Annotated in this window: 58 protein-coding genes (2 of these 58 only partly in view); 22 read left to right on the top strand and 36 right to left on the bottom strand. The window is 50.3% G+C overall.

Annotated elements, in window-relative coordinates:
* From rlmA to mgrB, 5 genes are all read right to left on the bottom strand, one after another.
* Positions 1 to 493: the 5' portion of a 23S rRNA (guanine(745)-N(1))-methyltransferase gene (rlmA, locus tag D9736_RS03185; RefSeq protein ID WP_130257670.1), read on the bottom strand. Its footprint begins 317 nt before the window's first position; 493 of the gene's 810 nt are visible here — the first part of the coding sequence; its start codon is at positions 491 to 493; its stop codon lies off the left edge, out of view.
* Between the two features lie 166 nt (positions 494 to 659).
* The gene (cspE, locus tag D9736_RS03180) at positions 660 to 869 is read right to left on the bottom strand and encodes a transcription antiterminator/RNA stability regulator CspE (protein ID WP_001062678.1); all 210 of its coding nucleotides are present in this window, start codon (positions 867 to 869) and stop codon (positions 660 to 662) included.
* A 39-nt stretch (positions 870 to 908) separates the two neighbouring features.
* Positions 909 to 1,025 carry a DUF2627 domain-containing protein gene (locus D9736_RS03175; RefSeq protein WP_064529246.1) on the bottom strand — a complete coding sequence of 39 codons (117 nt, stop codon included), beginning with the start codon at positions 1,023 to 1,025 and terminating at the stop codon, positions 909 to 911.
* 665 nt (positions 1,026 to 1,690) lie between these two features.
* On the bottom strand, positions 1,691 to 1,978 hold the full coding sequence (locus tag D9736_RS03170) for a YebO family protein (RefSeq protein WP_130257669.1): 288 nt from the start codon (positions 1,976 to 1,978) through the stop codon (positions 1,691 to 1,693).
* Positions 1,979 to 2,052: 74 nt separating this feature from the next.
* Positions 2,053 to 2,196, bottom strand: coding sequence for a PhoP/PhoQ regulator MgrB (gene mgrB / locus D9736_RS03165; protein WP_130208449.1), 144 nt, complete (start codon positions 2,194 to 2,196; stop codon positions 2,053 to 2,055).
* 156 nt (positions 2,197 to 2,352) lie between these two features.
* On the opposite strand from mgrB, the gene D9736_RS03160 reads away from it, so the two are divergent.
* Positions 2,353 to 2,592: a YobH family protein gene (locus D9736_RS03160; RefSeq protein WP_130208729.1), complete on the top strand. Its 240-nt coding sequence runs from the start codon at positions 2,353 to 2,355 to the stop codon at positions 2,590 to 2,592.
* A 146-nt stretch (positions 2,593 to 2,738) separates the two neighbouring features.
* On the opposite strand, the gene kdgR is transcribed toward D9736_RS03160, so the two are convergent.
* Positions 2,739 to 3,530, bottom strand: coding sequence for a DNA-binding transcriptional regulator KdgR (gene kdgR, locus D9736_RS03155; protein ID WP_096849880.1), 792 nt, complete (start codon positions 3,528 to 3,530; stop codon positions 2,739 to 2,741).
* A 176-nt stretch (positions 3,531 to 3,706) separates the two neighbouring features.
* Here kdgR and D9736_RS03150 point away from each other — a divergent pair, with 176 nt between their 5' ends.
* Complete coding sequence (locus D9736_RS03150) at positions 3,707 to 5,080, top strand: MFS transporter (RefSeq protein WP_130257668.1); 1,374 nt, start codon at positions 3,707 to 3,709, stop codon at positions 5,078 to 5,080.
* Positions 5,081 to 5,127: 47 nt separating this feature from the next.
* Here D9736_RS03150 and htpX read toward each other — a convergent pair whose 3' ends face one another.
* The 4 genes from htpX to msrC form a co-directional block, all read right to left on the bottom strand.
* Positions 5,128 to 6,009, bottom strand: coding sequence for a protease HtpX (htpX, locus tag D9736_RS03145; RefSeq protein ID WP_000984517.1), 882 nt, complete (start codon positions 6,007 to 6,009; stop codon positions 5,128 to 5,130).
* A gap of 191 nt (positions 6,010 to 6,200) precedes the next feature.
* Entirely contained in the window at positions 6,201 to 8,249 is a 2,049-nt protein-coding gene (gene prc, locus D9736_RS03140; protein ID WP_130257667.1) for a carboxy terminal-processing peptidase, read from the bottom strand.
* Positions 8,250 to 8,268: 19 nt separating this feature from the next.
* Positions 8,269 to 8,967: an RNA chaperone ProQ gene (gene proQ / locus D9736_RS03135; protein ID WP_000431365.1), complete on the bottom strand. Its 699-nt coding sequence runs from the start codon at positions 8,965 to 8,967 to the stop codon at positions 8,269 to 8,271.
* A 96-nt stretch (positions 8,968 to 9,063) separates the two neighbouring features.
* Positions 9,064 to 9,561 carry an L-methionine (R)-S-oxide reductase gene (gene msrC / locus D9736_RS03130; RefSeq protein WP_130208455.1) on the bottom strand — a complete coding sequence of 166 codons (498 nt, stop codon included), beginning with the start codon at positions 9,559 to 9,561 and terminating at the stop codon, positions 9,064 to 9,066.
* A gap of 129 nt (positions 9,562 to 9,690) precedes the next feature.
* On the opposite strand from msrC, the gene yebS reads away from it, so the two are divergent.
* The 5 genes from yebS to D9736_RS03105 all read left to right on the top strand — a co-directional run bounded on the left by yebS (position 9,691) and on the right by D9736_RS03105 (position 15,746).
* Positions 9,691 to 10,974 (top strand): membrane integrity lipid transport subunit YebS, encoded by a 1,284-nt coding sequence (gene yebS / locus D9736_RS03125; protein WP_130257666.1) that lies wholly within the window; start codon positions 9,691 to 9,693, stop codon positions 10,972 to 10,974.
* A complete protein-coding gene (gene yebT / locus D9736_RS03120; protein ID WP_130257665.1) occupies positions 10,943 to 13,576 on the top strand; it encodes a lipid-binding membrane homeostasis protein YebT in 2,634 nt (877 codons plus the stop codon). Before yebS ends, yebT begins: the two co-directional genes overlap by 32 nt.
* Positions 13,577 to 13,655: 79 nt before the next feature.
* Complete coding sequence (gene rsmF / locus D9736_RS03115) at positions 13,656 to 15,095, top strand: 16S rRNA (cytosine(1407)-C(5))-methyltransferase RsmF (protein WP_130257664.1); 1,440 nt, start codon at positions 13,656 to 13,658, stop codon at positions 15,093 to 15,095.
* A 117-nt stretch (positions 15,096 to 15,212) separates the two neighbouring features.
* The gene (locus tag D9736_RS03110) at positions 15,213 to 15,449 is read left to right on the top strand and encodes a YebV family protein (protein ID WP_002431586.1); all 237 of its coding nucleotides are present in this window, start codon (positions 15,213 to 15,215) and stop codon (positions 15,447 to 15,449) included.
* A gap of 105 nt (positions 15,450 to 15,554) precedes the next feature.
* Positions 15,555 to 15,746, top strand: coding sequence for a YebW family protein (locus D9736_RS03105; protein ID WP_130208463.1), 192 nt, complete (start codon positions 15,555 to 15,557; stop codon positions 15,744 to 15,746).
* Here the strand turns inward: D9736_RS03105 and pphA are convergent, their stop codons facing one another.
* The 4 genes from pphA to yobA form a co-directional block, all read right to left on the bottom strand.
* A complete protein-coding gene (gene pphA / locus D9736_RS03100; protein WP_130257663.1) occupies positions 15,747 to 16,403 on the bottom strand; it encodes a protein-serine/threonine phosphatase in 657 nt (218 codons plus the stop codon).
* Between the two features lie 407 nt (positions 16,404 to 16,810).
* Positions 16,811 to 17,152 (bottom strand): YebY family protein, encoded by a 342-nt coding sequence (locus tag D9736_RS03095; protein WP_130223527.1) that lies wholly within the window; start codon positions 17,150 to 17,152, stop codon positions 16,811 to 16,813.
* A gap of 13 nt (positions 17,153 to 17,165) precedes the next feature.
* The gene (gene copD, locus D9736_RS03090; RefSeq protein WP_130257662.1) at positions 17,166 to 18,038 is read right to left on the bottom strand and encodes a copper homeostasis membrane protein CopD; all 873 of its coding nucleotides are present in this window, start codon (positions 18,036 to 18,038) and stop codon (positions 17,166 to 17,168) included.
* Positions 18,039 to 18,041: 3 nt separating this feature from the next.
* Positions 18,042 to 18,416 (bottom strand): CopC domain-containing protein YobA, encoded by a 375-nt coding sequence (yobA, locus tag D9736_RS03085; protein WP_130257661.1) that lies wholly within the window; start codon positions 18,414 to 18,416, stop codon positions 18,042 to 18,044.
* A 138-nt stretch (positions 18,417 to 18,554) separates the two neighbouring features.
* On the opposite strand from yobA, the gene holE reads away from it, so the two are divergent.
* The 3 genes from holE (at position 18,555) to exoX (ending at position 20,229) form a co-directional block, all read left to right on the top strand.
* The gene (gene holE / locus D9736_RS03080) at positions 18,555 to 18,785 is read left to right on the top strand and encodes a DNA polymerase III subunit theta (RefSeq protein ID WP_000916758.1); all 231 of its coding nucleotides are present in this window, start codon (positions 18,555 to 18,557) and stop codon (positions 18,783 to 18,785) included.
* Between the two features lie 100 nt (positions 18,786 to 18,885).
* Positions 18,886 to 19,542 carry a carbon-nitrogen hydrolase family protein YobB gene (gene yobB, locus D9736_RS03075; protein ID WP_130257660.1) on the top strand — a complete coding sequence of 219 codons (657 nt, stop codon included), beginning with the start codon at positions 18,886 to 18,888 and terminating at the stop codon, positions 19,540 to 19,542.
* A gap of 24 nt (positions 19,543 to 19,566) precedes the next feature.
* Complete coding sequence (gene exoX, locus D9736_RS03070; RefSeq protein ID WP_130208475.1) at positions 19,567 to 20,229, top strand: exodeoxyribonuclease X; 663 nt, start codon at positions 19,567 to 19,569, stop codon at positions 20,227 to 20,229.
* Here the strand turns inward: exoX and ptrB are convergent.
* The 4 genes from ptrB to yebG form a co-directional block, all read right to left on the bottom strand.
* The gene (ptrB, locus tag D9736_RS03065; RefSeq protein ID WP_130218720.1) at positions 20,226 to 22,286 is read right to left on the bottom strand and encodes an oligopeptidase B; all 2,061 of its coding nucleotides are present in this window, start codon (positions 22,284 to 22,286) and stop codon (positions 20,226 to 20,228) included. The two genes, exoX and ptrB, sit on opposite strands and share 4 nt — an antisense overlap.
* Positions 22,287 to 22,494: 208 nt before the next feature.
* Positions 22,495 to 23,151 (bottom strand): tellurite resistance TerB family protein, encoded by a 657-nt coding sequence (locus D9736_RS03060; RefSeq protein WP_064529265.1) that lies wholly within the window; start codon positions 23,149 to 23,151, stop codon positions 22,495 to 22,497.
* 295 nt (positions 23,152 to 23,446) lie between these two features.
* On the bottom strand, positions 23,447 to 23,803 hold the full coding sequence (yebF, locus tag D9736_RS03055; protein WP_130257659.1) for a protein YebF: 357 nt from the start codon (positions 23,801 to 23,803) through the stop codon (positions 23,447 to 23,449).
* Between the two features lie 66 nt (positions 23,804 to 23,869).
* Positions 23,870 to 24,160 carry a DNA damage-inducible protein YebG gene (yebG, locus tag D9736_RS03050; RefSeq protein WP_130208483.1) on the bottom strand — a complete coding sequence of 97 codons (291 nt, stop codon included), beginning with the start codon at positions 24,158 to 24,160 and terminating at the stop codon, positions 23,870 to 23,872.
* Between the two features lie 141 nt (positions 24,161 to 24,301).
* Here yebG and purT point away from each other — a divergent pair, with 141 nt between their 5' ends.
* On the top strand, positions 24,302 to 25,480 hold the full coding sequence (purT, locus tag D9736_RS03045; RefSeq protein WP_130257658.1) for a formate-dependent phosphoribosylglycinamide formyltransferase: 1,179 nt from the start codon (positions 24,302 to 24,304) through the stop codon (positions 25,478 to 25,480).
* Between the two features lie 53 nt (positions 25,481 to 25,533).
* Here the strand turns inward: purT and kdgA are convergent, their stop codons facing one another.
* From kdgA to zwf, 3 genes are all read right to left on the bottom strand, one after another.
* Positions 25,534 to 26,175, bottom strand: coding sequence for a bifunctional 4-hydroxy-2-oxoglutarate aldolase/2-dehydro-3-deoxy-phosphogluconate aldolase (gene kdgA, locus D9736_RS03040; RefSeq protein WP_130257657.1), 642 nt, complete (start codon positions 26,173 to 26,175; stop codon positions 25,534 to 25,536).
* 37 nt (positions 26,176 to 26,212) lie between these two features.
* Complete coding sequence (gene edd / locus D9736_RS03035; RefSeq protein WP_130257656.1) at positions 26,213 to 28,024, bottom strand: phosphogluconate dehydratase; 1,812 nt, start codon at positions 28,022 to 28,024, stop codon at positions 26,213 to 26,215.
* Between the two features lie 234 nt (positions 28,025 to 28,258).
* On the bottom strand, positions 28,259 to 29,734 hold the full coding sequence (gene zwf / locus D9736_RS03030; RefSeq protein WP_130208489.1) for a glucose-6-phosphate dehydrogenase: 1,476 nt from the start codon (positions 29,732 to 29,734) through the stop codon (positions 28,259 to 28,261).
* A gap of 336 nt (positions 29,735 to 30,070) precedes the next feature.
* Here zwf and hexR point away from each other — a divergent pair, with 336 nt between their 5' ends.
* Together hexR and pyk are read left to right on the top strand one after the other, a co-directional pair.
* Complete coding sequence (gene hexR / locus D9736_RS03025) at positions 30,071 to 30,940, top strand: DNA-binding transcriptional regulator HexR (protein WP_105289041.1); 870 nt, start codon at positions 30,071 to 30,073, stop codon at positions 30,938 to 30,940.
* Between the two features lie 125 nt (positions 30,941 to 31,065).
* A complete protein-coding gene (gene pyk, locus D9736_RS03020; protein WP_130218706.1) occupies positions 31,066 to 32,508 on the top strand; it encodes a pyruvate kinase in 1,443 nt (480 codons plus the stop codon).
* A 131-nt stretch (positions 32,509 to 32,639) separates the two neighbouring features.
* On the opposite strand, the gene lpxM is transcribed toward pyk, so the two are convergent.
* The 3 genes from lpxM to znuA all read right to left on the bottom strand — a co-directional run bounded on the left by lpxM (position 32,640) and on the right by znuA (position 36,000).
* The gene (lpxM, locus tag D9736_RS03015; protein ID WP_130208491.1) at positions 32,640 to 33,611 is read right to left on the bottom strand and encodes a lauroyl-Kdo(2)-lipid IV(A) myristoyltransferase; all 972 of its coding nucleotides are present in this window, start codon (positions 33,609 to 33,611) and stop codon (positions 32,640 to 32,642) included.
* A gap of 118 nt (positions 33,612 to 33,729) precedes the next feature.
* Complete coding sequence (gene mepM, locus D9736_RS03010) at positions 33,730 to 35,052, bottom strand: murein DD-endopeptidase MepM (RefSeq protein WP_130218704.1); 1,323 nt, start codon at positions 35,050 to 35,052, stop codon at positions 33,730 to 33,732.
* Positions 35,053 to 35,067: 15 nt separating this feature from the next.
* Positions 35,068 to 36,000, bottom strand: coding sequence for a zinc ABC transporter substrate-binding protein ZnuA (gene znuA / locus D9736_RS03005; RefSeq protein WP_130257655.1), 933 nt, complete (start codon positions 35,998 to 36,000; stop codon positions 35,068 to 35,070).
* A gap of 78 nt (positions 36,001 to 36,078) precedes the next feature.
* On the opposite strand from znuA, the gene znuC reads away from it, so the two are divergent.
* Both znuC and znuB read left to right on the top strand, forming a co-directional pair.
* On the top strand, positions 36,079 to 36,834 hold the full coding sequence (znuC, locus tag D9736_RS03000) for a zinc ABC transporter ATP-binding protein ZnuC (protein WP_130208493.1): 756 nt from the start codon (positions 36,079 to 36,081) through the stop codon (positions 36,832 to 36,834).
* A complete protein-coding gene (gene znuB, locus D9736_RS02995; protein WP_130208494.1) occupies positions 36,831 to 37,616 on the top strand; it encodes a zinc ABC transporter permease subunit ZnuB in 786 nt (261 codons plus the stop codon). Before znuC ends, znuB begins: the two co-directional genes overlap by 4 nt.
* Positions 37,617 to 37,998: 382 nt before the next feature.
* Here the strand turns inward: znuB and ruvB are convergent, their stop codons facing one another.
* Together ruvB and ruvA are read right to left on the bottom strand one after the other, a co-directional pair.
* Positions 37,999 to 39,009, bottom strand: coding sequence for a Holliday junction branch migration DNA helicase RuvB (gene ruvB / locus D9736_RS02990; RefSeq protein ID WP_000568522.1), 1,011 nt, complete (start codon positions 39,007 to 39,009; stop codon positions 37,999 to 38,001).
* Positions 39,010 to 39,017: 8 nt separating this feature from the next.
* Entirely contained in the window at positions 39,018 to 39,629 is a 612-nt protein-coding gene (gene ruvA, locus D9736_RS02985; protein ID WP_000580323.1) for a Holliday junction branch migration protein RuvA, read from the bottom strand.
* 273 nt (positions 39,630 to 39,902) lie between these two features.
* On the opposite strand from ruvA, the gene D9736_RS02980 reads away from it, so the two are divergent.
* Positions 39,903 to 40,502, top strand: a complete 600-nt coding sequence (locus tag D9736_RS02980) for a YebB family permuted papain-like enzyme (protein WP_130257654.1) — start codon at positions 39,903 to 39,905, stop codon at positions 40,500 to 40,502.
* Positions 40,503 to 40,506: 4 nt separating this feature from the next.
* On the opposite strand, the gene ruvC is transcribed toward D9736_RS02980, so the two are convergent.
* The 4 genes from ruvC to aspS form a co-directional block, all read right to left on the bottom strand.
* On the bottom strand, positions 40,507 to 41,028 hold the full coding sequence (gene ruvC, locus D9736_RS02975) for a crossover junction endodeoxyribonuclease RuvC (RefSeq protein WP_010350951.1): 522 nt from the start codon (positions 41,026 to 41,028) through the stop codon (positions 40,507 to 40,509).
* A gap of 34 nt (positions 41,029 to 41,062) precedes the next feature.
* Positions 41,063 to 41,803, bottom strand: a complete 741-nt coding sequence (locus tag D9736_RS02970; RefSeq protein ID WP_000907234.1) for a YebC/PmpR family DNA-binding transcriptional regulator — start codon at positions 41,801 to 41,803, stop codon at positions 41,063 to 41,065.
* Between the two features lie 28 nt (positions 41,804 to 41,831).
* Positions 41,832 to 42,284 (bottom strand): dihydroneopterin triphosphate diphosphatase, encoded by a 453-nt coding sequence (gene nudB, locus D9736_RS02965; RefSeq protein ID WP_001300367.1) that lies wholly within the window; start codon positions 42,282 to 42,284, stop codon positions 41,832 to 41,834.
* Positions 42,285 to 42,401: 117 nt separating this feature from the next.
* Positions 42,402 to 44,174: an aspartate--tRNA ligase gene (aspS, locus tag D9736_RS02960; protein ID WP_130208496.1), complete on the bottom strand. Its 1,773-nt coding sequence runs from the start codon at positions 44,172 to 44,174 to the stop codon at positions 42,402 to 42,404.
* A gap of 310 nt (positions 44,175 to 44,484) precedes the next feature.
* On the opposite strand from aspS, the gene D9736_RS02950 reads away from it, so the two are divergent.
* Genes D9736_RS02950 through cmoB form a run of 5 tightly spaced genes read left to right on the top strand, consistent with a single transcriptional unit; the run spans position 44,485 to position 48,066 of the window.
* Positions 44,485 to 45,051: a hydrolase gene (locus tag D9736_RS02950; RefSeq protein ID WP_130218698.1), complete on the top strand. Its 567-nt coding sequence runs from the start codon at positions 44,485 to 44,487 to the stop codon at positions 45,049 to 45,051.
* A complete protein-coding gene (locus tag D9736_RS02945) occupies positions 45,048 to 45,866 on the top strand; it encodes a DUF72 domain-containing protein (protein ID WP_130257652.1) in 819 nt (272 codons plus the stop codon). The genes D9736_RS02950 and D9736_RS02945 overlap by 4 nt, the downstream gene beginning before the upstream one ends.
* Before the next feature lie 52 nt (positions 45,867 to 45,918).
* A complete protein-coding gene (locus D9736_RS02940; protein WP_130218694.1) occupies positions 45,919 to 46,314 on the top strand; it encodes an MAPEG family protein in 396 nt (131 codons plus the stop codon).
* A gap of 40 nt (positions 46,315 to 46,354) precedes the next feature.
* Positions 46,355 to 47,098, top strand: coding sequence for a carboxy-S-adenosyl-L-methionine synthase CmoA (gene cmoA / locus D9736_RS02935; protein WP_130208500.1), 744 nt, complete (start codon positions 46,355 to 46,357; stop codon positions 47,096 to 47,098).
* Positions 47,095 to 48,066, top strand: a complete 972-nt coding sequence (gene cmoB, locus D9736_RS02930; protein WP_000564757.1) for a tRNA 5-methoxyuridine(34)/uridine 5-oxyacetic acid(34) synthase CmoB — start codon at positions 47,095 to 47,097, stop codon at positions 48,064 to 48,066. The genes cmoA and cmoB overlap by 4 nt, the downstream gene beginning before the upstream one ends.
* A gap of 164 nt (positions 48,067 to 48,230) precedes the next feature.
* On the opposite strand, the gene torZ is transcribed toward cmoB, so the two are convergent.
* The 4 genes from torZ to D9736_RS02910 form a co-directional block, all read right to left on the bottom strand.
* Positions 48,231 to 50,660, bottom strand: a complete 2,430-nt coding sequence (gene torZ, locus D9736_RS02925; protein WP_130257651.1) for a trimethylamine N-oxide reductase TorZ — start codon at positions 50,658 to 50,660, stop codon at positions 48,231 to 48,233.
* A 24-nt stretch (positions 50,661 to 50,684) separates the two neighbouring features.
* The gene (locus tag D9736_RS02920) at positions 50,685 to 51,785 is read right to left on the bottom strand and encodes a NapC/NirT family cytochrome c (protein ID WP_130257650.1); all 1,101 of its coding nucleotides are present in this window, start codon (positions 51,783 to 51,785) and stop codon (positions 50,685 to 50,687) included.
* Between the two features lie 387 nt (positions 51,786 to 52,172).
* On the bottom strand, positions 52,173 to 52,919 hold the full coding sequence (cutC, locus tag D9736_RS02915) for a copper homeostasis protein CutC (protein WP_130218688.1): 747 nt from the start codon (positions 52,917 to 52,919) through the stop codon (positions 52,173 to 52,175).
* A 13-nt stretch (positions 52,920 to 52,932) separates the two neighbouring features.
* Positions 52,933 to 53,499 carry a VOC family protein gene (locus tag D9736_RS02910; RefSeq protein ID WP_130257649.1) on the bottom strand — a complete coding sequence of 189 codons (567 nt, stop codon included), beginning with the start codon at positions 53,497 to 53,499 and terminating at the stop codon, positions 52,933 to 52,935.
* Between the two features lie 215 nt (positions 53,500 to 53,714).
* On the opposite strand from D9736_RS02910, the gene argS reads away from it, so the two are divergent.
* Entirely contained in the window at positions 53,715 to 55,448 is a 1,734-nt protein-coding gene (argS, locus tag D9736_RS02905) for an arginine--tRNA ligase (protein ID WP_130257648.1), read from the top strand.
* Between the two features lie 52 nt (positions 55,449 to 55,500).
* Here argS and flhe read toward each other — a convergent pair whose 3' ends face one another.
* Positions 55,501 to 55,896, bottom strand: a complete 396-nt coding sequence (flhe, locus tag D9736_RS02900) for a flagellar protein FlhE (RefSeq protein WP_130257812.1) — start codon at positions 55,894 to 55,896, stop codon at positions 55,501 to 55,503.
* Positions 55,896 to 57,450, bottom strand: partial view of a flagellar biosynthesis protein FlhA gene (flhA, locus tag D9736_RS02895; RefSeq protein ID WP_000066967.1) — the 3' portion only. The gene runs 524 nt beyond the window's last position; the window shows 1,555 of its 2,079 coding nt (coding positions 525-2,079); its start codon lies off the right edge, out of view; its stop codon occupies positions 55,896 to 55,898. The genes flhe and flhA overlap by 1 nt, the downstream gene beginning before the upstream one ends.

Raw genomic sequence — 57,450 nt, 5'->3', positions numbered from 1 at the left:
CTAACTCTTCTGCTTTGCATGGCGCGTAGATGCGAATAATGGCATCCATACTGGCATCGGCAAAAGGCAGGCGGTGGCTGGAAGCGACACAAAAGGTAACCTGCTTATAGCGTTTCGCCGCAGCTTTAATTGCGACCTTAGAGACATCAAGACCAAAGGTTGTCACTACTGGCAAGGCTTCGGCAAAAGCATGAGTGTAATACCCTTCCCCGCAGCCAATATCCAGTACCGCTGTTGCGTGCTCATTAAGACATCCACGCAATTGAGCGACTATCGCATCACGAAGCGGCTGGTAATGACCGGCATCTAAAAACGCACGTCGCGCCTGCATCATTTCCGCGCTGTCTCCCGGATCGCGGGATCGTTTATATTGAACGGGCAGCAGATTGACATATCCCTCTTTCGCCATATCAAATTGATGCCGCTGAGGACAGATATAGCTATTTTTTTCAAGAGATAAAGGCTGATGGCAAAGTGGACAGGAAAACGACATGAAAACTCCGGCGGGATACTAAATGCCGCAAGTGTAACGCGAATCGCGCTGCGGGCAAATATTCGAAGGTCGTAAGCGAGCATTAAACAAAGTAAAAAGCCTCGCTTTTCGACGAGGCTTTATAGCGAGATTGAAGTGCGTTAACACTTCAGATCAGTGAATTCGATCAGATAGCGGTTACGTTAACAGCTGCCGGACCTTTCTGGCCGTCCTGAATTTCGAACTCAACGTTCTGGCCTTCGGCCAGAGTTTTGAAGCCATTACCCTGGATAGCGGAGAAGTGTACGAACACATCTTTGCTGCCATCAGCCGGAGTAATGAAGCCAAAACCTTTAGACTCGTTGAACCACTTAACCTGACCTTTAATCTTTGCCATTTGAAAAATTCCTTAGATTGTTTTCTTCGCCCGCAGGCATTACAGAGATAAAACTGACACATTACTGCTTGAGGCACTAATATAAGGTTCGGCAGAGAAGCGGTATTCAACGACAACGTGTTTACTCAGGACTTCTTTACTGAAAATGCCACACATAAACAGAACTGTACCTCGTTTAACCCAAAGCTGTTATCACATACAACGTTAATTATGGCAAGCCATTTTTAAACATGTCTCGATCAGCTGCACAAATCTCGATGCGCCTTCCACTTTTTTTGCACATTTATGCAACGGAATGCGTGTCGATATATCGAGACACTAAAGCATACCAGTACAAACAGATGCCTGAACTGATGTGGTTTCTAACATAGTTCAATAAGTTCTAATCTTCCAGTTCAGAAATACAATTTAATTACACAATGTGTGTGATATCACTTTTTATACTATGTAATGATAAAGTGTTATATAACTTTATCTCATAAAACAGTCAGTTAACAACATACATAGATGCAATGCCGATGCAATATTCAAAGCATGTTAATAATGTAAAATAAGAAAAAATGATGAATGATAAAAAAATGAGAAGAGAAACGTTTCGCTTATAAACAATGCTGTAATTAATCAATATTCCGATGCAAACATCCCAATCAGCAAGTACAAAAAATAACTTTTTCTGATGTCAAAATAAATGAATTAATAACAGAGAAAATAATCAAAATCCAATAAAGGATTAATTTTAATCAATTGCATCATTATAGTGCATGTAAGAATGATGAGATGAGTAACCCATCAACACAGGGTTACTCAAATTGCAGGAAGGATTACCGTTCTGCTACCAGACGAATAATATCTTCATCTTCACTCGTTTTTTGGTTCTCAGTAACCTTTTCATTGGCTTTTTCAGGTTCGTTAGCTTCGCACAAGCGGCGTAACAGTACATTCTGCCGTTTTTGCTGATCCAGCAATGCCTCAAGCAGTTCAATCTGTTCGTTAGTCCGGGAACTGGCACGGTTGATGAAAAACCACAAGATGAGCCCAATAATAAGAACTACTACCGATACGACCAAAGACGCAATGTTCATCACGCCTGAATTTACAACTTCGTTCATTTAACCACCTCTAAGTAGAGGCACCATTTTACCACTGCTACGCAGGAAGGAAATCTACTGATGAAAAAATGATATCACCATGGGATGAACTGATTGATGGCACAAATTCCGCTGAAAAATTGCACATCCTGATCGCACATTATGTTGAATACCTGCATCCATAACAGCAAGAAAGCCAGCACAGCGGCAACCAGAACGACCCATCGAAACTTTTTCACTCCAATCTCCGTTTAACCTCTCTTCTGCCTTTACACTATCATGCGTTAGTTAAACAACGTCTAACCATGTCGATATTCGTGCTTTTTCGGAATGATACGCTTGCTTCAGTCCATATTGCCGCTACGATTAAGCAAACAAAAAGAGAAGAGGTCGTAATGCGATTCATCATTCGCACAATTATCTTGATAGCACTGGTATGGACAGGATTATTACTCAGCGGATATGGCGTTCTGATTGGAAGCAAGGAAAATGCTGCCGGGTTAGGACTGCAATGCACATATCTCACCGCCCGAAGCACAAGCACGGTGCAATATCTGCATACTAAAAGTGGATTTTTGGGGATTACAGATTGCCCGCTGCTACGTAAAAGCAATATCGTCGTCGATAATGATTAATAGATAACGGTACAAATATCCACATCAAAACTAATGGATATAAAGTACTTTCATCTTCTGCTCGAACGATATCACTATTAACATTATTTAATCCACGCTAAATGAAGAACCTGTCTGAATTTTATGCAGGCAGGTTCTTATTTTAATCAGAATGGATAGTCGTGATACCCCATTTGTGCGGATATTTTGCGCGCTGCCGTATGCAACATAGCCACATACTCCTGCAAACGTTCTTCAGAAAAACGCAGCGTCGGGAAGGAAATACTCAAGCCGGCAATCACCACACCAAAGCGGTCAAACACCGGAACGGCGATGCAACGCAGTCCTTCTTCCTGTTCTTCGTTATCTTCGCCGTATCCCTGCTCACGGACCTGATCTAACACGGGTAATAACGCCTCTGTGCTGGTGATGGTCCGATCGGTGCTGCGTTTATATTCCACGCCTTCAAGGATTTGCTTCACTTCATCGCGATCGCGCCAGGCCAGCAGCACTTTACCAATCGCAGTGCTGTACAGAGGATTACGACGGCCAATCCGTGAATACATGCGCAAATTGTACATAGAGTCAATTTTGTGGATGTAAACAATGCTGTCTTCATCCAGTGCGCCAAGATGAATGGTTTCTTTGGTCAAACGGGAGATCTCACGCATCTGGATATCTGCACTGCGAATAAGATCGACGTTTTGTAACGCACGAGCGCCCAGCTCAAATAATTTTAGAGTCAGAGAGTATTTCTCCGACTCCCCTTCCTGTGCGACATAGCCCAGGGTTTTCATGGTCTGTAAAAAGCGATAAACGGTGCTTTTTGACATCATGACACGCTGTGACAGCTCGGTTATCCCTATTTCGCGCTCTTCGCCCAGCGCCTGCAAAATGCCAAAAACCTTCAGTACGGAAGATACAGAATCAGGTTGTTTATCCAGATCTGCGTTAGCCATTTATCACCTCATTGCGAGTGTTTTATAAAAATCAGAACTGTTTTTTATTATAATTTCGCGCCAGGGTGGTCGCAATCCATCTTTTGCCGGTTAGTTACAATTCTGCGACATTCGCCGTGAATATCAGTGCTAAAATCATACCCCTGTTGATTATTACCAAAAGATATAAAATTCCTATGCCAAAAGTTCAGGCCGATGGCCTGCCGTTGCCTCAGCGGTACGGCGCAATTTTAACCATTATTATTGGTATCTCGATGGCGGTTCTCGACGGCGCTATCGCTAATGTCGCCTTGCCAACCATTGCAACCGATCTCCACGCCACACCAGCCAGTTCCATCTGGGTGGTGAATGCCTACCAAATCGCGATTGTTATCTCCTTACTCTCGTTCTCTTTTTTGGGCGATATGTTTGGCTATCGACGAATTTATAAATTCGGTCTGGTGGTTTTTCTGCTCTCATCGTTGTTCTGCGCTCTTTCTGATTCACTGCAAATGCTAACCCTGGCGCGTGTAATACAAGGTTTTGGCGGCGCGGCGTTAATGAGCGTCAATACTGCACTCATCCGCTTAATCTACCCACAACGTTTTCTGGGGCGAGGGATGGGAATTAACTCTTTTATCGTCGCCGTCTCCTCCGCTGCCGGGCCGACGATCGCCGCCGCAATCCTTTCAATTGCGTCCTGGAAGTGGTTATTTTTAATTAACGTACCATTGGGTATTATCGCCCTACTCCTTGCGATGCGTTTTCTGCCGCCAAATGGTTCTCGTGCCAGTAAGCCGCGGTTTGATCTGCCCAGCGCCGTGATGAATGCGCTGACATTTGGCCTGCTTATTACCGCGTTGAGTGGTTTTGCTCAGGAGCAATCACTGACGCTGATCGGTGCTGAACTGGCGGTAATGATTATTGTTGGTATTTTCTTTATTCGCCGCCAGCTTTCCCTTCCTGTTCCACTGCTACCGGTGGATTTACTGCGTATTCCGCTGTTTACACTATCAATTTGTACCTCCATTTGTTCTTTCTGCGCGCAAATGCTGGCGATGGTTTCCCTGCCTTTTTATCTGCAAACCGTACTTGGGCGTAGTGAAGTTGAGACAGGTTTGCTCCTGACCCCGTGGCCGTTGGCAACGATGGTAATGGCTCCGCTGGCAGGTTATTTGATAGAGCGCGTCCATGCAGGATTGCTTGGTGCTTTAGGGCTGTTCATCATGGCCGCGGGACTTTTTTCTCTGGTCCTGTTGCCAGCTTCGCCTGCCGATATCAATATCATCTGGCCGATGATCTTATGCGGTGCAGGCTTTGGGTTATTCCAGTCCCCCAATAATCACACCATTATTACCTCCGCCCCGCGTGAGCGTAGCGGTGGTGCCAGTGGAATGTTGGGTACAGCGCGTCTGCTTGGTCAGAGTAGCGGTGCAGCTCTGGTGGCGCTGATGTTGAATCAGTTTGGTGATAATGGTACGCACGTCTCGCTGACGGCTGCGGCTATTCTGGCAGTGATCGCCGCCTGTGTCAGTGGTTTACGCATTACCCAACCGCGCGCACAAGGCTAAAAAAAAGCGCGTCAACCAGGACGCGCTTTTTTATAATTTACTGCAAATTACTTCAGGTATTCACCGGTACGCAGGGCTTCAATACGTTTATCCAGCGGCGGGTGAGTCATGAACAGCTCACTCAGCGATTTGGACTTACCATTGATACAAAATGCCATCATGCTGGTTGCTTCCTGCGGCTCATAGCTGGTTTTCAGACGCTGCAGCGCAGCAATCATTTTCTCACGACCAACCAGTTTGGCTGAACCTGCATCGGCATGGAATTCACGGTGACGCGAGAACCACATGGTGATAATGCTCGCCAGAATACCAAATACCAGCTCCAGAACCGTCGCAACCGCAAAGTAGATCAGCGGGTTACCGTTGCTCTCTTCACCTTCATCACGGTTACCGCCCATAAAGCCCGCGGCAAGCTGCGCCAGAATACGTGAAATAAAGATAACGAAGGTGTTTACCACGCCCTGAATCAGCGTCATGGTAACCATGTCACCATTAGCAATGTGGCTAATTTCGTGGGCAATTACCGCCTCGGCTTCATCCGGGCTCATGTTCTGCAGCAAACCGGTGCTGACAGCAACCAGAGAGGCATCACGACGAGCACCTGTCGCAAAGGCGTTGATATCCGGCGCATGGTAGATGGCTACTTGCGGCATAGCAATCCCCGCCTGACGGGCCTGGGTTGCTACAGTATTGACCAGCCAACGTTCCCTTTCGTTACGCGGTTGCTCGATCACTTCCCCGCCAACAGATCGTAATGCCATCCATTTGGACATCAGAAGCGAAACGAAGGAACCACCGAAACCGAACAGCAAGGCCATAATCATCAGCCCCTGAACGCTGCTCGACTGTATCCCTGTCAGGCTCAGTACCAGCCCGAAAACGACCATGACGGCCAGGTTCGTTAGCAGGAAGAGCGCGATTCGCATCATAATTTTCTTTTTACCTCAGTTTAACAAAACGCAATATGCGATACCCACATCGTATGGGTTACGCGACTATTTTCAAGTCTGGATAGAGCGTAAGTCACCAGAAAGACACAACTTTACATTTTGTAGCATCTGATTTACGGCATCTTGCCACTGTTAAAAAATCAGGCACAATTTCTTGTGCCTGATTGATGTTACTTGACGGGAGCGGGCTGTTCCGCTGGTCTGGATTTTTCCAGCTTCGCCAGATCGAGTGCGATATTCACTGTCTCGTCCAGATACGGATCTGGCTCCTTGTAATCTTTTGGCAAATCATCCAGTTTCTTCAACTCCGGTTTGCCTTCGCGTTTAAAGCGATCGTTCAATCGTGCCAGACGCATCGCATCATCTTCATTGTTCTCTTTCTCACGCACAGCGTAATTCAGAGAAACAATATTGCGTTTGTCCTTCATGGCATTGAAACGAGCAATATCCTTCATGATGTTCCGAAATTCAGGATCCTTCGCGATGCGCGCATTATGTTCCTTCAGCAATTCCGGCTCAAACGCCGATAAATCGCCTGATTTCACATAGGTTGCAGCATCAATGCTATCCCACGGCAGCGCGTTATCTTCGAATTTCTCTCCCGTTTCCGTCTCTTCATTGCCCGTCGGCATGATGATATCCGGCGTGACGCCCTTACGTTGGGTACTGCCACCGTTAACGCGATAGAATTTCTGGATTGTATACTGCACTGACCCCAGCGCCGGCCATTCAGGACGTAACATCTGATCGTAGATACGATTCAGAGAACGATACTGCTGGACAGTGCCTTTGCCGAATGTTGGTTCGCCCACAACCAGCGCGCGACCGTAATCCTGCATCGCGGCGGCAAAGATTTCTGAAGCCGAAGCACTGAATCGGTCAACCAATACCACCAGCGGGCCTTTATAGAACACCTGGCCGTCGGTATCACTGTCCTCGCGGACTTTACCATTGTTATCACGGACCTGAACAATCGGACCGGAAGGAATGAACAAACCAGAGAGCGATACTGCCTCGGTCAGCGCCCCGCCGCCATTGCTACGCAGGTCGATGACGACGCTGCTGACATTCTGTTTTTCCAGCTTCTGCAACTGAACTTTGACATCGTCTGTCAAGCCAACATAGAAACCGGGAATATCCAGTACGCCCACTTTTTCTTTGCCGACGGTCTTCACGGACATTTTAACTGCGCGGTCTTCCAGACGAATGCGTTCACGCGTCAGTGTTACCGTACGGGTTTTAGTCCCTTTACCGGCAGGTAAAATTTCTAAACGAACTTTACTGCCTTTCGGCCCTTTGATTAAGGCAACGACATCATCAAGACGCCAGCCAATCACGTCAACCATCGGCTTGCCGGTTTGACCAACACCGACAATTTTGTCACCAACGCTGATAGCTTTACTCTTCGCTGCCGGGCCACCTGCCACCATCGAATTGATAACGGTGTAGTCATCATCCATTTGCAGCACCGCACCAATACCTTCCAACGACAAGCTCATTTCAGTATTGAACTGTTCGGTATTACGCGGGGAAAGGTAATTGGTATGCGGATCAATTTCGCGCGCAAACGCCGTCATTGCCAGCGAGAACACATCTTCGCTGTTAGTTTGCGCCAGACGGCGAATGGCAAATTTGTAGCGACGAGTCAGGGTTTCACGAATTTCTTTATCCGTTTTTCCTGTCAGCTTCAGACTTAACTCGTCGAATTTGACTTTGCTGTCCCACAGCGCGTTCAACTCGGCCTCGTTTTTCGGCCAGGGCGCTTTGCTGCGGTCCAGGTTATAAGTGTCGTTGCCGGTAAAATCCATCGGTTTTTCCAGTACCGATAAGGCGTACTGGTAACGTTCAAAACGGCGTTTTTGCGCCAGATTGTAAAGATCGTAGAAAACGTCAAGTTTACCGGAGCGCAGTTCATCGCCCAGCTCATTTTTCTTTTTCGCGAACTGTTCAACATCGCTTGCCAGCAGCACATTGTGGCTGTAATCAAGCAGATTCAGGTAGCGGTCAAAGATTTTGGCCGAGAATGCCTGATCGAGGTCGAACTGGCGATAATGGGAGCGGGTAAAGCGCGACGTTACGCGCTCACTCACCGTCGCATGCTGCGTCTCTTCCTTTAATACCGGAATCTGATCAGCACGCGTAATATCTTCTACTGCGAAGGTCTGGCCTGCTATTGCAAGCAGGCCAGCTAACGCGGTAAGCCTAAAAAACATGTTCATGCCTGGCCCGGCCTCCGTTTCAGAACACCAGGTGTTCTGCGCGCACAATCAAAGACATACCCGAATTCAGCTGGACGCGGACGCCGTCTTTGGTGATTTCTAATACGGTGGCATCCATCGCATTTTGACCAGCTTTCACCTTCAGGGCTTGTCCGACAGTCAGAGCTGAAATGTCAGAAACTGGGGTGTGCTGTTCTTCGCGAGGTGCTTTTACTGTTTTTGGCGCTTTCTCAGCCGGTTTCTGCGCGCGAGGTTTGCGCTCGGCGCCTTCTTTACGGCGTTGCGCAGCAGGACGTGGCTTGCGTTCGCGGCGTGGTGCGTCTTCTTTCTCACCTGCAGCTGCGGCAGCTTCGCGTTTTTTCGCCTGCTGTTCGGCACGCTGCGCCTGGACGCGCGCTTTCGCTTCTTCAAGCTGCTTGCGAGCATGTTCTACATGCTGCTCGTCCAGCTCACCGCATGGGTTGCCGTCGAGATCGACACGCGTCGCGCCTGGTTTAACGCCATACAGATAGCGCCAGCTCGAAGTGTAGAGACGTAAAGCGGATCGCAGTTGCGTTTTGCTAAGGTTCATTTCCCCAGCAACGCGATCGACCAAATCCTGAAAAATACCGATTTTCAGCGGACGCGCTTCACCTTCCGCACTGAAACAGTGGGGAAAACGTTCGGCCAGAAACGCGATTACTTCTTTACTGCTATTCAACTTAGGTTGATTTTCCATGAAATTTCCTGATTACAACGGACGTAGCCAACAAGCGCAGGCATGAACAGGCGTCATTATAATGACGTCATCAGTAAATGCTACGTTATCCGTTGATTATCCTGCGACGCTCGCAAAGAATTTTTTGTAATCCGTCGTTGCAAGCACCTTTTCAAGCTGCGCCACAAGCTGACGTAAGCCTTGCTCGTCCTCGTCTGTAAAGCGACCGAAGACAGTACTGTCGATATCGAGAACGCCAATAATCTGATTTTTCACCACCAACGGCAGAACGATTTCAGAATTACTCGCCGCATCACAGGCGATATGCCCATCAAAGGCGTGAACATCCTCGATTCGCTGTACTTCATTGCGGGCAACTGCAGTGCCACACACGCCACGCCCTACCGGGATTCGTACGCAGGCAATTTTGCCCTGAAACGGCCCGAGTACCAGCGTATCGTCCTCAAGTAAATAAAACCCAGCCCAGTTTACGTCAGTCAGACGCTCGTATAACAAAGCACTGGTATTCGCCAGCGTTGCCAGAAAGCTGGTCTCTCCCGCCATCAACGCATTAAAGTCGCGGTTTAAGTCCGCGTAAAATTCTGTTTTGTTCATTATATAATCACTTAGTTGTCTTACCTGGAACTGCCAGCCTATTAAAATAAGCATTAAATGCGTTAATGCTCAAGATCATTCCCATCATGGGTTAAGATAAATGTTAATTCTTATCACATTTGGCATGTCATGGCTCTTAACACCCCACAAATTACGCCGACAAAAAAGATAACAGTGAGCGCAATTGGCGAGGAACTACCGCGTGGTGATTATCAACGTTGCCCGCAATGTGACATGCTGTTTAGCCTGCCCGAGATAAATTCTCACCAAAGTGCCTATTGCCCGCGTTGTCAGGCGAAAATTCGCGATGGGCGTGACTGGTCGCTCACAAGGCTGGCAGCAATGGCTTTTACTATGTTGTTGCTTATGCCTTTTGCCTGGGGCGAACCTCTATTACATATCTGGCTGTTAGGTATCCGTATCGACGCCAATGTAATGCAAGGCATCTGGCAGATGACCAAACAGGGCGATGCGATAACCGGCGCAATGGTGTTTTTCTGCGTTATAGGTGCACCTCTCATACTGGTGACTTCTATTGCTTATTTATGGTTTGGCAATCGACTGGGAATGAATTTACGCCCGGTGTTGCTGATGCTGGAGCGACTAAAAGAGTGGGTAATGCTGGATATCTATCTGGTCGGCATTGGCGTTGCTTCTATAAAGGTACAGGATTACGCCCATATCCAGGCGGGCGTCGGGCTATTCTCTTTTTTCGCGCTGGTGATTTTAACAACAGTGACATTGTCACATCTTAATGTTGAACAGCTGTGGGAGCGATTTTATCCGCAGCGCCCTGCCACGCGTAGGGATGAGAAATTACGCGTTTGCCTGGGTTGTCACTTTACCGGCTATCCCGATCCGCGCGGTCGTTGTCCGCGTTGCCATATCCCACTTCGCTTGCGTCGCCATCATAGTATTCAAAAATGCTGGGCGGCGCTTTTGGCTTCAATTGTCTTATTGTTACCTGCCAACCTGCTGCCTATTTCGATCATCTACCTGAACGGTGGACGACAAGAAGATACGATTCTTTCCGGAATTATGTCGCTGGCAAACAGCAATATTGCAGTTGCCGGCATTGTTTTTATCGCCAGTATCCTGGTGCCGTTCACCAAAGTCATCGTCATGTTTACTTTACTGGTAAGCATTCATTTTAAATGCCAGCAAGGCTTACGCACGCGGATTTTGCTATTGCGGATGGTGACCTGGATTGGCCGCTGGTCGATGCTCGATCTGTTTGTCATTTCATTAACCATGTCGCTGATTAATCGCGATCAGATCCTCGCTTTTACTATGGGACCCGCTGCGTTTTATTTCGGCGCAGCGGTTATTTTGACTATTCTTGCTGTGGAATGGCTGGACAGCCGCTTACTTTGGGATGCACATGAGTCAGGAAACGCCAGCTTCGACGACTGAAGCGCAAATTAAAACTAAACGCCGTATCTCACCTTTCTGGCTGTTGCCGTTCATCGCGCTAATGATTGCCGGTTGGCTGATTTGGGGTAGTTATCAGGATAGAGGCAATACCGTCACCATCGACTTTATGTCGGCAGATGGCATTGTTCCAGGTCGCACGCCTGTTCGTTATCAGGGCGTTGAAGTCGGCACGGTCCAGGATGTCAGCCTCAGCGACGATCTACGTAAGATTGAAGTCAAGGTCAGCATCAAGTCCGATATGAAAGATGCCCTGCGCGAAGAGACGCAGTTCTGGCTGGTGACGCCGAAAGCCTCACTGGCAGGTGTTTCCGGGCTGGATGCGCTGGTCGGCGGTAACTATATCGGCATGATGCCGGGCAAAGGTAAAGAGCAGGATCACTTTGTGGCGCTCGATACCCAGCCAAAGTATCGGCTGGATAATGGTGATCTGATGATCCACCTGCAAGCCCCCGATCTCGGTTCATTGAACAGCGGTTCGCTGGTCTATTTCCGCAAAATTCCGGTGGGACGCGTCTATGACTATGCGATCAATCCCAATAAGCAAGGCGTGGTGATTGATGTCCTGATTGAGCGGCGTTTCACCGATTTGGTGAAAAAAGGCAGCCGCTTCTGGAACGTTTCTGGTGTTGATGCCAATGTCAGTATCAGTGGCGCGAAGGTAAAACTGGAAAGTCTGGCTGCCCTGGTTAACGGTGCGATTGCCTTCGATTCACCAGAAGAGTCGAAACCTGCCGATCCGGAAGATACCTTTGGTCTGTATGAGGATCTCGCACACAGCCAGCGTGGGGTGATCATAAAGCTGGATCTACCAGGTGGAGCCGGATTAAACGCCGATTCAACGCCGCTCATGTACCAGGGGCTGGAAGTCGGGCAACTGACCAAACTGAATTTAAACCCAGGAGGCAAAGTCACCGGGGAAATGACCGTTGATCCCAGCGTCGTCACCCTGCTTCGTGAAAATACCCGCATCGAATTACGTAACCCGAAGTTATCTCTCAACGACGCCAATCTCAGCGCCCTGTTGACCGGCAAAACGTTCGAACTGGTACCGGGTGATGGCGAGCCACGCAAAGAGTTTGTCGTTGTGCCTGGCGAGAAAGCTTTACTGCATGAACCCGATGTTCTGACGCTTACCCTGACTGCACCAGAAAGCTATGGAATTGATGCCGGTCAGCCGCTCATTCTTCACGGCGTACAGGTAGGTCAGGTTATCGACCGTAAACTCACCAGCAAAGGTGTGACATTTACCGTCGCTATCGAACCCCAGCATCGCGAACTGGTAAAAGGCGACAGCAAATTTGTCGTTAATAGTCGTGTCGACGTGAAAGTGGGTCTGGATGGTGTCGAGTTTCTCGGTGCCAGCGCCTCAGAATGGCTCAACGGCGGGATCCGTATTCTGCCCGGCGACAAAGGTGAGATGAAAGCCAGTTACCCACTGTATGCCAATCTGGAAAAAGCCCTCGAAAATAGTCTTAGTGATTTACCTACCACGACCGTGAGTTTAAGTGCGGAGACACTGCCGGATGTGCAGGCAGGGTCGGTAGTGCTGTACCGTAAATTTGAGGTCGGTGAAGTGATTACCGTACGTCCACGGGCCAATGCGTTCGATATCGATTTGCATATTAAACCGGAATATCGCAACCTGCTGACCAGCAACAGCGTGTTCTGGGCTGAAGGCGGCGCGAAAGTTCAACTTAACGGCAGCGGCCTGACCGTTCAGGCGTCACCGCTTTCGCGGGCGTTAAAGGGGGCCATCAGCTTCGATAATCTCAGCGGTGCCAGCGCCAGCCAACGTAAAGGCGATAAGCGGATTCTGTATGCTTCCGAAACAGCAGCTCGTGCGGTTGGCGGGCAGATTACGCTCCACGCTTTCGATGCCGGAAAACTGGCGGTCGGTATGCCAATTCGCTATCTCGGTATTGATATCGGGCAAATCCAGACTCTGGATCTGATCACCGCGCGCAATGAAGTACAGGCAAAGGCGGTGCTCTATCCTGAATATGTCCAGACCTTTGCGCGCGGTGGTACACGCTTCTCAGTGGTCACACCGCAAATTTCGGCAGCAGGCGTTGAACATCTTGATACGATCCTCCAGCCGTATATCAACGTCGAACCAGGTCGGGGCAATTCTCGCCGTGACTTTGAATTGCAAGAAGCCACCATTACTGACTCTCGTTACCTTGATGGCTTAAGCATTATTGTTGAAGCGCCGGAAGCCGGTTCGTTAGGTGTTGGTACGCCAGTACTGTTCCGTGGTCTGGAAGTAGGTACAGTCACCGGAATGACGCTGGGGACATTGTCAGATCGCGTGATGATTGCGATGCGCATCAGTAAACGTTACCAGCACCTGGTACGTAACAATTCCGTCTTCTGGCTAGCTTCGGGCTACAGTCTGGACTTCGGTCTGACGGGCGGCGTGGTGAAAACCGGTACCTTTAACCAGTTTATCCGTGGCGGGATCGCCTTCGCCACGCCTCCAGGTACGCCGCTGGCACCGAAAGCCCAGGAAGGCAAACACTTCCTGTTGCAGGAAAGTGAACCGAAAGAGTGGCGTGAATGGGGAACAGCACTCCCCCGATAAGCCACATTGCTCCGGCGTGCCTGCGCCGGAGCGTTTATGCTAAACTGCGCGCCTGTTTTTTTGCCAGTGGTACATGCTCGTGGGCCAACACACCGTTTATTTCCCGGACGCCTTTCTGACACAAATGCGCGAAGCCATGCCTTCGACGCTCTCTTTTGATGATTTTCTCGCCGCCTGTCAGCGCCCGTTGCGCCGCAGCATTCGCGTAAATACCCTGAAAATCTCCGTTGCTGATTTCCTGCAATTAACCGCCCCTTACGGCTGGACGCTAACGCCGATTCCGTGGTGTGAAGAAGGTTTCTGGATTGAACGCGATGATGAAGAAACATTGCCGTTGGGCAGTACCGCCGAGCATTTAAGCGGCCTGTTTTATATTCAGGAAGCCAGTTCAATGTTGCCCGTTGCCGCATTGTTTGCCGACGATAATACCCCACAGCGGGTGATGGATGTCGCCGCCGCGCCTGGTTCAAAAACCACGCAAATTGCCGCTCGCATGAATAACGAAGGGGCGATTCTTGCCAATGAGTTTTCCGCCAGCCGGGTAAAAGTGTTACATGCCAATATCAGTCGCTGTGGTATCCGTAACGTGTCTCTGACTCATTTTGATGGCCGCGTCTTTGGTGCGGCGTTACCAGAAATGTTCGACGCCATTTTACTGGACGCCCCCTGCTCTGGCGAAGGCGTGGTGCGTAAAGATCCCGACGCACTGAAAAACTGGTCACCGGAAAGCAATCAGGAAATTGCTGCCACCCAACGGGAACTAATCGACAGTGCCTTTCATGCTTTACGTCCTGGCGGTACGCTGGTTTACTCGACCTGTACCTTAAACCGGGAAGAAAACGAAGCCGTTTGCCTGTGGCTGAAAGAGACTTACCCCGACGCAGTAGAGTTTTTACCGCTTGGCGATCTCTTCCCTGGCGCGGACAAGGCGCTCACCGAAGAAGGCTTTTTGCACGTTTTCCCACAAATTTACGACTGCGAAGGCTTCTTCGTTGCCCGGTTACGCAAAACACAGTCGATTCCCGCCTTACCCGCACCGAAATACAAAGTGGGTAATTTCCCGTTTAGCCCAATCAAAGATCGCGAAGCCGCACAAATTCGCCAGGCGGCGACTGCCGTTGGCTTACAGTGGGATGAAAATCTGCGCCTCTGGCAGCGCGATAAAGAACTCTGGCTGTTCCCGGCGAGTATTGAAGCCCTGATCGGTAAAGTCCGATTTTCCCGTCTGGGAATTAAGCTTGCCGAAACGCATAACAAAGGTTATCGCTGGCAGCATGAAGCGGTTATTGCCCTGGCATCCCCGAACCATACGAACGCTTTCGAACTGACGCCTCAGGAAGCGGAAGAGTGGTATCGCGGGCGCGATGTTTACCCGCAAACCGTGCCAACTACGGATGATGTGCTGGTAACCTTCCAGAATCAGCCAATAGGTTTAGCCAAACGTATTGGCTCGCGACTGAAAAACAGTTACCCGCGTGAACTGGTGCGCGATGGGAAACTTTTTACCGGTAACGCCTGATAGCGCACAAAAAAAGTGCACTTTTTGACTGGCACATTCGCCTGCCTCAACTACGCTGAAAAATGGTGCGATCGGACTGGTCGTACCACAACCGGCAGATAAATGGAGAGCACGAAGATGAAAACCAGTGTGCGCATAGGCGCTTTTGAAATCGATGACGGCGAGTTACACGGCGAATCGCCAGGTGATCGAACATTAACAATTCCTTGTAAATCTGACCCCGATTTATGTATGCAACTTGATGCCTGGGACGCCGAAACCAGCATTCCAGCTCTACTAAACGGCGAACACTCTGTCCTGTACCGTACCCGCTACGATCAAAAGTCTGATGCCTGGATTATGCGTCTTGCATGATCCAAAAAGAACCCGTCGGCATGGCGGGTTATTTATTCTGGTTATTTCCCCGAAGTAAAATCCTCTCCTAAACTTAACGGTACGGCACCACACTTCGAGGATGAAATGTTCGCGCTGGTACTTTTTGTTTGCTATCTGGATGCTGGCTGTGAAGATATTGTTGTTGATGTTTACAACACGGAACAGCAGTGTGTCTACTCAATGGACGATCAACGGATCCGCCACGGCGGCTGCTTTCCTGTTGAGGATTTTATTGATGGGTTCTGGCGGCCCGCGCAGGAGTACAGTGACTTTTAATTACTGGAGTTGTTCCACTGTGAGTGTCCCTCCGAAGACGGCGCCGGTGTCTATATAATGCAAGTTTCCAATATCTACGCGATGAGGTAACGGCGTATGACCAAACCAGAAATGGTCAGCACCGGTAATTCCCTGCCCTTTTTGGCCTTCACGTAATCGCGAACGACCCCACAATACCTGGTGCAAATCGACGTCCTTTTGCCATTGATAAACATCGTCAGGATAATCAGCATGGACAATAACGTGTTTGCCAGTGCGACTGTTTAATTCAAGAATAAAAGGTAAATGCTGGCATTTGGTGAGCGCCCTTTCTGCTTGCTTCTGTTGCTTATCTGCCAGCGCAGCAAACCAGTCGCCACCGTTCATATACCATAAAGACATCTGCTGCGCGGCCAGCGCATCTATCGCCATCTGCTCATGATTGCCTCTTACCGCTCTGACCCAGCGTTGCTCCAGTAGTTGAAGACAACGTAAACTCTCAGGACCACGATCAATAACATCACCTACCGAGATCAATAAGTCTTGCCACGGGTCAAAACGGCAATGCCATAATTTGATACGCAGTAGCCCAAGGCAACCATGAATATCCCCCACCAACCAGATATGTCGCCAATGGCTGCCATCAATTTTCTGATAGGTGCGGCCTGCCTCTTTCATCAATTTTTTACTCCCGCGCAGAAGGTCACATTATTTTAACATAAATGTTAAAAAAGGCTGGACTGAAGCAGTAGAGTGTGTGTTATGGTTGATTGTGAAGTCAGCACAGGGAAAACAGTGATGTATTCATCCGCTGGCTTAATAGATAAAAAGAGACCGAATACGATTCCTGTATTCGGTCCAGGGAAATGGCTCTTGGGAGAGAGCCGTGCGCTAAAAGTTGGCATTAATGCAGGCTTAGTTGCCTAGCCCTTTAAGAATAGATGACGACGCCAGGTTTTCCAGTCCACACGAAAAGTGGTCAGAAAAAAGCGTCTTAATCATCGTTTTAAAAGTAAAAAAAACGCCCGATCTGATAAAAGATCCTGGGCGTTTTTTTTGGCAAATCAAAAGACTAATTCAGGTAATCAGCAAAGTTTTTCAGCTCGTTCTATAAATGGCATCAGGCTCATTTTTTCACCGGGTTTGTTGGGATCTTCAATCTGGATCACTGAAATAGGCTGGGCCTTAGTCTTCCCACTGGAAACCTCTTTTTGCGCAACATCGTTCAAAGGGTATTGCACCAGGGTGCTGGGGTTAATGACATACAGCGCATTACCCGCTCGGCATGTCAACATCACTTCTTCGCGATTAAACGCCCATTTGTCTTTACCAATTTCAAAACGGCTGACGGTAATCACCTGAGGAGCCGCCAGCGCCGCAGTGGAACTGGTGAGCAACAAAAACGCCAATATACTTTTTTTCATCATTTATCATAATCCATCAAAACGGTTCCAGAGTCGCTAGCAGGCTGATAATCACCAGTACCACCGCGCCTATCGCCCATTCGAGTTGAGTCATCCATACAAACCAGGGAACAGCCCGGTCTTCATCATGCCGCATTCTCGGGACCAGAACATAACGATTTGCCAGCGCGATAACCACCATAATCATAACCAGTATGATTTTGAGCAATAAGAGCTGGCCCCAGTAAGAGGCAAGCGTGGGGGGAAATCCCGTGATGAGTAATGCATTGAGCACACCACTCACTAGCACGCCAATGACAGCAAAATGTCCGCACCAGGAAAAACGCATCAGCGCATGAATGGCCGGGCGTTTCCAGCGCCCTTTCACCAGCCGCATACACCAGACAACCGGCAGTAGCCCTCCAAACCATGCGGCAGCACAGATAAGATGTACGGCGTGATTGGTCTGATGAATTTTTGCGGTTAATCCTTCATTTAATGTCGCGTGTCCCATACCCGCCATCAGGATAAATTGCGCGGTAGTCAGCATAAACAGTAACCGCAACATATTCCGTGGTTGCATCAGAACGACGGTCAACGTAACGAGAGCGAGAACGATTTGCCAGATCCAGACGCCTCCGAAGTGCGTTTGTAACACCGACTGCCAGATGCTCAGCAAAACTACATCTGGCCATCCCGCCCCCATCAACCCACCCTGAACGGCGAACATCGCTGCGGCACTGATCAAACTCCATGCGGCTGCGTGCTGTTGTAAACGCAAAAAACGCTTCGTCAATAATCGACGAATCGTCACTGGTGCCAACCATGCCCCGTACATCGCGAAGCCAAAAACCAGCATCAGAGAGATAAAATGGATAAATCGCAGTGTGACCCAGGTAAGCGCTAACATGCTTTATTTCACAGTAAATGTGTACTGCCCTTTGGTTTTATGCCCGTCCACCGAAACAACATGCCAGTCAACGGTATAACTTCCGGGATTCAGGGCGTCGGCAAGCGGAACGATCAATTGCTTTTTGTCTTGTTCATTACGCTTCGCGGGTAATGTTTTAACATTTTCATTCTTCGGGCCGATGATTTTGGCCCCACTGAATCCAGGTTCAATATCTTCAGAGAAATTTAAAGTAACGGCCTGTGGGGCAGCGGTGACCGCCGCATTCGCCGAAGGATACTGGTGAGTCAGGTGCGCATGAGCCCAGACGGAAGGGGCCGCCAGCAAACCGGCAATGATTGCCAGCGTATAACGAAGAGAACGCGCAGTTGAAACCATATTATCTATTCCTTTTTGTAATGAGTTTTTTACAGAGCATAACCTTGTCTAATGAGAGAGTCGAGGATCATCAATTCAGGCTTGCCATCCTGGCTGACTCTTAGTAACTTTTGCCCGCAATTAACGAGGAGACACCGTATGTTGAAGAATCTGGCCAAACTGGATCAAACTGAAATGGATAAAGTAAATGTCGATCTGGCCGCTGCCGGAGTGGCATTTAAAGAACGGTACAATATGCCGGTGATTGCTGAAGCGGTTGAACGTGAACAACCGGAACACTTGCGTGGCTGGTTTCGTGAGCGCCTTATCGCCCACCGTCTCGCCTCTGTAAATCTGTCACGTTTACCTTACGAGCCCAAACTTAAATAAACCTTATATTAAGTTACACTTTCTTACATGGCACCTGCTAAATTATACGTATTTTCTCATACACGCCATTATTCGCAGACACTATGAAAAGGAAGTCATCATGTCGTACTGGAAAGTTGCAGCAGCACAATATGAGCCTCGTAATGCTTCACTCACCGAACAGGTAGCCCATCATCTGGAGTTCGTGAGGGCTGCCGCCAGACACCAGTGCGAACTTTTGGTTTTTCCCTCACTTTCTCTACTGGGATGTGATTACAAACGACGTGCGCTTCCGTCTCCGCCCGATCTCTCGCTTTTAGACCCGCTTTGTTATGCAGCAACAACCTCGCGAATGACCATTATTGCTGGCCTTCCCGTTGAATATAATGAGCGTTTTATTCGCGGTATTGCCGTATTCGCCCCCTGGATGAAAACGCCAGGAATTTATCATCAAAGTCATGGCGCATGCCTGGGTCAACTTTCTAAAACCATCACTGTAGTGGATGGACAACCGGAAGGTATTGATATGGATCCGAGCTGTTCACTCTTCACCACAGGCCAGTGCATCAGCGAGCCTGATTTGTCGGCTTCCACTCGACGCTTAGAGTTTTTCTCACATCAATACTCCATCGCCGTACTAATGGCGAACGCCCGCGGGAACAGCGCGCTGTGGGATGAACATGGCCGCCTTATCGTCCGCGCCGATCGCGGTTCGCTTTTGTTGGTTGGCCAGCGCTCTTCGCAGGGTTGGCAAGGCGATATCATTCCATTACGCTAGGCGTTTTCTTCCTGGAGCATGACCATGTTGCGCATTATCGATACAGAAACCTGCGGTTTGCAGGGAGGGATCGTTGAAATTGCCTCTGTTGATGTTGTTAACGGGAAAATCGTCAACCCTATGAGCCACCTTGTGCGTCCCGACCGTCCCATCAGTCCACAAGCCATGGCGATTCACCGTATCACAGAGTCCATGGTTGCCGACAAACCGTGGATTGAAGAAGTTATCCCGCACTATTACGGTAGCGAATGGTATGTCGCCCACAATGCCAGTTTTGACCGCCGGGTATTGCCAGAAATGCCCGGTGAGTGGATTTGCACCATGAAACTGGCTCGTCGTTTGTGGCCAGGAATCAAGTATAGCAATATGGCACTGTATAAATCGCGCAAGCTGAATGTCCAGACACCATCGGGTCTGCATCACCACCGCGCGCTGTATGATTGCTATATTACCGCAGCCCTGCTTATCGATATTATGAACACATCAGGCTGGACGGCGGAGCAGATGGCGGATATCACCGGGCGGCCGTCGTTGTTGACGACGTTCACGTTTGGCAAGTATCGCGGTAAAGCCGTATCAGACGTTGCAAAGCGCGATCCGGGCTATCTGCGCTGGTTGTTTAACAACCTTGACAGTATGAGCCCGGAGTTACGTTTAACCTTGAAGCATTATCTGGAGAGTGTTTAACCCGCTGATTGGCCTGGTAATGTCCCCTGCGCCAGGGCTATCAGAAAAGCATATTCCATCGCCACACCTTCGTAGGATTTAAAACGTCCGGATTTACCGCCATGCCCTGAATCCATGTCGGTACAAAGCAATAATAGATGGTTATCAGTTTTAAGCTCGCGCAGCTTAGCCACCCATTTTGCCGGTTCCCAGTATTGCACCTGTGAATCGTGTAATCCGGTCGTTACCAGCAGATGCGGATAAGCCTGAGCCGTGACATTGTCATACGGGCTGTAGCTTTTCATATACTCATAATATTGCGGATCCTGCGGATTTCCCCACTCTTCAAATTCGCCGGTAGTAAGAGGAATCGACTCATCAAGCATCGTTGTTACAACATCAACAAACGGTACCTGGGCAATCACGCCGTGGAATAACTCGGGGCGCTCATTAATTGCAACGCCCATCAACATACCGCCAGCACTGCCCCCCATCGCATAACAGAGTGAAGGTGAACCGTAGCCCAGTTTTAACAATGCGTCGCAGGCATCGAGATAGTCATTAAAGGTATTTTTCTTTTTCAGGAATTTACCGTCTTCGTACCATTGCTGCCCCAGCTCGCCGCCGCCACGGACATGGACAATGGCGTAGACAAAACCGCGATCCAACAAACTCAGGCGGCTAAAACTGAAATCGGCATCAATGCTTGCGCCGTACGAGCCATATCCATATACCAGCAGCGGGTTGTGGCCTTTCTGGAAATGCTTGCGATGGTAGACCAGCGAAACAGGCACTTCGACGCCATCACGAGCGGTGATCCACAAGTGTTCGCTGCGGTAATTCGCCGCATCGAAACCAGGGACTTCCGTTTGTTTTAATACCCGACGCTCTCCGGTATCCATATCCAGTTCAAACAATGTATCTGGCGTAGTCATGGAGGAATAGCCATAACGCAATCGTGAGGTTTCAGGTTCCGGGTTATAGGCAATCCAGGTAACGTAAGCCGGATCATCAAAGGCAATGCCGATAACCTCCCGCGTTTTGCGGTTGATTTGCCGCAGACTGGTTAACCCACGCTGACGCTCTTCAACCACCAACCAGTCAGTAAACAGCGTAAAGCCTTCGAGCATGATGTTATCGCGCGGTGGGATTAACTCTTCCCACGCTTGCTCATCACGCATACGGGTACGGTATAAGCCAAAATTTTTGCCGTTACGGTTGGAGCGCAGATAAAACCGATGCTGGTAGTGATCAAGACTGTATTCGTGATCTTTGCGACGCGGTAAAAAGACAAACGGCTCGGCATCGGCCAGCTCTGCATCCAGCAGCCGAACTTCACTGGTAGTTGCGCTGGCAAGGTGAATAACCACATAGTGTTTCGACGTCGTTTTATGTAGGCTGACGTAAAAGGTATCGTCTTTTTCTTCGTAAATCAGTTTGTCTTCAGATGCTGGAGTGCCAATGGCATGCCGCCAGACCTGATACGGCAACAACGTCACCGGATGCTTGCGAACATAATAAAATGTCCAGGAGTCATTCGCCCAGACAAAGCTGGGTTCCACGTTGTCCAGCAGTTCAGGATACCAGTTGCCCGTTTCCAGATTGCGAAAACGGATACCGTACTGGCGTCGGGAAAGAAAATCTTCTGCAAGTGCCATAATCGTGTTATCGGGCGTAATCGCCATTCCGCCCATTGAATAAAATTCACTGTGCGCCGCCCGTTTGTTCGCATCGAGCAGAGTCTCCCATTCGTCCCACTCTTCACTGAACGCCGACTGACGCTGGTAGATTGCATATTCACAACCAGGTTCATAAATTTGCCGGTAGCGATAGCCATTTTTGACGTAAGGTGCAGAGACTTCTCTTTGCGGTATGCGGTCAATGATTTCTTTTAATATCCGATCCTGCAAAGCTTGTTGCGACGCCATGACCTGATGACCGTAGCTATTTTCTTGTTGCAGGTAATCCAGCACTTCCGGCTGCGAGCGTGTGTCGTCCCGCAGCCAGTAGTAATTATCGATGCGCGTGTCGCCATGAAGCGTCATGGCATGGGGGATGCGGGCGGCTTTTGGTAGCATGTTATTGTTCTTTCTGGTTGAAACATCTTATAAGGGTGGCAAAACTCACCCGGGATGCAAGCGAAACAGGGCGGTCATTGTATAGATGATGACAGGTAATGGCGTGAAAATCGAAAGGATGTCGCCAGCGAAAATTAATTCGCTCAAATAGCTGTGCGGTTTTGTATAGCCCGATAAACAGGCATATCAGGCTATACGGAGTGAGATATTATTCAGACAAAGTGCGTTTTTGCTGTTCGAGATCGCGTTCAATTCCTTCACGGACTTCCTGGGGAATTTTCAGCGCATCCCCCAGTGCATTCAGGTAACTGCGCTCCATAAAATGGTCAATATCAATAGCCGCACAGCTCAGGAAATAGATCTCCAGTGCCTCTTCTTCGTTGCGAATCCCCTGGGCCAGGCGCTGCGGATCCAATGGTTGCTCGATTGCCTGTTCGATCAGTACACGCCCCTGCTCTTCAACACCAGCTTCACGCAATTGCTGGTCGATAGCCGCGCGTTCTTTACTATCGATATGACCATCGCTTTTGGCAGCAAAAACCAGGGCGAGGATTAAACGTTCTGTACGTTCATCCAGCGGCGTACTTTGAGTGCCGAATTGCGGTTCGTTCTGATGTGCCGCACGAATTTTATCTTTGTATTTGTTCCACAGTACTGTACCGGCGACCGCTCCGCCACCGACCAGCAACGCGTTTGTACCGTATTTCGTTAATAGTTTACGCGCTGATTTATTCGCAACCAGCAGCCCTGCCAACCCGCCTAATGCGCCGGGTACTAAAAGTTTTCCCAATCCCTGATCTGTAGACGAAGAGGAAGAACTGCTTTGCCCAAGAAGGGATTGCAGTTGATTTAACCAGTTAGCCATTTTTGCTCCTCAATTCACCATTTTAATGGCAATAGCATAGCGAATGAGGATGTCAGAAAGTGTATATAGAGACAAAAGATGCGCAAAAAAGCGGGACGGGAGGCAGTCCTCACAGGAAATTCACGTCAGGTAAGGTGCCGGGTGATGTGATTAATTTGAGGCTTGTAGATTTGATTGTGATTGTCTTATGCGAACCTGGCGTTTCTTATCAGGATTCTGGGGAGTTAGTGCATTGTTGGGCGGATAAGGCGCTCGCGCCGCATCCGCCAGCGGTAAACCGAATTATCAGAAGCCATTAGCGCCGCTGATATCCCGCCATTCCCGCTTTACAATCCACATTAACCAGATAATGAATATCGGCACTTTTACCACGCACGGTCAGCGGTACCGACCATTTATCATCTTTCCCCTGAATATCCTGCAAACTAACCCACGCCACCGGATCGGCCTGACCGACGATTTTTTGATCGTCGGCCCAGCGCGCCACGCGGTTTTGCTGATAATCTCGTTTTACACTCGCAGCGATTCCGGCTGCATCTAAACCTTCACATTTCGGGAAAGTTACCGACTTGCTGGTTTCGTTATTGGCAGCGAAAACTGATGCACAGGCGGAAACCAACAACAGCCCCAACAACGCTCCTCTTTTTTTCATGTTTTTCTCCATAGCACAATGATTCAGGAGAAAGCATGGTACAAATTATCAGGAGCGCAAGTTGCTTCAGGCGGCGTGAGTTTCACCTTCCCCATCCGTGTCAGTATCGACCACCTGAGGAGAAGGTAATTTGCCGGTTTTCAGAATGGTACTAAGCACATCTTTTTGTTCTGCCAACCACAAAGAAAGCGCCTCACGCTGCTCGTCTTCCATTGTCACCGGAGAATTCGCCAACCATGTGTCGAGTAGATCCGCTGTATCGAGCATTTTGTCATAAGCATCGGCTTCCTTTTTGCTGGTAAACGACATCTTCTCTTCGCCCTCACGAATGACTACGTATTTAATTTCAACCGCCATTTGCAGCCTCTCACCATAACTGTAATTTTATACAGTATATTTCTTTTCAGTCGAGAAATCAACGCAAGCAATCAAGCAATAAAGACACGCGCAAACGTTTTCGTTTATACTTCACGCGGAATTAATCAGGGGATATTCGTTATGACGTTATTAGGCACTGCGCTGCGTCCGGCAGCAACTCGCGTGATGTTATTGGGCTCCGGTGAACTGGGTAAAGAAGTGGCTATCGAATGCCAACGCCTCGGCATAGAGGTGATTGCGGTCGATCGCTACGCCGACGCGCCCGCCATGCATGTCGCGCATCGCGCCCATGTCATTAATATGCTGGATGGCGACGCATTGCGCCGTGTTGTTGAACTGGAAAAACCACATTATATCGTGCCGGAGATCGAAGCTATTGCTACCGATATGCTGATCCAGCTTGAAGAGGAAGGGCTAAATGTTGTCCCCTGCGCGCGTGCAACACAATTGACGATGAACCGCGAAGGTATTCGTCGTCTGGCTGCGGAAGAGCTTCAGCTTCCCACTTCAACTTATCGTTTTGCTGATAGCGAAGACCTTTTCCTCGAGGCGGTCGCCGCCATTGGCTACCCCTGCATTGTTAAACCGGTGATGAGTTCTTCCGGCAAGGGGCAGACGTTTATTCGCTCTGCCGAACAACTGACTCAGGCATGGGAGTACGCCCAGCAAGGTGGTCGCGCCGGAGCGGGTCGCGTGATTGTTGAAGGCGTCGTTAAGTTTGATTTCGAAATTACCCTGCTGACCGTCAGCGCGGTAGATGGTGTTCATTTCTGTGCGCCTGTAGGTCATCGCCAGGAAGACGGTGACTATCGTGAATCCTGGCAACCGCAGCAAATGAGTCCACTGGCCCTCGAACGTGCGCAGGAGATTGCCCGCAAGGTGGTGCTGGCACTGGGTGGTTATGGACTGTTTGGTGTCGAGTTGTTTGTCTGTGGTGATGAGGTGATTTTTAGTGAAGTCTCCCCTCGCCCGCATGATACCGGGATGGTGACGTTAATTTCTCAAGATCTTTCTGAGTTTGCCCTGCATGTGCGTGCTTTCCTGGGACTGCCGGTGGGCGGGATTCGCCAGTATGGTCCTGCCGCTTCAGCCGTTATCCTGCCGCAACTGACCAGCCAGAATGTCACGTTTGACAACGTGCAGAAGGCCGTTGGCGCAGGTTTGCAGATTCGTTTATTTGGTAAGCCGGAAATTGATGGTAGCCGTCGTCTGGGGGTTGCGCTGGCTACAGCAGAAAGTGTTGATGAAGCGATTGAACGCGCGAAGCACGCCGCCGCACAGGTAAAAGTACAAGGTTAAATCTGGCAAAAACGCGACAAAAATGCCCGATCCACGATCGGGCATTTTGACTGTTACAGCTTCGCGCCTTCTACTGCTTCACGCGCCAGCTTAGTAATGCGCTCGTAATCGCCCGCTTCCAGCGCATCTGCCGGAACCAGCCAGGAACCACCAATGCACAGTACGCTTTTCAGCGCCAGGTAATCACGGTAGTTAGCCGGAGAAATACCGCCAGTCGGGCAGAAACGAACCTGAGAGAACGGACCTGCAATTGCCTGCAGTGCTTTCACGCCGCCATTAGCTTCTGCCGGGAAGAATTTGAACTCTTTCAGGCCGTAGTCCATACCCAGCATCAGTTCGGAAACAGTGCTGATACCTGGAATCAGAGGAATAGTCCCTTCTGTCGCCGCTTTCAGCAGTGGTTCAGTCAGACCTGGGCTGATTGCGAACTGTGCTCCCGCTTCAGTCACTTCTGCCAGTTGCTGCGGATTCAGCACCGTACCGGCACCGACAATCGCTTCCGGCACTTCTTTGGCGATAGCGCGGATAGCATCAACTGCACACGCCGTACGCAGAGTCACTTCCAGAACGCGCACCCCACCAGCAACCAACGCTTTTGCCATTGGCACCGCGTGTTCCAGTTTATTTACCACGATAACCGGTACAACCGGGCCGGTGGTCAGGATTGATTCTGCACTTGTTTTCCAGTTTTTCATCAGAGTTTTCTCTCGCCTGATTACAAATTTTGTCGTCTTAAAAAGTGATACAGGTTGCGCCCTGTTCGGCACCGGACAGTTTTTCGCGCAAGGCGCTGAATAATTCACGTCCTGTTCCCACGCGTGAAGCGCTCAGGTCAGGAATGTGCGGTTCGCGAGCAGCCAGTTCAGCTTCGTCTACCAGCAGCGTCAGTTCGCCTGTCTGTCCATTCACACGAATGATGTCCCCATCGCGCACTTTTGCCAGCAGCCCACCATCGTAGGCTTCTGGTGTTACGTGGATAGCTGACGGCACTTTACCTGAAGCACCAGAGAGTCGTCCATCGGTAACTAACGCAATTTTGAAACGCCGGTCCAATAATACACCAAGTGGCGGCATGAGTTTATGTAATTCTGGCATTCCGTTCGCTTTTGGCCCCTGATGGCGGACAACAACCACACAATCACGGTCCAGCATACCTGCTTCAAAAGCAGGCATAACGTCATGCTGGCTCTCGAAAACAACAGCAGGCGCTTCAATCACCTGGTTTTCAACCGGCACTGCAGAGGTTTTCATGACGGCACGGCCCAGGTTGCCGCTTAACACTTTTGTCCCGCCATGATGCGAGAAAGGTTGTTCAAAGGAAGCAATCACATTGCTGTCGAGCGATTTGTCTGCACCTTCGCGCCAGTCCAGCTCGCCGTTATTCAGCCATGGTTCGAGGGTATAGCGCGAAAGACCAAAGCCCGCCACCGTATTGACATCTTCATGCAACAGGCCCGCCTTGAGCAGTTCACGCACCAGAACCGGTACACCACCCGCCGCCTGGAAGTGGTTAATATCGGCCGGACCGTTTGGATACAAACGCGCCATCAGAGGTACGACATCAGAAAGGTCAGAGAAGTCATCCCAGTTGATCTGAACACCGGCCGCACGCGCCATCGCCACCAGGTGCATGGTGTGGTTAGTAGAACCACCGGTCGCCAGCAGTGCAACAATACCGTTCACCACCACTTTCTCGTCGATCATCTTACCGATCGGCATCCATTCATTGCCGTTGCCGGTCATGCGTGTAACCTGGCGCGCAGCGGCTGCGGTTAATGCATCACGTAACGGGGAGTCTGGATGAACAAAAGAAGAGCCCGGCAACTGCATCCCCATAAACTCCACCACCATCTGGTTGGTGTTGGCAGTACCGTAGAAAGTACATGTACCAGGGGCATGATAAGACGCAGCCTCTGACTCCAGCAGTGCCATTCGATCCACCTTCCCTTCGGCATAAAGCTGGCGAATACGCACTTTTTCTTTATTTGGCAACCCGCTTGCCATCGGACCTGACGGCACAAATACCGCAGGCAGATGACCGAACGACAGCGCTGCCATCGTCAGCCCAGGGACAATCTTATCGCACACGCCGAGGAACAACGCGCCATCAAACATGTTATGGGACAGCCCCACAGCCGCAGACATCGCAATGACTTCGCGGCTTAACAGCGACAGTTCCATACCATCCTGCCCCTGGGTGACACCATCACACATCGCCGGAACACCACCCGCAACCTGGCCAACCGCATTAGCTTCATGCAGTGCTTTACGAATAATCTCTGGATAATGTTCATAAGGCTGGTGAGCGGAGAGCATGTCGTTGTAGGAGGTGATGATAGCGATATTGTTACGCAACATGCTTTTCAGGGAGGCTTTGTCTTCTGGCTGGCAAGCGGCGAAACCGTGAGCCAGGTTACCGCATGCCAACTGCGAACGATGAACGGTCGAAGTTTTCGCTTGTTCGATCCGGGCGAGGTAAGCAGAACGAGTCTCGCGCGAACGTTCAATGATTCGATTTGTTACGCGTAACAATTGTGGATTCATAAAGGCTCCTGAAATTGAGTTGTCAGAGCAGGATGATTCACAACGCGTTTCATTCAGAGGATTTATGAGTGAAACGCCTGTAACCGGAGCTCATAGGGCAGAAACGTTTCAGTCAGTGTAATAAAAAAAGCCTCGCGGGTGAATCCGCACGAGGCCTGAAAGTGTAAAAATTGTTCTACAATCTGTGCAAGATCATGTTACCGGTAAAATAACCATAAAGGATGAGTGCAGATATTACTCAAACTCATTCCAGGAACGGCCATCACGGGTAATCATCGCCACCGAAGCAACCGGTCCCCAGGTTCCGGCCTGATACGGTTTCGGCGCATCGTTATCCATCGCCCATGCTTCAGTAATGGAGTCCACCCATTTCCAGGCTTCTTCCACTTCATCACGACGTACAAACAGCGCCTGAATACCGCGCATGGTTTCCAGCAGCAGACGTTCATAAGCATCTGCCAGATGCGTCTGATTAAAGGTTTCTGAATAGCTCAGATCCAGCTTGGTGATTTGCAGGTTATGTTTGTGATCAAGACCAGGAACCTTGTTCAACACTTGAATATCCACGCCTTCATCAGGTTGCAGACGGATAGTCAGTTTGTTCTGCGGCAGGTCCTGCCACGACTCTTTAAACAGATTGAGCTCTGGCGTTTTGAAATAGACCACCACTTCAGAGCATTTGGTCGGCAAACGTTTACCGGTACGCAGGTAGAACGGTACGCCAGCCCAGCGCCAGTTGTCGATATCGACACGGATAGCCACGAAGGTTTCCGTGTTACTGCTTTTGTTCGCGCCCTCTTCTTCCAGGTAGCCCGGCACTTTTTTGCCCTGGGCGAAGCCCGCAGTGTATTGCCCGCGTACGGTTTTTTCGCGTACGTTGGAGCGGTCAATGCGGCGCAGAGACTTCAGTACTTTCACTTTTTCATCGCGGATGCTGTCTGCGCTCAGATCAGACGGCGGAGACATCGCAATCATGCAGAGAATTTGTAGCAGGTGGTTCTGGATCATGTCGCGCATCTGACCGGCTTTATCAAAATAGCCCCAGCGCCCTTCGATCCCCACTTCTTCTGCCACGGTAATCTCAACATGATCAATAGTGCGGTTGTCCCAGTTGTTCACAAATAGGGAGTTAGCAAAACGCAGCGCCAACAGGTTCAGCACCGTTTCTTTACCAAGGTAATGGTCGATACGGTATACCTGGCACTCCTCGAAATATTCACCGACCTGATCGTTGATTTCCTGCGAGGTCGCCAGCGACGTCCCCAGCGGTTTTTCCATCACCACACGCGCCGGTTTGCCGTTCAGTTTCGCCTCACCAAGCCCTTTGCAGATTGCGCCAAAAGTGCCTGGCGGCATGGCAAAGTAGTTAATGGTGATACGATTTTTTTGATCCAGCATCGCACCAAGACGACTGAATGCAGCGGTGTCATTGACATCGAGATTACAAAAATCCAGACGTGCACTCAGGGTGTCCCATAAACCTTCATCAATAGTTTCTTTCATGAAGGTTTCCAGCGCTTCGCGGACTACTTTGGTATATGCCGCTTTATCCCAGTCAGCACGCCCTACGCCGATAATACGGGTATCCGGGTTGAGCTGACCGGCTTTTTCCAGTTGATACAGGGAAGGCAGCAATTTACGACGCGCAAGGTCGCCTTTCGCGCCGAAAATGACCAGGTCACAAGCCTGGGCTGTTTGCGTTACCGCCATGTCATTCTCCTTAAGTTAACTAACCCGGTACTTAAGCCTGGGTATACTTGTAATTTTCTTACGGTGCACTGTACTGCTTTTACGAGCTTGCGAAAACTGTAAACGCTTATCCACCTGTGCGATTACGGCAAAAGCGCGCAAAGTGCGGCAAAACTGATAAAAAAATCATCGTTTTCCATTGGGTAAAAATCTGACACTGATCATGTTATGAAAAAAAATGACAACTTTTTTATCCGCTTTTGTCATTAATACGACACACAGGCGTAATATCAGACCAAACTGCATTTCGATTTCTTTCAGTGTGGAAATCGTCATTACCGTGAGTCTCTTTACATCATGAATATGCTGGAAAAAATCCAGTCTCAACTGGAACATTTGAGCAAATCAGAACGAAAAGTCGCCGAGGTCATTCTTGCTTCGCCTGACAACGCGATCCATTCGAGTATTGCTGCTCTGGCACTTGAGGCCAATGTTAGCGAACCAACGGTGAATCGTTTCTGTCGCAGCATGGACACCCGCGGTTTTCCTGATTTTAAACTCCATCTGGCACAAAGCCTGGCAAATGGCACGCCCTATGTTAATCGCAACGTTAATGAAGATGACAGCGTTGAATCATACACGGGGAAAATATTTGAGTCGGCAATGGCCACGCTCGATCACGTCCGTCACTCGCTGGATAAATCTGCCGTCAACCGTGCCGTCGATCTCCTGACTCAGGCCAAAAAAATCGCCTTTTTCGGTCTGGGCTCTTCTGCCGCCGTCGCCCACGATGCGATGAATAAGTTTTTTCGCTTTAATGTTCCAGTGGTTTACTCCGACGATATTGTGTTGCAACGCATGAGTTGTATGAATTGTAGCGACGGAGACGTGGTTGTGCTGATTTCTCACACCGGGAGAACCAAAAATCTGGTTGAACTGGCGCAGTTAGCACGGGAAAACGACGCGATGGTAATTGCCCTCACCTCCGCCGGTACGCCACTCGCCCGGGAAGCAACGCTGGCAATTACCCTCGACGTACCTGAAGATACTGACATTTATATGCCCATGGTGTCTCGACTTGCGCAGTTGACCGTGATAGATGTGCTGGCAACAGGATTTACTTTGCGACGCGGCACAAAATTCAGAGATAACTTGAAGCGGGTCAAGGAAGCGCTCAAGGAATCGCGCTTTGATAAGCAGTTACTTAAATTGAGTGACGATCGCTAAATCGATTATCACTGTTCTATCCTTATACGATATTCGCATGTGTTTAAATTACAACCATAATGGTTTTAGTTTATGCGAATTCATGTTCAAGCAACACCTGGTTGTTTCAGTCAACGGAGTATTACATGTCCAGAAGGCTTCGCAGAACCAAAATCGTTACCACGTTAGGCCCAGCTACCGATCGCGATAATAACCTTGAAAAGGTCATCGCAGCGGGTGCAAACGTCGTACGAATGAACTTTTCTCATGGCTCGCCTGAAGACCATAAAATGCGCGCGGATAAAGTTCGTGAAATTGCCGCAAAACTGGGTCGTCATGTGGCTATTCTCGGTGACCTTCAGGGGCCAAAGATTCGCGTATCAACTTTTAAAGAAGGTAAGGTTTTCCTCAATATTGGGGATAAATTCCTGCTGGATGCCAACTTGGGCAAAGGTGAAGGCGATAAAGAAAAAGTCGGTATCGACTATAAAGGTCTGCCTGCTGACGTCGTGCCTGGCGACATTCTGCTGCTGGACGACGGTCGCGTACAGTTAAAAGTACTGGAAGTTCAGGGCCTGAAAGTGTTCACCGAAGTGACCGTCGGCGGCCCTCTTTCCAATAATAAAGGTATCAACAAACTCGGTGGTGGTCTGTCTGCTGAAGCGCTGACAGAGAAAGACAAAGCAGACATTAAAACTGCGGCATTGATTGGCGTAGATTATTTGGCTGTCTCTTTCCCACGCTGCGGCGAAGATCTGAATTATGCTCGTCGTCTGGCGCGCGATGCAGGTTGTGATGCGAAAATTGTCGCCAAAGTTGAACGTGCAGAAGCCGTTTGCAGCCAGGATGCAATGGACGACATTATCCTCGCTTCTGACGTGGTGATGGTCGCACGTGGCGACCTCGGCGTAGAGATTGGCGATCCGGAACTGGTTGGGATTCAGAAAGCGCTGATTCGTCGCGCGCGTCAGCTGAACCGCGCAGTCATTACTGCTACCCAGATGATGGAATCGATGATTACCAACCCAATGCCGACGCGTGCAGAAGTCATGGACGTGGCGAACGCTGTTCTGGATGGTACTGACGCCGTAATGTTGTCTGCGGAAACCGCCGCTGGTCAGTATCCATCTGAAACCGTTGCTGCAATGGCGCGTGTTTGCCTGGGTGCCGAAAAAATCCCGAGCATCAATGTGTCTAAACACCGCCTGGATGTTCAGTTCGACAATGTGGAAGAAGCTATCGCGATGTCCGCAATGTACGCGGCTAACCACCTGAAAGGCGTTACCGCGATCATCACCATGACCGAATCCGGTCGTACCGCGCTGATGACTTCCCGTATCAGCTCCGGTCTGCCGATTTTCGCCATGTCTCGTCATGAACGCACTCTGAACCTGACTGCGCTTTATCGTGGTGTTACGCCGGTCTATTTTGACAGTGCAAATGAAGGCGTGGTTGCTGCCAGCGAAGCAGTAAATCTGCTGCGCGATAAAGGCTACCTGATGTCTGGTGATCTGGTGATTGTCACCCAGGGCGACGTGATGAGTACCGTGGGTTCGACGAATACCACGCGTATTTTAACGGTAGAGTAAGTACGTTGCCGGATGTGGCGAAAACGCCTCATCCGGCCTACAGTTCAATGATAATTCAATAGATTTCTAATCTTCTGAAGCAAACTTGAACTTATCATCAGGCGAAGGCCTCTCCTCACGAGAGGCTTTTTTTATTTGATGGGATAAAGATCTTTACGCTTATACGGCTGGATTTCGCCCGGTTTGCGCGTTTTCAGCAATTTTAAAATCCAGGTGTACTGCTCTGGTCGCGGGCCAACAAAAATCTCGACTTCTTCATTCATACGCCGTGCAATGGTAGCGTCATCCGCCTCTAACAGGTCATCCATCGGTGGACGAACCTGAATCGTCAGACGATGGGTCTTGCCATCATAGATTGGGAACAGCGGAACGACACGCGCGCGACATACTTTCATCAGGCGACCAATTGCTGGCAGCGTTGCTTTATACGTTGCGAAGAAATCAACAAATTCGCTGTGTTCAGGTCCATGATCCTGATCCGGTAAATAATAGCCCCAGTAGCCCTGACGAACCGACTGGATGAAAGGTTTAATACCATCATTTCTCGCGTGCAGACGACCGCCAAAACGACGACGCACCGTGTTCCAGACATAATCAAAAACCGGGTTGCCCTGATTATGGAACATCGCTGCCATTTTCTGCCCTTGTGAGGCCATCAGCATAGCGGGGATATCAACTGCCCAGCCGTGCGGTACCAGAAAGATCACTTTCTCGTTGTTACGCCGCATCTCTTCGATGATCTCCAGCCCCTGCCAGTCGACGCGAGGCTGGATTTTCTCCGGCCCACGTATCGCCAGTTCAGCCATCATTGCCATCGCTTGCGGCGCGGTGGCAAACATCTCATCAACAATCGCTTCGCGTTCGGCTTCGCTACGTTCGGGAAAGCAGAGAGACAGATTGATCAACGCCCGACGACGTGAGCTTTTACCCAGTCTTCCGGCAAAACGCCCCAACCGCGCAAGAATTGGATCACGGAATTTCGCTGGTGTTAAGGCAATACCGGCCATTGCCGCCACGCCCAACCAGGCTCCCCAGTAACGAGGGTGACGAAAGGATTTATCAAACTCAGGAATATATTCGCTATTATTTTTTTTCGTTTCCATGCTTTTCCAGTTTCGGATAAGGCAATAATCAATCTGGTGGTAGTGTAACGGCGCAACTTGCCCCGCACCAAATAAAAAAGCCGGCACTGACTGCGTACCGGCTGCCAATGGGTATTAATCAATCAAACTGTAGCTGCGGTACAATCTCCTTGGCCTTCGCCAGGAAATCGGTACGATCTGAACCGGTCAGCCCTTCAGTACGCGGCAGTTTCGCTGTCAACGGGTTCACCGCCTGCTGGTTAATCCATACCTCATAATGCAGATGTGGCCCAGTTGAACGCCCGGTGTTACCGGAAAGCGCGATACGATCGCCACGCTTCACTTTCTGCCCCGGTTTAACCAGAATCTTACGCAGGTGCATATAACGCGTGGTGTAGCTGCGACCATGACGAATCGCGACATAATAACCCGCTGCGCCACTGCGTTTAGCAACTACCACTTCACCGTCTCCCACCGAAAGCACCGGCGTACCCTGCGGCATCGCAAAATCAACGCCTCTGTGCGGCGCAACGCGAGCGGTTACCGGGTTCAGACGACGCGGGTTAAAGTTAGACGAAATGCGGAACTGTTTTGCCGTCGGGAATCGTAAGAACCCTTTCGCCAGGCCAGTGCCGTTGCGGTCGTAGAATTTGCCATCTTCAGCGCGAATAGCATAGTAATCTTTGCCTTCTGAACGCAAACGCACGCCCAGCAGTTGGCTTTGTTCACGTTTGCCATCAAGCATCTCACGTGACATTAATACCGCAAATTCGTCACCTTTTTTCACTTTGCGGAAGTCCATCTGCCACTGCATTGCTTTAATCACCGCGCTCACTTCAGCACTGGTTAAACCTGCATTTTTGGCGCTGGCAACAAAACTTGTCCCAACGGTTCCTTTCACCAGATTGTTAACCCACTCCCCTTGCTGCATTTCGCTGGTCATTTTAAAACCATTCGCGGCGGTGCGGTCATAGGTACGGGTTTCGCGGCGAGACACTTCCCAGGTCAGACGCTGTAACTCGCCTTCAGCGGTTAATGTCCAGGAGAGTTGTTGACCAATTTTCAGGTTACGCAGATCTTTATCAGCAGCAGCAAGTTGGGTGATATCACCCATCTCAATACCATATTGATTAAGGATGCTACTTAACGTGTCGCCCGTAGAAACGACATATTCATGAACGCCGGCTTCACCAGCGATTTTGTCGTCCAGTTCGTCCTGGGGAATGGCTTCATCTTCTTGCGCGGCTTGATCAATCGGCTCACTGGCCTCAGGTAAGAGAGAACGAATTTCGTTCTGTTCAAGCTCAATGGTTTTGACAATAGGCGAGGCGTCTCGGTGGTAAACATAAGGCCGCCAGACAGCGACGGCCAGAGTAAGAACGGTAAGCGACCCCAACATAACGCGGTGTGGTCGCGGTAAATTATTAAACGCCAGGGCGACAGAGCGGGCTATCTGTTGCACGTAATCACTTCCTCATTAATCTCCTTTCAGGCAGCTCGCGTACTGGTTAGCTAATTGATTCAGGAATTCTGAATAGCTTGTTTTGCCCAGTTTGATATTCGTCCCAAGGGGATCCAACGTTCCCATACGAACGGATGTCCCTCGTGCGACGCTTTCAACGACCGCAGGCCTGAACTGTGGCTCAGCAAAAACGCAGGTTGCTTTTTGCTCAACCAACTGTGTTCTTATTTGATGTAAACGCTGCGCGCCAGGTTGAATCTCAGGGTTTACGGTAAAGTGACCAAGCGGTGTCAGTCCGAATTGTTTTTCGAAGTAGCCGTAAGCATCATGAAAAACGAAATAACCTTTTCCCTTGAGCGGCGCGAGCTCGTTACCAACCTGTTTCCTACTTGAAGCTAATTGTGCCTCAAATTCCATCAGGTTGGCGTCAAGTTTGGCTCGACTTTGCGGCATAAGTTCCACTAATTTTCCATGGATTGCAACCGCTGTAGCCCGCGCTATCTCTGGGGAAAGCCAAACGTGCATGTTGAAATCGCCGTGATGGTGATCTTCGTCACTTTTTTCCGCGTGGTCATGATCATCATCAGCGTCGAGAATGCTTTTCATCAGCAGCGGTTTTACACTCTCAAGCTGCGCAATGGTTACCTGCTTCGCTTCGGGTAATTTACTCACGGGATTTTGCATAAACGCTTCCATTTCCGGCCCAACCCAGACAACTAAGTCCGCGTTCTGTAAGCGTTTTACATCAGATGGACGCAGTGAATAATCATGTTCAGAGGCCCCATCAGGAAGTAACACCTCCGTCTCTGTTACTCCATCAGCAATAGCGGAAGCGATGAATCCAACAGGTTTAAGCGAAGCGACAACGGCAGCTTCTGCTACCTGAGTTGCACTGCCCCAGAGAGCAGCAGATAATGCTGCGAAAAGAAGCGTTTTTTTATGTAACATAATGCGACCAATTATCGTAATGAATATAAGAAGTGTGATATTATAACATTTCATGACTACTGCAAGACTAAAATTAACATGACAAGTCTGGTTTCCCTGGAAAATGTCTCGGTTTCATTTGGCCAACGCCGCGTCCTCTCTGATGTGTCGCTGGAACTCAAGCCTGGTAAAATTTTGACCTTACTTGGGCCGAACGGCGCAGGTAAGTCGACATTGGTTCGGGTTGTACTCGGGCTGGTAACACCAGATGAAGGAGTTATCAAGCGCCACGGAAAACTGCGCATTGGTTATGTGCCGCAGAAGCTGTATCTCGACACCACGTTGCCACTGACCGTAAACCGTTTTTTACGCTTACGCCCCAGAACACATAAGGAAGATATTCTGCCTGCACTAAAACGCGTTCAGGCTGGGCATCTTATTGACGCGCCAATGCAAAAGCTCTCTGGCGGTGAAACGCAGCGTGTACTACTCGCGCGCGCATTGTTAAATCAACCCCAGTTATTAGTTCTGGACGAACCCACCCAGGGCGTGGATGTGAATGGTCAGGTGGCGTTATATGACCTTATTGACCAGTTACGTCGCGAACTGGACTGTGGCGTTTTAATGGTGTCTCACGATCTGCATCTGGTAATGGCAAAAACCGATGAAGTACTTTGCCTTAACCATCACATCTGTTGTTCTGGCACACCAGAAGTCGTTTCCCTGCATCCGGAATTTATTTCGATGTTCGGGCCTCGCGGAGCTGAACAGCTGGGTATTTATCGCCATCATCATAATCACCGCCACGATTTACAGGGGCGAATTGTTCTGCGTCGGGGAAGTGATCGCTCATGATTGAATTATTATTTCCCGGTTGGTTAGCCGGGATTATGCTGGCCTGTGCCGCAGGTCCTTTGGGTTCTTTTGTTGTCTGGCGTCGTATGTCTTATTTTGGCGATACGCTGGCCCATGCGTCTTTACTTGGAGTGGCGTTTGGTCTGTTGCTGGACGTGAATCCCTTCTATGCAGTGATTGCCGTTACGCTGCTGCTGGCGGGCGGTCTGGTATGGCTGGAGAAGCGCCCACAGCTGGCGATCGACACGTTATTGGGAATTATGGCGCACAGTGCCTTGTCGCTGGGCCTGGTCGTTGTCAGTCTGATGTCTAACATTCGCGTTGACTTGATGGCATACCTGTTCGGTGATTTGCTGGCAGTGACGCCGGAAGATCTCATCTCCATCGCCATTGGCGTGGTCATTGTGGTGGCAATTCTGTTCTGGCAATGGCGTAATTTACTGTCGATGACCATTAGCCCGGACCTGGCATTTGTCGATGGCGTGAAATTACAGCGAGTGAAATTGCTGTTGATGCTGGTAACAGCATTGACGATTGGTGTGGCAATGAAATTTGTCGGGGCGTTGATTATTACCTCGCTGCTGATCATTCCGGCTGCTACCGCACGTCGTTTTGCCCGTACGCCGGAACAGATGGCAGGTGTCGCCGTTTTAGTGGGGATGATTGCTGTAACTGGCGGTTTAACTTTTTCAGCGTTTTACGATACGCCTGCGGGTCCGTCAGTGGTGCTATGTGCTGCGCTGTTGTTTATTTTGAGTATGATGAAAAAACAGGCCAGCTAATTTGTACCTAAACACAATTGTCGGATAAGACGCGAACGACGTCGCATCAAGCACATTGCCAGTGTCGGATGCGGCGCGAGCGCCTTATCCGACCTACGGTTCGCTATATCAGGTAGGCCTGATAAGACGCGAACGACGTCGCATCAGGCACACTGCCAGTGTCGGAAGCGGCGTGAACGCCTTATCCGACCTACGGTTCGCTATACCGGGTAGGCCTGATAAGACGCGAACGGCGTCGCATCAGGCATATTGCCAATGTCGGATGCGGCGTGAACGCCTTATCCGACTTACGGCTCTATACCTGGTAGGCCTGATAAGACGCGAACAGCGTCGCATCAGGCACACTGCCAATGTCGGATGCGGCGCGAGCAACCGAACCGACTTACGGCATTTCTGGCGGCGTAATTCCAAAGTGGTTCCACGCCCGCACTGTCGCCATACGCCCGCGCGGTGTACGCTGCAAAAAGCCTTGCTGAATCAGATAAGGCTCCAGCACATCCTCAATGGTTTCACGTTCTTCGCCAATAGCCGCCGCCAGGTTATCCAGACCTACAGGCCCACCAAAGAATTTATCGATTACCGCCAGCAGCAATTTGCGGTCCATATAATCGAAACCTTCAGCATCGACATTCAGCATATCCAGCGCCTGGGCGGCGATATCTGCCGAGATGGTGCCATCGTGCTTCACTTCGGCGAAATCACGCACTCGACGCAGCAGACGGTTGGCAATGCGTGGCGTACCGCGAGCGCGACGAGCAACTTCCAGCGCGCCGTCATCACTCATCTCAAGCCCCATAAAGCGTGCACTACGACTAACGATATATTGCAGATCCGGCACCTGATAAAACTCCAGACGTTGCACAATACCAAAACGGTCGCGCAACGGTGATGTCAGCGAACCTGCGCGCGTGGTTGCACCAATCAGGGTAAACGGGGGCAAATCAATTTTAATGGAGCGTGCCGCCGGACCTTCACCAATCATGATATCTAACTGGTAGTCTTCCATTGCCGGATACAACACCTCTTCCACCACTGGTGAAAGACGGTGGATCTCATCAATAAACAGCACGTCATGTGGTTCAAGGTTAGTGAGCATTGCTGCCAAATCGCCTGCTTTTTCCAGCACCGGACCGGAAGTCGTGCGTAAATTAACGCCCATTTCATTGGCGACAATATTAGCAAGCGTGGTTTTACCTAAACCCGGAGGGCCAAAAATCAACAGATGATCGAGGGCGTCGCCGCGCAGTTTCGCTGCTTTGATGAAAATCTCCATCTGTGAACGAACCTGCGGCTGACCAACATACTCTTCCAGTAATTTGGGGCGAATGGCGCGATCTGCTACATCTTCCGGCAAAGTCGTACCGGCAGAAATCAGACGGTCTGCTTCAATCATCCTTTACCTCATAACGCGGCGCGTAGGGCTTCGCGAATTAATGTTTCACTGCTGGCGTCAGGGCGGGCGATTTTGCTCACCATGCGGCTGGCTTCTTGTGGTTTATAGCCCAGCGCCACCAGCGCAGCAACCGCTTCCTGTTCAGCATCATCGGTTGCCGGGCTGGCAGGCGACGTGAGCACCAGATCGGCGGCTGGCGTAAAGAGATCGCCGTGCAAACCTTTAAATCGGTCTTTCATTTCGACAATTAAACGCTCGGCGGTTTTTTTACCAATGCCCGGCAGTTTCACCAGTGCTCCCACTTCTTCACGTTCAACGGCATTAACGAACTGCTGTGCTGACATTCCGGAGAGGATCGCCAGCGCCAGCTTCGGGCCGACGCCGTTGGTTTTGATCAACTCTTTGAACAACGTGCGCTCTTGTTTATTGTTAAAACCGTACAGCAGTTGCGCGTCTTCACGCACCACAAAGTGGGTGAAAACAATCGCTTCCTGACCCGCTTCAGGGAGTTCATAAAAACAGGTCATCGGCATATGCACTTCATAGCCTACGCCGCCCACTTCAATTAACACCAGCGGGGGTTGTTTTTCAATGATGATGCCTCTGAGTCTGCCTATCACATGACGCTCCTGCGTAATGAATCAAAGATAATGCTGTATGATAAAAAAATGCTGGATAGATATCCAGCGAAGGATGAAGAAAACTTGCGAGGCGTCCCGATGATCTGAAAAATGGCGCAGTATAATTTATTCTACAGGTTATATTGGAAGCAAATATTTGAATATTACATATTCAGTGAGTTAATGCGTAAAAAAATATACATTTCGACTCCTGAAAAATAAACTTTTTTATGTTATTACGTGTATTCATATTTATTTCAATGGAATGACAACGTGAATATTAATTACCCTGCTGAATATGAAATTGGTGATATCGTCTTTACATGTATAGGTGCTGCCTTATTTGGCCAAATATCAGCAGCATCAAATTGCTGGAGTAATCACGTCGGGATCATTATCGGTCATAACGGTGAAGACTTCCTGGTTGCAGAAAGCCGGGTTCCCCTTTCAACCATCACCACGCTATCCCGTTTTATTAAACGTTCTTCTAATCAACGCTATGCTATAAAGCGATTAGACACAGGGCTAACAGAACAACAAAAACAACGAATTGTTGAACAGGTTCCCTCCCGGCTACGCAAACTCTACCACACCGGTTTTAAATACGAATCTTCACGCCAGTTCTGTTCAAAATTTGTCTTTGATATTTATAAAGAGGCGCTATGTATTCCGGTGGGTGAAATAGAGACATTTGGAGAATTGTTAAATAGAAATCCGAATGCAAAACTCACTTTCTGGAAATTCTGGTTCTTAGGCGCAATTCCGTGGGATCGTAAAACGGTTACGCCAGCGAGTTTGTGGCATCATCCGAGTCTAATGTTGATTCATGCGGAGGGAGTAGAAACGCCTCAGCCTGAACTGACTGAAGCGTGATAATTTAGCGCAGTCGCCCTCTCGCCAGGTTCAGCCGCGATTCACTCATCTGCATCGCATTCTGGCTGACATGGCAGTGGGTGATGGCAATCGCCAGCGCATCGGCGGCATCCGCCTGTGGATTAGCAGGTAATTTCAGCAAGGTACGCACCATATGCTGCACCTGGCTTTTTTCGGCGCTACCAATGCCCACCACTGTTTGCTTCACCTGACGCGCAGCATATTCAAACACCGGCAATTCCTGATTCACCGCTGCCACAATCGCCACGCCTCGTGCCTGCCCCAGTTTCAGGGCAGAGTCAGCGTTCTTCGCCATAAAGACTTGTTCGATTGCGAAATAATCGGGCTGGAACTGGGTGATGATTTCCGTCACGCCCGCATAGATCAGTTTCAGACGAGACGGTAAATCATCCACTTTGGTGCGTATGCATCCGCTACCCAGGTAGGACAGTTGCCTGCCCACCTGACGGATAACACCGTAGCCGGTAACGCGCGAACCCGGGTCAATACCGAGAATAATAGACATCACGCGTCTCCGTTTTGTTGTTTAGCCGGCCTCATCAGAGGGTCGCTGCAACCTCATCAGAGATCTCACCGTTATGGTAAACTTCCTGCACGTCGTCACAATCTTCCAGCATATCGATCAGACGCATCAGTTTCGGTGCAGTTTCTGCATCCATATCGGCTTTGGTTGACGGGATCATGGAAACTTCTGCGCTGTCTGCTTTCAGACCTGCCGCTTCCAGAGCGTCGCGTACTTTACCCATCTCTTCCCATGCAGTGTAGACGTCGATTGCGCCGTCATCATAGGTCACAACGTCTTCAGCACCAGCTTCCAGTGCTGCTTCCATGATGGTGTCTTCGTCGCCTTTCTCGAAGGAGATCACGCCTTTTTTGCTGAACAGATAGGCTACGGAACCGTCAGTGCCGAGGTTACCGCCACATTTGCTGAATGCGTGACGCACTTCAGCAACGGTACGGTTGCGGTTGTCAGACAGACATTCAATCATGATTGCCGTGCCGCCAGGACCGTAACCTTCGTAGATGATGGTTTCCATGTTCGCATCATCATCACCGCCCACACCACGTGCAATTGCGCGGTTCAGGGTGTCACGGGTCATGTTGTTAGACAGTGCTTTATCAATTGCTGCACGCAGACGCGGGTTAGCGTCCGGATCGCCACCGCCCAGCTTAGCCGCGGTTACCAGCTCACGAATGATTTTAGTGAAGATTTTACCGCGCTTAGCATCCTGCGCAGCTTTACGATGTCTGGTGTTGGCCCATTTACTATGACCTGCCATAAAAATATCTCCAGATAGCCCTGCCTGTTCAGGCAGCGTTAATAACAAACTGTTCAATCGCCTGCCGGTTGCTCCAGGACTTAGTGAGCGCCGCCGCAGCAGGCGCATCAAGCCACTTGTAAGCCAGATGTTCAGTGAAAACAATCTGGCGTTCGTGCGGGAGCGCAAGACAGAACCATGATTCCGTATTACGCGTCACGCCCGGCGCATAGCGATGACGTAAATGTGAAAAAATTTCAAACTCTACCGTGCGCTGACAGTCAATTAAGGTCAGTTGTTCAGCGACAACATCGATGGTGACCTCTTCCTTTACTTCGCGCATGGCAGCTTGCGGCGCGGTTTCACCCTCTTCCACACTGCCGGTTACCGACTGCCAGAAATCGGGATCGTCACGCCGCTGCAACATCAGCACCCGTTTCGTATCTTGTGCATAGATGACCACTAAGATCGAAACGGGACGCTTATACACTTTATCCTTCACGCTGCCTCTTCGTTGACTGCCTTCGCTCATCCCATTCACATAGTTATCTATGCTCATGGGAGTTCACTCAGTTGCCGCCTCGATGCAACGCGAATGATTTCGTGTATTAGAGTCATATCAGTTATTCTCAGCCTTCTTCACAACCTGAATGCTCAGCTCAGCCAGTGCAGTCGGGTTAGCAAAGCTCGGTGCTTCAGTCATCAGACACGCTGCCGCCGTGGTTTTCGGGAAGGCGATAACGTCACGGATGTTGTCGGTGCCGGTCAGCAGCATAGTCAGACGGTCAAGACCGAATGCCAGACCTGCGTGCGGCGGAGTACCGTATTTCAGGGCGTCGAGCAGGAAGCCGAATTTCTCGCGCTGTTCCTCTTCGGTGATCCCCAGAATGCCAAACACCGTCTGCTGCATATCACCATTATGGATACGCACTGAACCACCGCCCACTTCGTAACCATTGATGACCATATCGTAAGCGTTCGCCACCGCATTTTCCGGTGCAGCTTTCAGCTCTGCCGCCGTCATGTCTTTCGGCGCGGTGAACGGATGGTGCATTGCCGTCAGGCCGCCTTCACCGTCGTCTTCAAACATCGGGAAGTCGATAACCCACAGCGGCGCCCATTTGCTTTCGTCGGTCAGGCCAAGGTCTTTACCCACTTTCAAACGCAGTGCGCCCATCGCGTCGGCAACAATTTTCTTGTTGTCGGCACCGAAGAAAATCATATCGCCATCTTGCGCGGCAGTACGATCCAGGATGGCTTCGATGATTTCCGCATTAAGGAACTTCGCTACCGGGCTGTTGATACCTTCCAGACCTTTCGCGCGTTCGTTAACTTTGATGTAAGCCAGACCTTTCGCGCCATAGATTTTAACGAAGTTACCGTATTCGTCGATCTGCTTACGGGTCAGCGATGCGCCACCCGGAACACGCAGAGCGGCAACACGGCCTTTCGGATCGTTCGCCGGACCCGCAAATACCGCGAATTCAACAGATTTCAGCAGATCGGCAACGTCGGTCAGTTCCATCGGGTTACGCAGATCCGGTTTATCAGAACCATAACGGCGTTCTGCTTCCGCAAAGGTCATTACCGGGAAATCGCCCAGATCAATGCCCTTCACTTCCAGCCACAAATGACGCACCAGCGCTTCCATCACTTCACGCACTTGCGGCGCGGTCATGAAAGAGGTTTCCACATCGATCTGAGTAAATTCAGGCTGACGATCAGCGCGCAGGTCTTCGTCACGGAAGCATTTAACGATCTGATAGTAGCGGTCAAAACCGGACATCATCAGCAGCTGTTTGAACAACTGCGGGGATTGCGGCAGCGCGTAGAATTTACCTTTGTGCACACGAGAAGGCACCAGGTAGTCACGCGCGCCTTCCGGCGTGGCTTTAGTCAGCATCGGAGTTTCGATATCGAGGAAGCCGTGGTCATCCATAAAACGACGCACCAGGCTGGTGATTTTAGCGCGGGTTTTCAGGCGCTGAGCCATTTCCGGACGACGCAGGTCAAGATAGCGGTATTTCAGACGCGCTTCTTCGGTGTTGACGTGGTTGGAGTCAAGCGGCAGAACGTCTGCGCGGTTGATGATGGTCAGCGAGGAAGCCAGCACTTCGATTTCGCCAGTCGCCATATCGCGGTTGATATTTTTTTCGTCACGCGCACGTACGGTGCCCGTGACCTGAATGCAGAACTCATTACGCAGTTCAGAGGCCAGCTTTAACGCGTCTGCACGATCCGGATCGAAAAATACCTGCACGATACCTTCGCGGTCGCGCATATCGATAAAGATCAAGCTACCAAGATCACGACGACGGTTGACCCAACCACACAGAGTCACCTGCTGCCCCACGTGGGACAAACGGAGCTGTCCACAATATTCTGTACGCATGAGATATCCCTTAACTTAGCTGCTGGCGGATGTCCCCTGCTGTGCAGGTGACCTGAGTCGCAGCGTTAGCTGTATGTCACAACTGAATGAAAAAAGGCGGCTATTATACTGGAAATTCTGCCGCACCGTAAGAGCCTGGCCCGCGCTGGAACGCCTCGTTACCACTTTATATCGGGCCTGGATTCAGACTCTACGCCAGTTTGCTATAAAGGTGTTGTCCGAACTCATAAAAATTAACAAAATTTGTCGTTCCGCCATCGGCTAATCGCATTAAGGTGAGAGGCACGATTTTGTTTTATCTGGAGTGATCATGCTTGAACTTAATGCCAAATCCACAGCGCTAGTGGTGATTGATTTACAGGAAGGCATCTTGCCTTTTGCCGGTGGTCCGCATACTGCCGAAGACGTGGTAAATCGCGCCGGGAAGCTGGCGGCGAAATTTCGCGCGAGCGGTCAGCCCGTGTTTCTGGTGCGTGTTGGCTGGTCTGCCGATTACGCCGAAGCATTAAAACAGCCGGTCGATGCGCCCTCCCCCGCTAAAGTGTTGCCCGAAAATTGGTGGCAACATCCTGCTGCATTAGGCGCAACCGACAGCGATATCGAAATCATCAAACGTCAATGGGGTGCGTTTTACGGTACGGATCTGGAGTTGCAATTACGCCGCCGAGGTATCGATACAATAGTGTTATGTGGGATCTCGACCAATATCGGCGTTGAGTCCACCGCCCGCAATGCCTGGGAACTCGGTTTTAATCTGGTGATTGCCGAAGATGCCTGTAGCGCCGCCAGTGCCGAGCAGCACAATAACAGCATCAACCATATCTATCCACGCATCGCCCGTGTGCGCAGTGTGGAAGAGATCCTCAACGCGTTATGATTTACATCGGTCTACCGCAATGGTCGCATCCTAAATGGGTGCGGTTGGGGATAACCAGCCTGGAAGAGTATGCCCGCTACTTTAATTGCGTGGAGGGCAACACCACGCTATACGCCCTGCCGAAACCCGAGGTAGTCCTGCGCTGGCGGGAGCAGACCACAGATGACTTCCGCTTCTGTTTTAAGTTTCCGGCGACCATTTCGCATCAGGCAGCGTTGCGTCATTGCGATGATTTAACCAGTGAATTTTTGACCCGTATGTCACCGCTGGCTCCGCGCATTGGGCAATACTGGCTGCAACTGCCTGCCACATTCGGCCCACGGGATTTGCCTGCGCTTTGGCATTTTCTCGATTCTCTTCCCGGCGAATTTAATTATGGTGTGGAAGTGCGTCATCCGCAGTTTTTCGCCAAAGGGGAAGAGGAACAAACGCTTAATCGCGGATTACATCAGCGCGGCGTTAATCGGGTAATTTTAGACAGCCGCCCGGTTCATGCTGCACGTCCGCATAATGAAGCCATACGCGACGCTCAACGGAAGAAACCGAAGGTTCCGGTACATGCCGTACTAACGGCGACAAATCCGCTGATCCGTTTTATCGGCAGCGATGATATGGCGCAAAACAGGGAATTATTTCAGGTCTGGTTAAAGAAATTAGCGCAGTGGCAGCAGAACACCACGCCTTATCTTTTTCTGCACACGCCAGATATTGCTCAGGCACCGGAACTGGTACATACCCTGTGGGAAGACTTACGTAAAATGCTTCCAGAGATCGGAGCAGTCCCGGCTATTCCACAGCAATCTTCTCTTTTCTGAATTTGCCACCTATCATAGACAAGTGCCATCGGCCATTTTAAAGGGAGTTTGTATGGTAAGCGCGCTGTATGCCGTTTTAAGTGCGTTGTTATTAATGAAGTTCTCTTTTGATGTTGTTCGCCTGCGAATGCAGTATCGCGTTGCCTATGGCGACGGCGGTTTTAGCGAACTACAAAGTGCTATTCGTATTCATGGCAATGCGGTGGAATATATTCCTATCGCGATTGTATTGATGCTATTTATGGAAATGAATGGTGCTGAAACCTGGATGGTGCATATTTGCGGCCTCGTTTTGCTTGCAGGTCGCCTGATGCATTATTACGGTTTCCATCACCGTCTGTTTCGCTGGCGACGTTCTGGTATGAGCGCCACCTGGTGTGCGCTATTGCTGATGGTGCTGGCGAATCTTTGGTATATGCCCTGGGAGTTGGTTTTCTCCCTACGTTAGCGCACAATACGCCACTTTCTTTTTCCCGGATTTTTACGTTATGTCTCACCGCGACACGCTATTTTCTGCTCCTATCGCCAGACTGGGCGACTGGACCTTTGATGAACGGGTAGCTGAAGTCTTCCCGGATATGATCCAACGTTCCGTTCCCGGCTACTCCAATATTATTTCCATGATTGGTATGTTAGCTGAACGCTTCGTTCAACCGGGTACGCAGATTTACGATCTGGGCTGTTCTTTGGGCGCGGCGACGCTCTCAGTGCGTCGCAACATTCATCATGATAATTGTAAAATTATCGCCATCGACAATTCCCCGGCAATGATTGAACGCTGCCGTCGTCATATTGACGCCTATAAAGCGCCTACGCCTGTTGACGTTATTGAGGGTGATATTCGTGATATTGCCATTGAAAACGCGTCGATGGTGGTACTGAATTTTACCCTGCAATTTCTGGAACCTTCCGAGCGCCAGGCGTTACTGGATAAAATTTATCAAGGGCTAAACCCGGGCGGCGCGCTGGTGCTTTCGGAAAAATTCAGTTTCGAAGATGCCAAAGTTGGTGAACTGCTGTTCAACATGCACCACGACTTTAAACGTGCCAACGGCTACAGCGAGCTGGAAATCAGCCAGAAGCGCAGCATGTTAGAAAACGTAATGCTGACCGATTCCGTGGAAACCCACAAGGCACGCCTGCATAAAGCCGGTTTTGAGCATAGCGAGCTGTGGTTCCAGTGCTTTAACTTTGGTTCACTGGTGGCATTAAAAGCAGAGGACGCTGCATGATCGACTTTGGTAACTTTTATTCTCTGATTGCCAAAAATCATCTTTCACACTGGCTGGAAACCCTGCCCGCGCAGATTGCCAGCTGGCAGCGCGAACAGCAGCACGGTCTGTTTAAACAGTGGTCCAATGCGGTGGAATTTCTGCCTGAAATTAAACCGTATCGTCTTGATTTACTGCATAGCGTGACGGCAGAAAGCGAAGAACCACTGAGCGCTGGGCAGATTAAGCGCATTGAAACGCTGATGCGCAACCTGATGCCGTGGCGCAAAGGGCCGTTCTCACTGTATGGCGTCAACATCGATACCGAGTGGCGTTCCGACTGGAAATGGGATCGTGTTCTGCCCCATCTTTCTGATTTAACCGGGCGCACCATTCTTGATGTCGGCTGCGGCAGCGGCTATCACATGTGGCGCATGATTGGCGCAGGCGCACACCTTGCGGTGGGGATCGACCCTACGCAACTATTCCTCTGCCAGTTTGAAGCAGTGCGTAAACTTTTAGGTAACGACCAACGGGCGCATCTGCTGCCGTTAGGGATTGAACAACTTCCGGCACTGAAAGCCTTTGATACCGTCTTTTCGATGGGCGTGCTTTATCATCGTCGTTCACCGCTGGAGCATCTCTGGCAGTTGAAAGATCAACTGGTGAATGAGGGTGAACTGGTGCTTGAAACGCTGGTTATTGATGGCGACGAAAACACGGTGCTGGTACCAGGCGATCGTTACGCACAAATGCGTAATGTTTATTTCATCCCGTCGGCCCTGGCGCTGAAAAACTGGCTGAAGAAGTGTGGTTTTGTTGATATTCGCATTGCGGATGTGAGCGTCACCACCACAGAAGAGCAGCGACGCACTGAATGGATGGTTACTGAATCGCTGGCCGATTTCCTCGACCCACATGATCCGGGTAAAACGGTGGAAGGTTATCCTGCGCCTAAACGCGCGGTACTGATTGCGCGCAAGCCGTAAAGGTCTGGTATTACTGCCGGATGTGGCGTGAACGCCTTATCCGGCCTACAAAGCCTTGTTAATTCAATATATTGCAGGGACTATGTAGGCCTGATAAGCATAGCGCATCAGGCAGTTTTGCGTTTGCATAACCTCAGCGCCCGTTTCCGGGCGCTATTCACTTCTTATGCCTGAATAGCTGGCTGATCAAACGCCGTTAACTTCGGCGCATTACCCGTATATTTTTCGATATACACCAGCGCAGAGTTACCGGCACAGGCATTCGCCAGCTGCGAGCTGGGGATATCCGCCGTTAACACGTTCGCACTGCCGTTTTTACACAAGCCATTTTCCAGATCCGGCCATGCACCTTCATGCACGCATACCACGCCTTTTTTGATCCCGTCAGTCACCACAGCGCCTGTCAGGATCTGACCACGTTTATTCCAGACACGGACCAGATCGCCATTCGCAATACCAAAGCGAGCAGCATCTTCGGTGTGAATTGTGATCGGCTCACGATCGGCAACCGCATATTTTTTACGCAGCTCCGCATAGTTAAGCTGACTGTGTAGACGATGCGCCGGATGCGCGGTCAGAAGCTGCAACTGCTTCTCGTCGGCGGTACCTTTCCACTCATCAGGAGCCAGCCAGGTCGGGTGTGCCGGGCAATCCTTATAGCCAAATTTTTCCAGCGTTTTTGAATAGATTTCAATTTTGCCGCTTGGCGTACCCAGCGCATTTTTCACCGGATCGGCGCGGAAATCACCATAGCGAACATATTGCTCGCTCTTCTCGCTGCGGCGCATTTCAAGCAGTTTATTTTGCTGCCAGAAGGCATTAAACATTGGCATAGTCACGCGTTGCGCACGCGCACCTTTCTGAGCGGCATCATAGAAAAATTTCAGCCACGCCATTTCATCTTTACCTTCGGTATAGATCTCTTTACCGCCAGGTTTCAGTAATTCCGCAAGAGCGGCAAACACGTCAAAATCGTTACGCGCTTCAAATTGCGGAGCGACAGCCTGCTTCATCGGCACAATATGCTGGTTGCTGTAATCACCGGTCATCGTCAGGTCATTGCGCTCAAACGATGTGGTGATCGGTAATACGATATCTGCGTGTTTGGCTGCTGCGGTCCAGTAGCATTCAGAAACGACGATCATCTCCGGTTTCTGCCACGCTTTGATCAGACGATTAGTATCCTGGTGATGGGTAAAGTTACCGCCACCCGCCCACCAGATCATTTTGATATTTGGGTACGTTTGCTCTTTACCGTTGTGCTGATATTTCCCGCCAGGATTTTCCAGCGCATCGACAATACGGGCGACCGGAATCGCGGTCATTCCGCCATCATCAGCTTCCTCACTTGCCTGTCCGGCAATCGCCGCAGACATTTCTGGCAGTACGCCGCCAACTCGCGTCGGGTTGCCACCGTTGGAGTAATGATAAGAGAATCCAAAACCGCCGCCCGGTGTACCAATTTGCCCTAACATCGCCGCCAGCGTCACCAGCATCCAGTGTTTCTGTTCACCGTATTGCTGGCGTTGGATCCCCCAACCAGCCATCAGCATCGTGCGATTCGCCGCCATCAGTTCTGCAAGTTTGACAATCTGCGCTTCCGGTACACCAGTAATTTCTGCCGCCCAGGCCGCACTCTTCGGCGTATTATCGTTCTTGCCGGTCAGATACTCTTCAAACTGCGGATAACCGGTGGTGTATTTCTCAAGGAAGGCTTTATCGTGTTTGCCTTGAGTCATCAGGGTATGCGCGATGCCTAACATCAGCGCCACGTCGGTCCCCATATTCGGCGCGATCCAGGTCGCGTTATCGCCAAAGAACTCGATTGTTTCGGAACGGATAGGGTCGATGGCAATCACCGGTTTGCCCGATTTTTTCAGCTGATGGAAGTATTCCAGCCCTTGTTCATCGGTACTGCTCCAGGCAATTTTTAAGGTATTCAGCGGGTTCATGCCCCACAACACCACCACCTGACTGTTTTCCAGAATCAGCGGCCAGGAAGTCTGCTGTTCATAGACCTCCACAGAACCGACAACGTGCGACATGATCACCTGCGCAGCCCCGGTAGAATAATCGCCACTATGCCCGGAATATCCCCCCGCCAGATTCATATAACGTTGCAGTAAGGTTTGCGCTTTATGCAACACGCCAGAAGAGCGCCAGCCGTAAGACCCTGCAAAAATGGCCGATGGTCCGTTAGCTTTACGAATGCGATCGTGTTGCTCATGAATCAGTTTTAATGCTTGTTCCCAGCTCACCTGTACATAGGTATCTTCGCCACGACCTTTTGCCGGTTGCAATGGATTGTCGAGATAACTTTTTCTCACCATCGGATGCTGAATACGCGCCGTAGTGTGTACCTGATCCGCCGCCGTAGACTGTAAGGAGTTCGGGATGGTCTTCGCCAGCGCGCCTGTAGAAGAAACAATCTTACCGTCCTTCACTTCTACGTTCATCGCTCCCCAACGACCCGCGGTGAGGATTTTTCCGCCCTTCTCTTCTGCCCAAGCGGGTAACGGCGTAGCCGATGTCACCACCAGCGCCCCGGCAGCAATACCGCTATGTTTAATAAACTCACGTCTTGTTAATGTCATAACTTCCTCCCTGATCTACGAGGATCACTGTTTTTCGGTAATATCTTTGGCGTTGTACTGGAAGTACCGCGTCAAAATGTCCAGTTCGTTTTCGCTCATGCTGGTTCGCGCCCCCATTCCTTTGGCGATAGAGGGCCAGGTATTGACGGTGTAATGGTCAGCGGCAATAGGCGCATGGCAGCCAGCACAATAGGTGTCATCGAGTTTTTCAGCGTATTGCCATAACGGTTTACGATTCGCTAATACGGGATCGATTAGCGCCCCTTGTAAAGACGCCTGACGCCATTGATTGCCGTATTCGTCAGCCTGCCATTCCCCGTTTACCGTTAGCGCCTTGATACCTTCATCACTTAATGTGGCAAGCGCCAGACGTTGACCTGCCGCCAGGTAAAGTGTGTTTTCACTGCCCTGCATTTGATAACCCTGCAACAGAACGATCGGCTGTTTGCCACTGGCATCAACGACGGTGAGATCGGTACCAGGATTCACAGTGGCCAGTTCGCCTATGCGGGAAGGTTTGAAAGGATAAATATGTGCGCCATTGGTCACAGAAGTGGCAGCCTGACTTTCCAGTTCATGCGCCGCGTTGTCATCCATTTTTATTTCTGGCGGGAAATGGGCAATTCCTTTATGACAATCAATACACGTTTCACCGTCCTTTTGCGCTTTGGTATGCATTTTCTGCGCAGATTCACTTTGCGAGGCAATATCCATCGCATCAAAAGAATGGCAACTACGGCACGTTGCAGAATCCGATGCTTTTAATTCTTTCCATACTGTTTCGGCCATTTCCTGACGATGCGCTTCGAACTTATCGTCACTGTCTATTTTGCCGCTAACAAATTCATGATAAATATCTTTAGATGCTTTTAATTTGGCAAATAAATAATCCATCCCTGACTTTGGAATATGGCAATCGGCACATTCCGCACGTATCCCTTTCTGGTTCGAAAAGTGGACAGTTCCCTGATATTCCTCAAAAGGTTTACTCATCGAGTGGCAGGAGAGACAAAATGCTGTATCCGACGTTTTATGTAAGGCTTTTTGCGCCAGCAATAACCCGCCGCCACCAACCACAACCGCTATCAGCAGAAAAAATAACCCAATGCGTTTTTTCCCTCGCATAGATTCCTCTAATTAAATTCCAGGACACCGAAGTCATTATATAAATAAATATACAACGAATTGACTACTTGCTTAATTCGGCACAACACTGCCTGAAATAATCGATAAAGAATATGATTTATTACAATGTAATCATTAATTGCTAAGGAATAACCCAGTTGTTATTTGGAATATATATTTATCAGTTTTAGCAATTTAAATCCCATAATTAATGTGAATATATAAAATATTTTTAGCACCACGCTATGCGCACTGTCACCCGCTCAACAGATCACAGTTATCGTTCGTTTTTTATACTGTTTAGGGATAAAAAAAGGCCCCTGTTGAAATTGCAGGGGCCTGGTACGAGCAAGCATCATATTGGGCGACATGATGCAACGGTAAAAATCATTTGGCCTGATGGCGTTCAATGATTCCTTTCATTTCAGCAACCGCCGCCCCGTCTACGACATAACGCGAATACTCGTCCGCGTGTGCATCTGATGACATGGACAATCCTTGATTACGATAACGCATCGGTGAGGCTTGCCACGCTCCCGCGGAGCTATGGACTTCCAGCACTCCGGCATCGAGGAAGTGGTGCAGGTTTTCTGCACGGACTCCTGCTCCGGCCATGATGATTGGAGTATCACCATAGGCAATAAGTTCCATAATTTTTGATAAACCTTGCAGAGCGTCTGATTTTTGCCCGGAAGTCAGTACCCGGGCAATGCCCAATTGCGCAAGATTATTCAGTGTATTTAATGGGTTAGCACACATATCGAAGGCACGATGAAAAGTAACGGCCAACGGACCGGCAGCAGACATTATTTTTTCCATTCGTGGCATATCGACATTACCGTCAACATCGAGAACGCCCGTCACCAGTCCCGGAAAGCCTAATTCGCGGACAGTACGAACATCCTCAAGAATGGCGGCAAACTCGCCGTCGCTGTAGCAAAAATCACCACCGCGCGGGCGGATGATCGGATGCACGGGAATCGTTATCTGCTGACGCACGGATTTAAGCACGCCCAGCGACGGCGTTAAGCCCCCTTCTTTCGGAGCCGCACACAATTCAATTCTGTCAGCGCCATTTTGCTGCGCCGTTAGTGCGCATTCCATGCTGTAACAGCAAATTTCCAGTAATGCCATTTTTGCTCCTTAATTACGCCAACTGCTCGCTGGCAACGATCTCTTCAATGGACCACGGATGAAATTTAATCGTCGTTTTGCCATCGGTGACCGCCAGCGTCGGATTCGGTAATCGCTCATGCTCACCTTTTGGCGAACTGGTTTTAACTGAGATCCCTGGCAGGCTGAGTCCTTCATCAGAAAGCAACGCCAGCGCACGGGCATTCAGCGTTTCTGGCTCGCCCGGCAGAACGATTTCAATATGTTCCCAACCTTCGTGCGGGTAACGTTTTTCCCCGGGCCACGGTAGCTCAACAATGGAAAACTGCCAGTGAGCAACCTGTACCGGCTCATGCAATTTAAACAGACAAATCGGCCTGCCATTGATCATATTTTCTGACAGGAGTTCACCGCACTGTTCAAACCCGCGACGCCAGCGTTCAGCGGTGGCGTTTTGATGGCAACGCAAAGAAATGTGATCGGCAGTCAGCGGAGTGATATCCAGCCCCAGACGGCGGGAAAGTTCATCTAATGCGTGGGTAAATCGCGGTAAATCCGATGCAATATCCTGCAGCTCGTCGATAGATTGCCAGTTCGCCATAATCACTCTTCGTCTTTCAGTAAAAGCGTTAATTTACCCTGTTGCCCTGCGCCAACCAACCGCTGATTTCACGCCGCTTCTGATGCAATAGTGAAAACGGCAATACGCCACGCGCACGTTGCTGACGAAAACAGCCATTTGCAGTATACTCCCGTCCTAATTTCTTTAACTGGTGCGGGCAATTTTTGCTCGCTTCATCAATGTAAGGTATTCCGGTGAATATTCAGGCTCTTCTCTCAGAAAAAGTCCGTCAGGCCATGATTGCGGCAGGCGCGCCTGCGGATTGCGAACCGCAGGTTCGTCAGTCAGCAAAAGTTCAGTTCGGCGACTATCAGGCTAACGGCATGATGGCAGTTGCTAAAAAACTGGGTATGGCACCGCGACAATTAGCAGAGCAGGTGCTGACTCATCTGGATCTTAACGGTATCGCCAGCAAAGTTGAGATCGCCGGTCCAGGCTTTATCAACATTTTCCTTGATCCGGCATTCCTGGCTGAACATGTTCAGCAGGCGCTGGCGTCAGATCGTCTCGGTGTTGCTACGCCAGAAAAACAGACCATTGTGGTTGACTACTCCGCACCGAACGTGGCGAAAGAGATGCACGTCGGTCACCTGCGCTCTACCATTATTGGTGACGCAGCAGTGCGCACTCTGGAGTTCCTCGGTCACAAAGTGATTCGCGCGAACCACGTCGGCGACTGGGGTACTCAGTTCGGTATGCTGATTGCGTGGCTGGAAAAACAGCAGCAGGAAAACGCCGGTGAAATGGAACTGGCTGACCTTGAAGGTTTCTACCGCGATGCGAAAAAGCATTACGATGAAGATGAAGAGTTCGCCGAGCGCGCACGTAACTACGTGGTAAAACTGCAAAGCGGTGACGAATACTTCCGCGAGATGTGGCGCAAACTGGTCGACATCACCATGACGCAGAACCAGATCACCTACGATCGTCTGAACGTGACGCTGACCCGCGATGACGTGATGGGCGAAAGCCTCTACAACCCGATGCTGCCGGGTATCGTAGCGGACCTGAAAGCCAAAGGTCTGGCAGTAGAAAGCGAAGGCGCAACCGTCGTATTCCTTGATGAGTTCAAAAACAAGGAAGGCGAACCGATGGGCGTGATCATTCAGAAGAAAGATGGCGGCTATCTTTACACCACTACTGATATCGCCTGTGCGAAATATCGTTATGAAACACTGCATGCCGATCGCGTGCTGTATTACATCGACTCCCGTCAGCATCAACACCTGATGCAGGCATGGGCGATCGTCCGCAAAGCAGGCTACGTGCCGGAATCCGTACCGCTGGAACACCACATGTTCGGCATGATGCTGGGCAAAGACGGCAAACCGTTCAAAACCCGCGCGGGCGGTACGGTGAAACTGGCCGATCTGCTGGATGAAGCCCTGGAGCGTGCACGTCGTCTGGTGGCAGAAAAGAACCCGGATATGTCAGCTGACGAGCTGGAAAAACTGGCTAACGCGGTGGGTATTGGTGCGGTGAAATATGCGGATCTCTCCAAAAACCGCACCACGGACTACATCTTCGACTGGGACAACATGCTGGCGTTTGAGGGTAATACCGCGCCATACATGCAGTATGCTTACACGCGTGTATTGTCCGTGTTCCGTAAAGCAGAAATTAACGAAGAGCAACTGGCTGCAGCTCCGGTTATCATCCGTGAAGATCGTGAAGCGCAACTGGCAGCTCGCCTGCTGCAGTTTGAAGAAACCCTCACCGTGGTTGCCCGTGAAGGCACGCCGCATGTAATGTGTGCTTACCTGTACGATCTGGCCGGTCTGTTCTCTGGCTTCTACGAGCACTGCCCGATCCTCAGCGCAGAAAACGAAGAAGTGCGTAACAGCCGTCTGAAACTGGCACAACTGACGGCGAAGACGCTGAAGCTGGGTCTGGATACGCTGGGTATTGAGACAGTAGAGCGTATGTAATCGCGTTATACGGCAACAGCCGATGTCGCAGTTACGGACATCGGCTTTTTTATCACCGCCGATAATTCACAATCACTTCATTACGTTGTACTTTCAGCGGCGGAATTAACCGCCCACCGCCAGGCACTTCCCAGATAAAGCGCAACGGTTCTGCTGCCGCTATACCGGAAAAAGCCACGGTGGTTCCGCTCTGCCCCTCTAATTCGACACAACGAGATTGTGAGCATAAACGTACCCGCAGTCCCGCGGGGGTCGGACCGATAAGCTGATAACGCCACGCCACCAGCGTCATCAATCCTGAAACAGGTTGTCGCGAAGAAAGAGGCGCAGAAGACATCGACTCACCGCGATGATTTAGCGTAATTCCGACACTACTTGCCTGCCACATCCCCTCTCCGGCGGCTTGCGCCAGCAGCGGAAACAACAGCATAGCCAATAAGGTTCTCATCATTTACCGCCAATCGTCGCCGTCATGCGGATATGTCGGTTATCAGATAGTTCCAGATTCGACAGCACCACTAACTGCGGCAAGCTGCGGCGCAGGAAGCGAGACAATAATGGTCGCAGCGCGTGGTTCACCAACAAAACTGGCGGTGCCCCCAACATCTCCTGACGGGATAGCGCTTCCTGAGTTTGCGCCAGTAAACGATCCGCCAGCCCCGGCTCCAGTCCGCCCCCGCCCTGCAACGCCTGTAGTAACAAACGTTCCAGCGGTGTATCGAGGCCAATAACATGGACTTCATCTTTGCCAGGAAACCACTGCTGGGTAATCGCCCGTCCCAACGCCACGCGCACGACGGCGGTTAATTCATGTGGATCGCTTTGGATGGGCGCATGCTCCGCCAGCGTTTCGAGAATGGTGCGCATATCGCGAATCGGCACTTTTTCATCGAGCAGATTTTGCAGCACTTTATGTAGCGTGGTGAGCGTGACGACGCCAGGAACGAGATCTTCCGTCAGCTTTGGCATCTCCTGGGCGACGCGATCCAGCAGTTGTTGCGCCTCCTGGCGACCAAACAACTCTGCGGCATGCTGGCTAATGAGATGGTTAAGATGCGTTGCCACCACTGTGCTGGCCTCAACCACGGTGTACCCCTGAATCTGCGCCTGTTCTTTTAGCGCACTTTCGATCCAGATAGCGTTCAGACCAAAAGCCGGATCGACGGTCGCTTCACCAGGTAACGTCCCGGCAGCGGTACCAGGGTTAATTGCCAGCCAGCGCCCCGGATAAGCATCGCCACTGCCAATCTCTACGCCTTTCATTAAAATACGATAGCGGGCAGGTTGCAGATCCATATTGTCGCGAATGTGCACCACCGGCGGCAGGAAGCCCATTTCCTGAGCAAATTTCTTACGAATACTACGAATACGGCCCAGCAACTCGCCATCTTGTTGGAAATCAACCATCGGGATCAGTCGATAGCCCACTTCCATTCCCAGAGAATCTTCCAGTTGCACATCGTTCCACGTCGCTTCGACAACGGCATTATTCTCTGCCATTTTTACCGGTTTGGGTTCGGCAGGCGCTTTTTGTTCTCGTCCGCGGATCCACCAGGCCAGCCCTAGCAATCCCGCCGTGAACAGCAAAAATACCAGGTTCGGCATTCCAGGCACCAGCCCGAGTAAACCGAGCACGGCGGCGCTTAACAACATAACGCTTGGATTACTGAAAAGCTGATTCACCATCTGCTCGCCAACATCCTGATCGGTGCTGACACGCGTAACGATGACCCCCGCGGCGGTAGAAATCACCAGCGCCGGGATTTGTGCCACCAGACCGTCGCCAATGGTCAATAGCGTATAACTTTCCGCCGCGTGTCCCATGCTCATGCCATGTTGCAGCACACCGACCAGCAATCCGCCGACAACGTTAATGACCATGATGAGGATCCCGGCGATGGCATCACCACGAACAAATTTACTTGCCCCGTCCATTGAGCCGTAAAAGTCGGCTTCCTGAGTCACTTCGGAGCGGCGTTTTTTCGCCTCATCTTCACCAATC

The sequence above is a fragment of the Escherichia sp. E10V10 genome (assembly GCF_004211985.1).
Classification (GTDB): domain Bacteria; phylum Pseudomonadota; class Gammaproteobacteria; order Enterobacterales; family Enterobacteriaceae; genus Escherichia.
This window is presented reverse-complemented; position numbering and strand designations above follow the sequence as displayed.

Coding starts and splice junctions, on each gene's coding strand:
- cmoA (WP_130208500.1), top strand. CDS start 46,355: ATGTCTCACCGCGACACGCTATTTTCTGCTCCTATCGCCAGACTGGGC.
- D9736_RS03160 (WP_130208729.1), top strand. CDS start 2,353: ATGCGATTCATCATTCGCACAATTATCTTGATAGCACTGGTATGGACA.
- D9736_RS03110 (WP_002431586.1), top strand. CDS start 15,213: ATGAAAACCAGTGTGCGCATAGGCGCTTTTGAAATCGATGACGGCGAG.
- prc (WP_130257667.1), bottom strand. CDS start 8,249: ATGAACATGTTTTTTAGGCTTACCGCGTTAGCTGGCCTGCTTGCAATA.
- copD (WP_130257662.1), bottom strand. CDS start 18,038: ATGTTAGCGCTTACCTGGGTCACACTGCGATTTATCCATTTTATCTCT.
- znuA (WP_130257655.1), bottom strand. CDS start 36,000: ATGTTACATAAAAAAACGCTTCTTTTCGCAGCATTATCTGCTGCTCTC.
- aspS (WP_130208496.1), bottom strand. CDS start 44,174: ATGCGTACAGAATATTGTGGACAGCTCCGTTTGTCCCACGTGGGGCAG.
- D9736_RS03150 (WP_130257668.1), top strand. CDS start 3,707: ATGCCAAAAGTTCAGGCCGATGGCCTGCCGTTGCCTCAGCGGTACGGC.
- D9736_RS02910 (WP_130257649.1), bottom strand. CDS start 53,499: ATGGCGAACTGGCAATCTATCGACGAGCTGCAGGATATTGCATCGGAT.
- yebF (WP_130257659.1), bottom strand. CDS start 23,803: ATGAAAAAAAGAGGAGCGTTGTTGGGGCTGTTGTTGGTTTCCGCCTGT.
- purT (WP_130257658.1), top strand. CDS start 24,302: ATGACGTTATTAGGCACTGCGCTGCGTCCGGCAGCAACTCGCGTGATG.
- D9736_RS03175 (WP_064529246.1), bottom strand. CDS start 1,025: ATGTGTGGCATTTTCAGTAAAGAAGTCCTGAGTAAACACGTTGTCGTT.
- znuC (WP_130208493.1), top strand. CDS start 36,079: ATGACAAGTCTGGTTTCCCTGGAAAATGTCTCGGTTTCATTTGGCCAA.
- pphA (WP_130257663.1), bottom strand. CDS start 16,403: ATGAAAGAGGCAGGCCGCACCTATCAGAAAATTGATGGCAGCCATTGG.
- cutC (WP_130218688.1), bottom strand. CDS start 52,919: ATGGCATTACTGGAAATTTGCTGTTACAGCATGGAATGCGCACTAACG.
- cmoB (WP_000564757.1), top strand. CDS start 47,095: ATGATCGACTTTGGTAACTTTTATTCTCTGATTGCCAAAAATCATCTT.
- D9736_RS02950 (WP_130218698.1), top strand. CDS start 44,485: ATGCTTGAACTTAATGCCAAATCCACAGCGCTAGTGGTGATTGATTTA.
- yebT (WP_130257665.1), top strand. CDS start 10,943: ATGAGTCAGGAAACGCCAGCTTCGACGACTGAAGCGCAAATTAAAACT.
- yobB (WP_130257660.1), top strand. CDS start 18,886: ATGTCGTACTGGAAAGTTGCAGCAGCACAATATGAGCCTCGTAATGCT.
- hexR (WP_105289041.1), top strand. CDS start 30,071: ATGAATATGCTGGAAAAAATCCAGTCTCAACTGGAACATTTGAGCAAA.
- pyk (WP_130218706.1), top strand. CDS start 31,066: ATGTCCAGAAGGCTTCGCAGAACCAAAATCGTTACCACGTTAGGCCCA.
- edd (WP_130257656.1), bottom strand. CDS start 28,024: ATGAATCCACAATTGTTACGCGTAACAAATCGAATCATTGAACGTTCG.
- D9736_RS02945 (WP_130257652.1), top strand. CDS start 45,048: ATGATTTACATCGGTCTACCGCAATGGTCGCATCCTAAATGGGTGCGG.
- D9736_RS02920 (WP_130257650.1), bottom strand. CDS start 51,785: ATGCGAGGGAAAAAACGCATTGGGTTATTTTTTCTGCTGATAGCGGTT.
- D9736_RS03105 (WP_130208463.1), top strand. CDS start 15,555: ATGTTCGCGCTGGTACTTTTTGTTTGCTATCTGGATGCTGGCTGTGAA.
- yebG (WP_130208483.1), bottom strand. CDS start 24,160: ATGGCGGTTGAAATTAAATACGTAGTCATTCGTGAGGGCGAAGAGAAG.
- D9736_RS03060 (WP_064529265.1), bottom strand. CDS start 23,151: ATGGCTAACTGGTTAAATCAACTGCAATCCCTTCTTGGGCAAAGCAGT.
- cspE (WP_001062678.1), bottom strand. CDS start 869: ATGGCAAAGATTAAAGGTCAGGTTAAGTGGTTCAACGAGTCTAAAGGT.
- D9736_RS02940 (WP_130218694.1), top strand. CDS start 45,919: ATGGTAAGCGCGCTGTATGCCGTTTTAAGTGCGTTGTTATTAATGAAG.
- msrC (WP_130208455.1), bottom strand. CDS start 9,561: ATGAACAAAACAGAATTTTACGCGGACTTAAACCGCGACTTTAATGCG.
- torZ (WP_130257651.1), bottom strand. CDS start 50,660: ATGACATTAACAAGACGTGAGTTTATTAAACATAGCGGTATTGCTGCC.
- ruvB (WP_000568522.1), bottom strand. CDS start 39,009: ATGATTGAAGCAGACCGTCTGATTTCTGCCGGTACGACTTTGCCGGAA.
- znuB (WP_130208494.1), top strand. CDS start 36,831: ATGATTGAATTATTATTTCCCGGTTGGTTAGCCGGGATTATGCTGGCC.
- exoX (WP_130208475.1), top strand. CDS start 19,567: ATGTTGCGCATTATCGATACAGAAACCTGCGGTTTGCAGGGAGGGATC.
- flhe (WP_130257812.1), bottom strand. CDS start 55,896: ATGAGAACCTTATTGGCTATGCTGTTGTTTCCGCTGCTGGCGCAAGCC.
- D9736_RS03170 (WP_130257669.1), bottom strand. CDS start 1,978: ATGAACGAAGTTGTAAATTCAGGCGTGATGAACATTGCGTCTTTGGTC.
- kdgA (WP_130257657.1), bottom strand. CDS start 26,175: ATGAAAAACTGGAAAACAAGTGCAGAATCAATCCTGACCACCGGCCCG.
- D9736_RS02970 (WP_000907234.1), bottom strand. CDS start 41,803: ATGGCAGGTCATAGTAAATGGGCCAACACCAGACATCGTAAAGCTGCG.
- yobA (WP_130257661.1), bottom strand. CDS start 18,416: ATGGTTTCAACTGCGCGTTCTCTTCGTTATACGCTGGCAATCATTGCC.
- htpX (WP_000984517.1), bottom strand. CDS start 6,009: ATGATGCGAATCGCGCTCTTCCTGCTAACGAACCTGGCCGTCATGGTC.
- D9736_RS03095 (WP_130223527.1), bottom strand. CDS start 17,152: ATGATGAAAAAAAGTATATTGGCGTTTTTGTTGCTCACCAGTTCCACT.
- proQ (WP_000431365.1), bottom strand. CDS start 8,967: ATGGAAAATCAACCTAAGTTGAATAGCAGTAAAGAAGTAATCGCGTTT.
- holE (WP_000916758.1), top strand. CDS start 18,555: ATGTTGAAGAATCTGGCCAAACTGGATCAAACTGAAATGGATAAAGTA.
- kdgR (WP_096849880.1), bottom strand. CDS start 3,530: ATGGCTAACGCAGATCTGGATAAACAACCTGATTCTGTATCTTCCGTA.
- ruvC (WP_010350951.1), bottom strand. CDS start 41,028: ATGTCTATTATTCTCGGTATTGACCCGGGTTCGCGCGTTACCGGCTAC.
- lpxM (WP_130208491.1), bottom strand. CDS start 33,611: ATGGAAACGAAAAAAAATAATAGCGAATATATTCCTGAGTTTGATAAA.
- zwf (WP_130208489.1), bottom strand. CDS start 29,734: ATGGCGGTAACGCAAACAGCCCAGGCTTGTGACCTGGTCATTTTCGGC.
- yebS (WP_130257666.1), top strand. CDS start 9,691: ATGGCTCTTAACACCCCACAAATTACGCCGACAAAAAAGATAACAGTG.
- ptrB (WP_130218720.1), bottom strand. CDS start 22,286: ATGCTACCAAAAGCCGCCCGCATCCCCCATGCCATGACGCTTCATGGC.